Here is a 57198-nt window from a genome sequence, read left to right as displayed (position 1 = left end):
GTAGGTCATCCCGAGCAGTCCAGGGGCTTCCTCACCGCGCGAGACCTGAACCGTCAGCACATCCGGGTCGGCGCCGCGGAACACCACGCTGACCACATCGGCCGACGTCAGGCGGCGTACGACATCGGCGATCCGGGTCAGGTTCTGGGTCGTCGTCGCGGTGCCCTGCAGCAGGTCCCGGGTGACCTCAGCCCAGGCCCGCAGCCATTCCTGTTGCCGCCGCGACTCCTCATAGAGCCGGGCGTTCTCGATGGCCACGCCAGCGGTCGCCGCGATGGTGACGACGAGCTCCTCGTCCTCGGCGCTGAACTCCGCCGCGCCCAGACGATTGGTGAGATAGAGGTTCCCGAAGATCTCGCCGCGGGACTGGATCGGCACGCCCAGGAAGGAGGCCATCGGTGGATGCGCCGCCGGGAAGCCGGACGAACGCGGATGATCGGCGATCGAAGCGACTCGCACCGGACGGGGATCGGTGATCAAAGCACCCAGAACCCCTTTGCCTTCGGGAAGTCGGCCGATCGCTGCCACTGTCTCGTCGTCCATGCCGACGTGGACGAACTGCTCGAGCCCGCCATCGGCGCCGATCACCCCAAGTGCCGCGTACTGCGCCTGCGCGATGGCCCGCGCGGCGTCCACGATCCGCCGCAACACCCCGGCGAGCGACAGCTCGGCCACGATGGACCTGTTCAGCTCGACCAGACTCCGCAGCCGATCCTCGGCGAGCAGGCCGTCCTCTGCCGGGCGCGGCATGTCCTCCACCAGAGACGGTCCGCCCGAACCGGATCCGTCAGCGGGCTGCTGGCCAGGCATTCGGCAAGCCTATCGCCCCGTCGTCTGAGGACACCGCAAGCAGGGTGCGCAGCCAGGGTGATTCCCACTTCGCACCATTTGATGCGACTTCGCATGGGGTGTACGTGGTGCGCAGTAGCAGCAGCTGGTGCGAAGTGGGGGTCGGGGGCCGGGTGGTCGGAGGTCGGGTTCAGCGCCAGGCTGATCGGCGCCAGGAGTCGGGTCCAATACGCAGAGGTGCCCGCAGGCCGGCTGATCGATCGAGCCAGCCCGAGGTCCCGGCGCTCGCCGCCGGCCGCTCCTGTTGGTCCGTGGCCGTGGCCAAGGCCGGACCGGAGTCCCGACTCACAGCCGAGCATGCGGCCAGCACGGTGAGCATGGCCGCGAGCTCTTCCGGCGTCGGGTTCCCCCGCAGGATGGTGATCACAGCGGGATGTTCCCGTGCTTCTTGGGTGGCAGGGACGCACGTTTGGTATGCAGCAGCCGGAGCGCTCGGACGATCTCGGTCCGGGTCTCATGCAGCTCGATCACCCCGTCGACGGAGCCTCGTTCGGATGCACGCTGGGCGGTCGGCCAGGCCAGGGTGATGTCGGCGCCGAGTCGCTTGGAGCCCATGACTTCGTAGGCGCCGCCGTACGCACTGCGGGTGATCACCGTGACCAGCGGGACGGTCGCCTCGGCATAGGCGTAAGCCAGCTTCGCTCCGCGACGGACGATGCCACCGCGCTCCTGGTCGGTGCCCGGCAGGAAACCTGGCACGTCGACGAAGGTGATCACCGGTGTGTTGAAGGCATCGCAGGTGCGGATGAAGCGCGCCGCCTTCTCGGCGGCGTTGATGTCGAGACAGCCGGCGAAATGCAGCGGCTGGTTGGCGACCACGCCAACACTGCGGCCGTCGATCCTCCCGTAGCCGACCACGATGTTGGGCGCATAGCGCGCCTGGATCTCGCAGAACTCACCGTCGTCCAGCACCCGGCTGAACACCTCATGCATGTCGTACGGCAGGTTCGACGCATCAGGGATCAGCGTGTCCAGGACCAGGTCCTCCTCGGTCGGCTCCTCCCCCAGATCCAGGTCACCGACGACGTCATAGACAGGCGGATCCTCCAGGTTGTTCTGCGGCAGATACGAGAGCAAGTCCTGCAGGTAGCCGATCGCATCGGTCTCGTCGGTGCCGAGGTAGTGCGCACTGCCCGACGTCGTCACGTGCATGCGGCCACCGCCGAGCTCATCCCTCGAGACCTCTTCGCCGGTGACGGACGTGAGCACGTCGGGTCCGGTGACGAACAGCCGCGACTCCTGCTCGACCATCACCACGAAATCACTCAGTGCGGGTGCGAGGGCTTGCTCACCGGTCACCTCGCCCAGAACCAGCGAAAGCTGTGGGATGACTCCGGAGGCATGGACACTGCGACGGAAGACCTCGGCGTACGGGCCGAGCGGCACCACGCTCGCCCCGATCCGAGCATCGCCGCCGTCATAGATGCCGATCAGCGGACAGCCGGTCTTCAGCGCCGCATCAATGAGCTTGACGATCTTCATGACGGCGACCTCGTCCGGGCCTCCTTCGACCACCACGGTGCCGTCCTGACTGAAGACGCAGACCTGCCGACCGTCGATGGTGCCCAAACCGGCGATCACGCCGTCACCGGGCGGTAGGCCCGGGGCCATCCTGTTCAACTCCAGGAAGCTGCCCGGGTCGAGCAGCAGGTCGATCCTCGACCGCGCGGCGGACGGCCCGCCCATCGCACTGCTCACGGGTGCCCATCCTCTCCGAGCGGCAGAGCCTCTCCGCCCAGCGGCAGGGTTCGCCGGAGATAGCCGTCGAGAACCTCGTGGAGCAGTGCCCGAACCGCCTCGGCCGGTCGGGACAGGGTCTGTCCGGACGCCGTGCCGAGTGACACATGCACCGTCAGGGCCGGCGTCAACCGCCGACGAATGAGGTTGCCGCGTCGGACGACCCGTTCGGCGACCGACTCCGGGAGGATGGTGGCACCCAGTCCGGCCCGTACCGCTCTGGTTGCCAGCGTGAGAGTCTCGACCTCGGCGACCACATTGGCGGCGGCCGAAGCGCCGGTCAGGGCATCTTCGACGACCTGCCGGATGGTGTGACTAGGTCCAGGCAGCAGCAGCGGCACCTCTACCAGGTCGGAGACGGCGAGCTCACCCTCCTGCCCCGTTGTCGGAAGGAGATCGGGCGGACCCACCAGGACAAGATCCTCACTGAGCAGCGGCTCGAAGTCCACGCCGCGGATGGGCCCTCGGCCATAGAGCAGCGCCATGTCCATCCGCCCGGTCATCAAGGCCTCACTGAGCACCCCGCCGATCTCGTCGATCCGGAGCAGGACGCGTGGATGCCGGGCCCGGACGACACTGAGCAGCGGCAGGGCGAGAGCGTTGACCGTGCTGTAGGGGGCGAGGCCGACCGTCACTCCCCCGGCGAGTTCTCGTCCGACCACCTCGACGTCGGCATGGGCCTGCTCCAGCTGGCGCAGGATGGTGCGGGCGTGACGATAGAGCTCCCGCCCGGCCTCGGTGGGCTCCACCCCCTGCTTGCTGCGCGACAGCAGCCGCTGGCCGAACTGCGCCTCGAGAGCGGTCATCTGCTGGCTCAGCGCCGGCTGAGCAATATGCATGAGGTCGGCGGCGCGAGTGATGCTGCCGGCGTCGACCACCCTCACGAACGAGTAGAGGCGGCGGGTGTCCACTGCTCCTCCTCCCTCAGGGCTGTACGCGGCAGAGGATGTCGCCGCCATTGACGGTGTCGCCCGGCGTCGCGGTCAGGTCGCTGACAGTGCCGGCCGTCGGGGCGGTCACGGCGTGCTCCATCTTCATCGCCTCGAGGACAAGGATCACATCCCCTTGCTCGACGCTGTCACCGTCTCGGACCGCGACCTTGGTGACGGTGCCGTGCATCGGGGCGGCGACGGCGCCGACCTCATCGACGCCCGAAGCCAGGCCCACGCGCCTGGTGTCACGTCTGCCTGACCGGCGCCGAGCCCGAGCTGCCCGATCCGTACCAGCCCCCGGCAAACCAGCACCTTGCGCCTCGGCCCCTGGCGATCCGACTCCGAACAGATCGCCCGGCAACACGACCTCGAGTCGGCGACCGTCGACCTCGACCACCACCGTACGTGTCGCTTCCTGCGAGCCGGCCGGTCCCGTCGATCCGGTCGAGTCCGACGGGCCAGGCGCAGGCTGAGCGAGCGGAGCGGCCGACAGATCGTGACGGAACTCGGTCTCTATCCACCGGGTGTGCACGCCCAGCAAGCCATCGGCAGCCACCAGGGCCGGGTCGTCCAACACCGCGCGGTGGAACGGCACCACGGTCGGTACGCCCTCGATCACGAGCTCAGCCAGCGCACGCCGGGATCGGGCCAGCGCCTGCTGCCGGTCGGCCCCGGTGACAATGATCTTGGCCACCAGCGAGTCGAAACTGCCGGGCACGGTCATGCCCACTCGATAGCCCTCGTCGACGCGTACGCCCGGACCGGCCGGCGGCACCCAGGCCGACAGCGTGCCCGGCGTCGGCAGGAAGTCGCGGGCCGGATCCTCGGCGTTGATCCGGAACTCGATCGCATGCCCACGCGGAGTGGGGTCGTCGTAGCCGATCGGCTCACCGTCGGCGATTCGGAACATCTCCTGGACCAGGTCGATGCCGGTGACCTCCTCCGACACCGGATGCTCGACCTGCAGCCGGGTGTTGACCTCCAGGAAGGAGATGTCACCGCCCTGGCCGACCAGGAACTCGCAGGTGCCGGCGCCGACATACCCGGCTTCGGTCAGGATTGCCTTCGACGACGCATACAGACGCGCGGTCTGGTCCTCAGTGAGGAACGGTGCAGGTGCCTCTTCCACCAGCTTCTGATGCCGACGCTGCAGGGAGCAATCACGGGTCGAGATCACGACGACGTGGCCGTGCTGGTCGGCCAGGCACTGGGTCTCGACATGTCGGGGGCGGTCCAGATAGCGCTCGACGAAGCACTCTCCCCGACCGAACGCGGCGGTCGCCTCCCGGACCGCCGACTCGTACAGCTCCGGGATCTCCTGAGCGGTACGGGCCACCTTGAGTCCGCGCCCACCGCCGCCGAAGGCGGCCTTGATCGCGATCGGCAGCCCATGCTGAGCCACGAAGTCCAGCACCTCGCCCACCCCACTCACCGGGTCGGCGGTGCCGGGCACCAGGGGCGCACCGACCCGTTGCGCGATGTGGCGGGCCTGGACCTTGTCCCCGAGCGCCCGAATCGCCTCCGGTGGCGGTCCGATCCAGGTCAACCCGGCCGCGATCACGGCGGCGGCGAAGTCGGCATTCTCAGCCAGGAAGCCATATCCGGGATGGATCGCGTCCGCACCACTGCGCTCGGCGATCTTCAGGATCTTCGCCCCGTCCAGGTACGTCGTCGCCGGAGTGGCTCCCCGCCCTGTCACCCCATGAAGGGCGAATGCCTCGTCGGCGAGCGAGACGAACAAGGCCGAGGCATCCTGGTCGGCGTAGGCCGCCACGCTGGCCAGACCCGCGTCGCGTGCTGCTCGGATGATCCGTACCGCGATCTCTCCGCGGTTCGCGACCAAGACCTTGCGCACGCCTTTCACCCCTGCTCAGCTACGTTTGTTGTTTATCCGGCCTGATCTCTTGCCGCGCTCTTGCGCGAAAACCCGTCCCGGCGCAGACCACCGTACCGGCATTGCACGCATCACACCTGGTCAAACAGCCATAGCAAAATCTGATGACGTCACAGATATTCCGTCTTACCCACTGTCGGCGATTCCTCATAGCGTACGTTCCGGCGCGTCCGGCTATTCCCATGTCATATCTCCCGGGCGGCTGAAAGGTGCATGTGCGATGACGAAGATCGATCTTGTCGCCGACCTCGGCGAGAGCTTCGGCGCCTGGTCCATGGGTGAGGACGAGGCCGTCTTGGAACTGTTGACCTCGGCCAATGTCGCCTGCGGTTTCCATGCCGGCGACCCGCGCACCATGGACCAGACGGTCGCTCGCTGCGTGGCCCGCGGCGTATCGGTCGGCGCCCACCCCAGCTTCCCCGATCTGGTCGGCTTCGGCCGACGCCAGATGGATCTCACCGCGGATGAGGTCCGCACCGACGTCATCTACCAGATGGGCGCGCTGGCCGCCTTCGCGAAGGCGCACGGCACCTCGCTGACCCACCTCGCGCCACATGGCCGGCTCGGCAACCTTGTCGCCACTCGACCCGACTATGCCGCCGCCGTCGTCGACGCCGTGCTCGCCGTCGATCCCAGTCTGGTCATCCTGGCCCAGGACGGCTGTCTCGCCGACGAGGCCAACCGGCGTGGGGTCCGGGTCGGGATCGTCGGCATCGCCGACCGCGCCTATCAGGCCGACGGCACCCTGGTGCCACGCAGTCAGCCCGGCGCCGTGATCCACGATGTCGAGACCATCGCCGCCCGAACCGTGCAGATAGTCACCGAGGGCTATCTGTACGCCGTTGACGGGACCCGCGTGGAAGTGCGGGCAGACACGGTGCTGCTGCATGGCGACAACCCGGAGGCCGTGGAGAACGCGCGCGCCGTCCGTGCCGCGCTGGAAGCGGCCGGTGTCACCATCGCGCCGCTGTCCGAGGTCCTCGCCGAGCGCTACGCCGCCGAGAATCGCGACGCCGAGCGGCGCGATCCGGCTCTGAGATGAGCGTCCTGGTCAGCGACTGCGGGGACGCGGCGGTCCGGGTCACCTTCCAGACCGACGACCGCAACCACGCCTGGCGGTCGGCGCACCGGCTCAGCACTTGGCTGGATACCCATCGTGACCGGCAGCAGCTGCGCGGGACCATCGCCACGTACGACGCCGTCCTGGTGGAGTTCGACGCGAGTCGCACGGACCACGACATCGTCCGCTCGCTGATCGACATCGCCTTGGGAGAGCGCATCGACGAGACCTCAGGTCGCCCACCACGGCAGTTCGACGTGCCCGTCGTCTACGGCGGCGAATATGGTCCCGATCTGCAACACGTCGCCGAGCAGCAGGGCCTCTCCGCCGCGGAGGTCGTGGCGCTGCACACCGCAGGGCCGCTGACCATGCGGTGCTACGGCTCCCCGGCCGGCGCACCGATGCTCGACGGTCCGGCGTTTCCCCAACCGGTCCCTCGCCTCACCAGCCCACGACCACATGTCCTGGCCGGGGCGGTGTCCGTGGCCGGTCGTCAGGCCGTGGTCTCGGCGCGGCCCGCACCGGGCGGCTGGTGCGTGATCGGCCGGACGCCGCGGCAGCTGATCGACCTGGACCGTACGCCGCTCGTCCCGTACGCCCCCGGAGACACCTTCCGGTTCTTCTCGATCTCGGCCGATGAGTGGTCCAGCTATGCCGGTGCCCTAGATGGCTGAGTCCATCGCTGCCCACCTGAGGATCGACCGACCCGGGCTGAGCTGCCTGCAGGATCTCGGTCGCCAGGAGGGCTCGCGGATCGGACAGATGACCGGCGGCGCGCTCGATCAGTACTCGGCTGCGATGGCCAACACCCTCGTCGCCAGCCCGTCCGAGGCGCCGCTGATCGAGCTGGTGGCGCACGACTTCGCCGCGACGACAGACACCGACCTGCTGATCGCGGTCACCGGCGCCGATGCGGACGTGACCATCGACGGCCGCCCCCAGCAGCAGTGGGAACCGATCCTGTGGCCGGCGGGGAGCCAGCTGGCGATCACCAGGATCCGGGCCGGGCTGCGGGTCTATCTCGGTGTCCACGGCAGCGTACGCGCCCCGCACCTGCTCGGCAGCTGCGCACCCGACACGGTGCTTGGCTTCGGCGCGGTCTTCGCGGCCGGCGAGTCGGCCCCAGCAGCAATCACATCGGCCTACGCCTCGGCCGCACCGACCAGGGGCCGATCCCGCATCGGCAGACCCGCACCGAGGTACTGTCCCGCGGAGTCCCGATCGGTGCCGTCGAAGTGCCCGCCGGAGACGAGATCCTCATCCTCCACCGGGGTCGCGGAGTCACCGCCGGCTACCCGGTCCTTGCCGTCGTCACCACCGTCGGATTGTCCCGGCTCGGACAGGCCCGGCCCGGTGACACCGTACGTTTCCGGCCCGTCAGCACCGCGACGGCCATCGCGGACCTGCGCCGGCAGCAGGCCCATCTGCACGACGTCGGCACCCGCGTACGAACCGCCTTCACCAGTCTCGCCAGTCTCAACAGCCCTACGCGGTCCCCGCTATCCGCCCCCCAGCTCCAGAGCCCCACCGATCACCGAACCGTTGGAGAACCGCATGAGCTTCACTGACTACCGCAGCGCCCTCGTCACCGGCGCCAACACCGGCATGGGTGCCGCGATCACCCAGATGCTCACCAAGCACGGCCTGACCGTCTACGGTCTGGCCCGCGACGCCGGCCGACTCAAGGAGGTGGCCGACCGGACCGGCATGGTTCCGCTCGCCGTCGACCTGACCGATACCGCCGCTCTGACGGCGGCGGTCTCCGGTCTCGAGATCGACGTCCTGGTCAACAACGCCGGGGTCTCGGCCACGGGGAACATCCTCGACGCCTCCGAGGCCACGGTGGACGCCATGATCGACGTGAACCTGCGCGCCGTCCTGCATCTGTGCCGTTTGCTGCTGCCGGGGATGGTCGAGCGCGACCTCGGTCACGTGGTCAACATCAGCTCCATCGCCGGGCTCTACAACTTCTACGGCCACACCGCCTACCACGCGACCAAGGCGGCCGTGCACCAGATCTCCCGGCAGCTGCGCAACGACACGATCGGCAAGCGCATCCGGGTCACCGAGATCTGCCCGGGCCGGGTCGAGACCGAGATCTTCGGCCGCAATCTCGGCGGCACCCCGGAGGCCATGCAGGAGGCCTGGGAGACCTACTACCAGGGGTACGAGTCGATCACCGCGGACGACATCGCCGCCACCATCGAGTTCGCCATCGAGGCACCCCGGCACGTCAACCTCGGGCTGATCGAGGTGTTGCCGACCTTCCAGGTTCCCGGCGGCCTGGAGTTCATCCGCCGCACCGACTGAGCATCCCCGACCTCACCCATCCACCCACGTACCGGAGTTGATCATCGTGTTCCACCCAGCGGGCCGCGTCCGACGGATCCGTGAATCCGCCAGCGTCGCCGCAGCCCAGCGCGTCCGCGACCTCAAGGCCGAGGGCCGCACGATCCTCGACCTCACGGTCGGCGAGCCGGACTTCGACACCCCGGACCACATCAAGGCCGCAGCGGTGGCTGCGATGGACGCCGGGCTGACCAAGTACACCGCCGTCAACGGCATCCCACCGCTGCGCGAGGCCATCCTGCACCGTTTCGCCACCCGTACCGGATTTGTCCGTCGGCGCGCGGAACCTGACCATCGGGGGCGGGGCGAAGCAGGTCATCTTCCTGGCGTTGATGGCGAGCGTGGAGGCCGGGGACGAGGTCATCATCCCGGCTCCGTACTGGGTGTCCTATCCCGACATGGTCCTCGCCCACGACGGCACCCCGGTGATCGTGGACTGTCCCGAGGAGGATGGGTTCCTGCTCTCCGCCGCCCAGCTCGAACAGGCGATCACCCCCGCCACCAAGTGGGTCATCCTGAACGCCCCGGGCAATCCCTCCGGGTCGGTGTACTCCCGCGAGCAGCTGAGCGAACTCGCCGCGGTGCTACGACGTCATCCTCAGGTCCTGGTGCTTGCCGACGAGATCTACGACGAGATCGTCTTCGGCGAGCGGCCCATGCCGACCCTGCTCGGCGTCGCCCCCGACCTGGCCGACCGGATCCTGAGCATCAACGGGGTCTCGAAGGCGTACGCGATGACCGGCTGGCGGCTGGGCTGGGGAGTCGGCGAACCGGGCCTGATCGCGGCCATCAACAAGCTGCAGTCCCAGAGTTCTTCCTGCCCCTCCTCGATCAGCCAGGCCGCGGCCGTCGCCGCGCTGACCGGCGACCAGAGCTTCGTCACCACGTCGGTAGCCAGCTATCGCCGGCGCCGTGACCTGTTCCACAACCTGCTCAGCGACATCGCCGGGCTCGAACCGGTGCTACCCGCCGGCGCGTTCTATCTCTTCGTCCGTTGCGCCGGTCTGCTCGGCCGGACCACGCCACAAGGCCGCCTGCTGACCAGCGATCAAGACGTCGTCCTGTACCTGCTCGAGGAGGCCTCCGTGGCCACCATCCAAGGCTCCGCGTACGGGGTCTCGCCGTACTTCCGCTGCTCCTACGCCACCTCGGAATCCGTGCTGACCGACGCGGCCGCCCAGATCGCCGCCGCCGTCGCTGCACTCCGGTAGCCAGCGCACCGACCACCGCCCCGCATTCGCCCAAACCCCAGCGCAAAGGAGAAGGACCGAGCCATGGTCCATGTCACGAACAAGATCGACCGAACCGACCCCGAGATCGTGCGGCAGCTGGCCGCGTTCTCGGCCGCCACCATTCACGAGGCCCAGGGCCGCAAGGGTGCAGTGGACTCCGCGATCAAGCCGATCGACCGCGACATGTCCTTCTGTGGCACGGCCTTCACCGTCGTCTGTCATCCCCGGGACAACATCATGTTGCAGGTGGCGATCAGCTACGCCCAGCCTGGTGACGTCCTCGTCGTCTCCTCCGGCGACCAGCCGGCCGGGCAGTTCGGCGACGTCCTGGCCAACGCCTGTGTGGCCCGGGGGATCGCCGCCCTGGTCACCGACGGTGGTATCCGGGACAGCCGGGAGATCCGTGACCTCGGCTTTCCCGTGTTCTCCAAGTTCATCTGCATCCAGGGCACCGTGAAGGAGTCCCTGGTGCCGATCAACCAGCCCCTCGTGTTCGGCGGGCAGCTGATCTATCCCGGCGACGTCGTCAAGGGCGACTGCGACGGGGTGGTGATCGTACGCCGGGCCGACGCCGCCGCAGCCGTGGACGCCTGCCGGGCCCGCGACGAAGCCGAAGCCGGCTACATCGAGCGTTACCGGGCCGGCGAGACCCCGCTGGAGGTGTCGAACCTGACTGCCGTGCTGCAAGCCAAAGGCCTCACCACCGACCTGGCCTGACCTGCCCGACTGGTCCTGGTGGTCGGTGCCGGCCGGACACACGAAATCGGACTATGCCGGCTCCTTATGACGGCACTCGAAATCCGTCTTACCACCCCGACGACCTGAATCCTTAAGGTCTTGCCAACCCGATCACCACGGAAAGGGGGAATGGCAGCGAGTAGATCGCCCGCGAATGCGCCGGCGACCCCCGATCGGCTGGGGCGGCTGTTGGTCGATGCTTCCGCGCGAAAGGCCCCGCGGTCGAAATGCGTCCGCAATTCCAAAAGCCGACCGTACCAGGCATCTCATGAACACTAAGGGCAACCACATGAAAAACAAGGCACGATTTCGCGGCCAATTCCCGCGGACTCCCTGCAGACCGCGGACGCTGGCGTACCGCGGGTCCTACCGACCGCCAATGGAGGCGAAATGACGTCAACTGCAATGCACAAGAAGACTCCGGCCCGGGCAGCGGTCAGGGCTTGTTCAAAGTCGTGGTTGCGGCGTGGTGTCGGGTTGACACGCCATGGGTGAGGTATAAGCCGGGCGGGCACGGTGGATACCGGGATCGTGGTGGGTGCTTGACGTCCACTGCCGATCGATCGGAGTCCTGCCGTGCCCGCACCCGTATCTTCTCTCATCCCGGCCGCTGATGCGCTGCGCGCCCATCAGGTCGAACCCGGTCACGGTGTTCCGGTCGAGGTGTGGGAGGTGTTGTCGATCATCACCGATCCGCGGGGCCGGCGGGGCCGCCGGTATGAGCTGGCCACCGTGCTGGTGGTCGCGTTGGCCGCGGTGGTCGGCGGATCACGGAGTCTGGCTTCGATCGCCGGATGGGCAGCGGATCTGCCCACCTGGCATTGGCCACGGTTGGGGATCACCCGGCGGCCGCCGAGCCTGTCGACGATCCGCCGGGTGCTGTTGCGGGTCGACCCGGAGGTGGTGGACGCGGTCCTGCACGCCTGGCTGGCCACGCTGACACCGGTCTCGTCGCGGTGGCGGGCGGTCGCGGTGGATGGCAAGACCTGCCGCGGCGCCCGCGGTGTGGATGGGTCGAGGGTGCATCTGTTCTCGATCGTCGACCATGCCACCGGGGTGCCGTTGGGGCAGGTCAACGCCGGCGGGAAAGATCATGAGATCGCCGCGTTCGCGGCGGTGTTGGACCGGATCAACCTCAACGGCGTCATCGTCACCGCCGATGCTCTCCACACGCAACGTGGCCATGCCCACTATCTGCACCGGCACGGCGGCCGGTACGTCTTCGTGGTGAAACGGAACCAGCCCACCTTGTACGACCAGCTCGCCGGGCTCCCGTGGAGCAAGGTGCCGGTCGCTCATCGTGTGGTGGAGAAAGGGCATGGGCGACGGGAGTCCCGTACCCTGCAGCTGACCGGTGTCCGGGCCGGGATCGGGTTCCCGCACGCCCGGCTCGCCGGCCGGATCGTGCGGAACCGGACCGAGACCGCCACCGGCGAGACCACGCAGGAGATCGTCTATGTGGTCACCAGTCTCGGCTGGTCAGACATCGCCCCGGCCGACCTCGCGACCTTGGTCCGTGGTCATTGGAGCATCGAGAACAAGGTGCATTGGGTGCGTGATCTCACCTTCGACGAGGACCACTCCACCGTGCGCACCGGCACCCTGCCCCAGCTGATGGCAACCCTGCGCAACACTGCGATCGGACTCCTCCGACTCCGCGGGAAACACACCAACATCGCCGCCGCGACCCGCAGCCTCGGTCGCCAAACCGGCCAACTGCTCGACCTGATCGATCACGCCCAGGTCACACCAGTCACAACAGAATCAACTTTGAATTGACCCTGGGGCAGCGGTGGCTTCCTGGGTCGGCACGACGCTGGAGTACTACGACTTCGCCGTGTACGGCACCGCATCGGCGCTGGTGCTCAACAAGCTGTTCTTCCCACCGGAACTGCCCCAGGGCGTCGGCGTGCTGCTCAGCATGGCGACCCTCGCCGTGGGCTACGTGGTGCGCCCCCTCGGCGCCCTCATCCTCGGGCCACTGGCCGACAAGTTCGGCCGCAAGTTCGTGATGATGCTGACGCTGTTCGGCATCGGTGGCTGCACCTTCCTGATCGGCTGCCTGCCGACGTTCCACACCGTCGGCGTGATCGCCCCGATCCTGCTGGTCGTGATCCGCATCCTCCAGGGGTTGTGTGTCTCCGGTGAGCAGGGCAGCGCGATCACCATGAGTCTCGAGCACTCCAACGACCGGCACCGGAGCTTCACCACGAGCTTCACCACCAGCGGTGCCTCCGCCGGCACTCTGCTCGCCACCGCAGTCTTCATCCCGTTTGCGGCACTCCCCGAGGAGGTGCTGCTGGGCTGGGCGTGGCGGGTTCCGTTCTGGCTCTCGTTCGTGGTGGTGATCGCTGCATACCTGATCCGGCGCAAGCTGGAGGAGCCCCCGTCGTTCATCGAGAACTCCGAGGTCCAGGTCAACATCACCCCGCTGAAGCAGGCCGTCCAGTTCCACTGGCCCGCCATCATCCGGGTCGCAGCCTGCGCGCTGATCGCCGGTGCGAGCTATGTCTTCGCCAGCTTCTCGGTCGCCTTCGCCACCAACGGGTACAAGCTGGACAAGCCGACCATGCTGCTGGTCCCGGTCATCGCGAGCGCGCTCGCGCTCGGCGTGACTCCCCTGGCGGGGCTCGCGGCGGACAAGATCGGTCGCAAGCCCACGTTCCTGATCGGGGTCTTCGGAGCCGGAATCATGACCGTGCCCTACCTGTGGTCGATCACCACGGGCAACTGGACGCTGATCTTCCTGTTGGGCATCATCTGCAACGGGTTCTTCTACTCGACGGCCAACGGCGTCTGGCCGGCGTTCTATGCTGAGATGTTCCCGAGCCGGGTGCGCGTCTCCGGACTCGCGGTGGGCACCCAGATCGGCTTCGCCATCGCCGGCGCCGTCGGCCCGGTCGCCTCGACCGCGCTGGCGGGTCCCGACCTGTTGGGCTGGTTCGGTCCGGCCATGCTGACGATCGCGTTGATGGCGATCTCGGCCACCGCCGCGCTGACCGCCAAGGAGACCCGCAAGTACACCCTGGACGAGATCGACGAGGTGAAGCAGAGCGATCGCGAGAAGGCTGCCGTCGCCGCTGCGACCGTGGTCCCGGCGTGAGATCCACTCCCTGATCTAGGGAGTTGTCCTCGCCCATCGCAGGGTGCTGCACGTCTCGCGGAGTCATGGTTCTCGAACATCGAGAACCATGACTCCGCGATGTCGTTTGTGCGCAACCAGGGTAATTCCCACTTCGCACCATCTAGAGTCACTGCGCACTACGCCCACCCTCCCTGCCAACCTGGTCATGAGACAGATGGTGTGCAGTGGTTGGGGCGGGGGAAACGGAGTATCTGATGATCAGTGTCGAGCCGGGATTGACCTTGGCGGGGCAGCGGTCGTTCTCGATCGCGTATCGGTTGGAGTTCTTACGGGAGTGGGATGCTTGCCGTGAGCGGGGCGCGAAAGCGCGGCTGTTGCGGGAGAACGATCTGGCCCATGCGACGGTGCGGCGGTGGATCCGGGCGCGGGATTCAGGTGAGCTGGAGGAGTCGATGAGCAAGGCGTCGAAGCCGGGTCGTGCCTCGGCCAGTGTCGAGCGGGCCGAGCTGGCCCGGTTGCGGGTGGAGAACGAGCGGCTCCGCCGGCAGGTCGCGCAGGCCGAAGCGGCGCAAGACATTCTGGGAAAAGCATTCGAGCTCTTGCAGGGGATCAACGAGAGCTCGCAGAACGAGGAGGACCCGCAGATCCCGCCGGCGTTGATGAGCGCCACCGAGTACGCCGCCTGGCTGAAGCGACACAGGTTGTCGTGACCGACACCGTGACCGGGCTGGTCGAACGTGCTGGTGTGACGGTTGGTCGGGGGTGTCAGCTGGTCGGATTGGCCCGATCGTCCTACTACCGGGTGGCCCGCGGTTATCGGCACTATCGGCCGGTCGCAGCACCGGTGCCGCATACGGCCCGGGTCCAGCCGGCGGCGTTGACCCCGGCCGAACGGGACCAGATCATCGCGGTCTTGACCGAGATCGACGACACCGGCGAGCCTGATGCCGATCAGCAGGCATGGGCAGCGGATCTGTCGGTGCAGCAGGTCTACTGGCGTGCCTTCGACGCCGGCCTGGTCGGCTGCTCGCAGCGCACGTTCTACCGGGTCGCCGCCGGTCAGCAGCTGGTCGGTGACCGCCGCCGCGGCGGGCATGGCCGGCACGGCAGCCACGGCCGCAAACCCCCGGCGGTGGCCGCGACCCGGCCGAACCAGCTGTGGTCGTGGGATGCCACCGAGCTGGCCGGACCCGGCCAGGAACGCTACAAGCTGATGCTGGTCTTGGACGTGTACTCCCGCTACCCGGTCCGGTGGCGGATCGAGTACAGCGAAACAACCCCGGACGCGGTCGAGCTGTTCACCACCGCGATCGCCCAGTACGGGGTGCCGTCCACCGTGCATGCCGACAACGGGTCGGTGATGCGTAGCCACGACCTGGTCGACCAGCTCCACGACCAGGGCATCGTGACCTCCTACTCCCGGCCCCGGGTCAGCGACGACAACCCGTTCTCCGAATCGATGTTCAAGACCATCAAGTACGACCTGTCCTGCCCGGACCGGTTCGACACCATCGAACACGCCCGGGCCTGGACCGAGACGTTCTTGACCCGTTACGCCACCGAGCACCGCCACAGCGGCATCGGGCACTACACCCCGGCCGCGGTCTACCACGGCACCGTCGACACCGACCGTGCCCGCCGCCAAGCCCACCTGGACCGCTCCTGGCAGTCCCATCCCGAACGGTTCCGGCGGCCACCCCGTGCACCAGCCATCACCACCACAGGAATCAACGCACACCTTCTGTCTCAGGAAGGTTGACAATTTCCGCCCACCTGGTGCGCAGTCGCAGGAAATGGTGCGAAGTGGGGTGGGGGCAGGGACTGTGATAGCTATGGGCTCACGCCAACGCCGGCAAGGACGTGATGATCGTCGATCGAGGAGGCTCCTGCATGACCACGCCCGTCGGGGTGTCCGACACCACCGAAGAACTGCTCGAGGACGAGCTCCACCAGGCGGAGTCGGCGTACGACGCTTGGTCGCAGACCAGTCGGCAGGATCGCGCCGCCGCGCTGGGGATCGTCGCCGATCGACTCGACCAGGCAGCCGATGAGCTGGTCGCCATCGCCCAGCGCGAGAGCCACCTGGCCGAAGGGCGGCTACGCGGGGAGCTCCGAAGGACCACCTTCCAGCTGCGACTGTTCGGCGAGGTGCTCACCGACGGCGGCTATCTGGAGGCACGGATCGATCACGCCGACCCCGCCTGGCCGATGGGCGCACCGCGGCCCGATCTCCGGCGCCAGCTCGAGCCGATCGGCCCAGTCGTCGTCTTCGCGGCAAGCAACTTCCCCTTCGCGTTCAGTGTCGCCGGCGGTGACACGGCCGCGGCACTCGCTGCTGGTTGCTCCGTGGTGCTGAAGGCCCACCCTGGCCACCCCGAGCTGTCGGTGCGGACCGGTCAGATCGTGGCCGACGCCCTGGCCGAGGCCGGCGCCCCGCAGGGGGTGTTCACGGTGATCCTGGGCGTCGAAGCGGGCGGCCGCGCACTGGCCGATCCGCGGATCAAGGCCGGCTCCTTCACCGGGTCGATCCCGGGCGGGCGGGCACTGTTCGACATCGCGAACTCTCGACCTGACCCGATCCCGTTCTACGGCGAGCTCGGCAGCGTCAATCCCGTCTTCGTCACCCGGCGCGCCGACGCCGCCCGTGGCCAGCAGGTCGCGGAGGAATTCCTTGCGTCGATGAGTCTCGGCGCAGGCCAGTTCTGCACCAAACCTGGCGTACTCCTGGTGCCCGCGGACTCGGCCATCCCGGCAACGCTGCAGCAACTGGCGCTGCCGTCTGCCGCGCCGTTGCTCAACACACGGATCCAGCAGGGATTCCTGCGTGGCCTCGACGAGCTGCTCGCACATCCCCGGGTCACGGCGCTCACCGTGACCGATGGTGCGCTGGCCGACGCCCCGGCTCCCTCGATCCTGCAGACCGACATCGACTCGGTGCTCACCGACCAGGAGGGACTGTTCCGGGAGTGCTTCGGGCCGACGGCCCTCGTGGTCACGTACGCCGATGAGACCAGCCTGCTCGAACTGGCCCGCAGCATCGACGGTCAACTGACTGCGACCATCGTCGGCGAGCCCGATGACGAGATCGCCCCCGAGTTGATCCGATTGCTGGCGAAACGCGCCGGTCGGCTGCTGTGGAACCAGTGGCCCACCGGGGTCTCCGTCACCTATGCGCAGCAGCACGGCGGCCCCTACCCCGCGACCACCGCACCAGGCACCACCTCGGTCGGCACCGCGGCGATCACCCGCTTCCTGCGTCCTGTCGCCTACCAAGGCTTCCCACAGGAGCTGCTGCCGACCGAGCTAAGCGAGGATCTGGGCGCCACAATCCCGCGACTGGTCGACGGAGAACTCCGCAGCTGATCCGACCGGCCGTCAGCTGGCCCCGCATGCCTCGGCCGGGTGCACGAAACCAGCGAGCGGCCCTACCGGTCAGTCGGCCTGGTCCGTCTTTGCACGCTGCGGCACCGGACCCAGCCAGGGCGCGAGGTCGTCCTCGGACCAGCGGCTCGTCGCGATCTCCTCTGGAGTGCAGAGCACGTCCGCGAACGTGGCCCGGACCCGCTCGCGCTCACCCGGCTCGACTCCCGTGATGATCAGCCGACACGATGGAGCCCGCTCCTGCCAGCCCGGCAGACTCCCGATGCTCAGCTGCCCTCCACCGCCGTCCCAGGCGCAGGGTGTATCCGGACGGTTGGGCAGCCACAGATAGCCACGACTCCTGAATCGGCCCAGTGCCAGATCCTCGAGCCGTTCCAACAGCCGTCCAGGATGCACCGGCGCTGCGACATGCAGATCGAGTGACCAGGCCGCGCTCTCGTGCTGCGCGTGGTCGGCCAGCGTGACGTGCAGTGGGTCGATCCGCCGACCGGCGGCCGCGACATCGTGGCGTGCGCCGAACAGCGCCGCCACCTCCACCATCGTCCACTCGGGCCGATAGCGGGACCCGGCCAACTGCCGGAGCACCGCGTCTCCGGGGTCAGCCGCCTCGCCGGTCCCGATGACCAGGTCGGCGTAGTCGATGAGCTCACCGAGCGCTTCGCCGACGGCGCGGCGGTCGTGGCTGCTCATGGCCAGGCCGCGCTCATCGAGCAGATCGTCGCCGAACAGATCGTCAGCCACGCCGGGCCGGTCCACGGCCACGACCACCGAGCTCAGCACGACACCGGTGAGCGAGCCGTCCGCGATCGCCGTGTCGAGCTGCGCGGCCAGTGATCCGACTGGAGCGCCCACCGGCAGGCTCAGCACGGCGCGCTCCCAGTTGCCCTGATCTACCAGGTGCTGCAACGTGCCGATCAGGTCCTCGCGCACCCGGCAGCAGGCGCAGTCCCCCTCGTCGAGCTCATCGAGATAGATGATGCCGCTCGTCCCGATCAGCCGACGGGTGACTCGCGCCGCGTCGTCGAGCAGGACGTGGTTGTATTGCAGGACCGCGACGGAGTCGTCGCCGAGCAGCCAGCCGCCCGCCACTGTGTCGCGAGCGGCCGGGTCGATCGCGGCCAGCACTACCAGGCGCATCGTCGATGCCCCGGTCTCGATACCGCCCATCAGGCCGATTGGACGGCCCGCTTGAGGCGAGCGCCGGTCTTCAGTCGCGCCTGTGGCCCGGCCGGGATGGTCATGGCCTCACCGGTCTGCGGGTTGCGCCCGGACCGCTCCGGTCGCCGCACCACGTCGAAGGTGAACAGCCCCGACCATCTCACCTCCTCGCCTGCGGCAGCCGCGCCAAGCAGCTGATCCTCGAGTCCATCGAGGACCTGGTTGACCACGTCCACGGATTGGTTGGTGGCTCGGGCTACTGCAGCGGCCAGCTCGGTACGGTTCATTGATCGTCCTTTCGTGCTCGCTAGGGCGAGCAGTCTATAGACAACGATTGTCATTACCAAAACTGCTCGAGTGTCGCACGATTCGTTCAGCCAGCCAGCTTCGAGGCTCGCAACACCACGTCGTCGACATGATGACTGGAGGCCGCACCGGGAGGGCGGGGCCGGGTCTCGTTGACCTCGATCCGCCAACCATCGGACTCACCGAGGGCAGCCGCGATCTCCTCGACACCCACGTACGCCCCGGGGTCGAACATGCGGGTCTGCGTCGCCACGTCGACAGGGTCCCGCAAGGGGGTGAGGTCATGGCCGACGACGAGGAGGGTGCCGCCCGGCGCCACCGCCCTCAGCAGATTGCGCAGTCCGCGCTGATCAGGGGTACGGAGAAAGGACCCGTACTGCAGCGACACCAGGTCGTAGCTGTCAGCCCCGAAGGCGTCCGGTGCGTTGGCATCGCAACGAAGGCAGTCGACGACAAGCCCTCTGCGGGCGGCCTCGGCACCCACCCGAGCGAGGGCGTTGCCGGAGATGTCCGCCGCGGTGACCTTCCAGCCACGCTCGGCCAGCCAGAGGGCATCGGCACCCTCGCCCGCACCGACGTCCAGCGCTCGCCCGGGCACCAGGCCCGCCACCTCGGCCACCAGCGTTCCGTTGGGGTTGGCGCTCCAGGTACGTTCCTCGCCGCCGTAGCGGTGATCCCAGTCGCCCTCTTCACCAGAGGGCCGGACACCCGCTGTCACGTCCTCGCCGGCCAGGCTGAAGGCGATCATCGCACCGACCCGACTACCGTGGGCCGCAGCATGCAGCACCTGCATGCTGGGATCGGTCAGGTTGCCGGCGGCGTACAATCCTGGCACGTCAGTCTGGCCGGTCTGGTCGACGACCACCGACTCGCCCATCCCGGTCGGATGCGGAACGGCAGTGACACCGGCAGCCTCGAACACCTCTGCCCGGCCATGGAATCGCGTGCCCGCGACCACCGCGTCGGCATCGAGGGTTCGACCATCCGCCAGTTCGACGCCGGCCAACCTGCCATCGGGTGCGGACGCGATCCTCTCGACCCGGTCTCGGATGATGGGCACTCCCGAGGCAGCCAGGGCCGCAACGACGCCCTCATCGAGGCCGGCGACATCGTGCAGCACGACGGTCAGCCGATCCGTCAGCTGCCGCAGCAGCGGGGTCGGATGCAGGCCCATCGGGTGGGTGACGATCTGCACGACGCGCTGATCACGCATCTCGAAGCCGTGGCAGAACGGACAGTGGAGCACATCCTTCCCCCAGCGCGCCGCCAGCCCGTCGATGTCGGGCAGTTCGTCCACCAGTCCCGTGGCCGCGAGGACCCGACGCGCGACCAGCCGGTGGCCGCCGGTGAGGTCGACCACGAACCTGTTCTCGTCGCGGCGGACCGCGAGGGCTCGACCGAGCAGAATCTCCCCGCCGTACGAGCGCACCTCCTCGCGGCCGATGGCCACGAGCTCGGCGGGGCGGGCGCCCTCGCGCCCGAGGTAGCCGTGCATGTGCTCGGCCGGGGCATTGCGTGGCGTGCCGTCGTCGACCACGATCACGGTCCGTCGTTGGCGTACGAGTTGGAGCGCAGCAGCCAGGCCGGCGGCCGAGCCGCCGATCACCGCCACATCGCAGTGCCGTTCCATGGTGGGAGGTGCAGGATGATCCGTCATGACGGCGAGGCTACGCAGACCTAGGCGATTCTGAAAGACATCTTGCGGAAATCGCAAGACCGGAGTCAGGATGGCCCGGTGAGTACAGTCACCGAGCTCGAGAGTCTGGCCCGTTCCCGGCTGCGCAGTCTGCGCACCACCCTGGGCTACTCGCTCGACGAGTTGGCCGAGCGCACCAAACTCAGCCCGTCGACCATCAGCCGGGTCGAGACCGGCAAGCGAGCGCTGAGCCTCGACGTCTTGGTGCCGCTGGCCAACGCACTGCAGGTGAGCCTCGACGTACTCTTCGAGCTGCCCGGGGACGAAGACGTCGTCATCCGACCCGTACCGCACGACTCGGGCAAGCGCACGTCGTGGCTCCTGAGCCGCCCGGACGGCCGCACGATAGCCATGAAGATGCGCCTCGAACCCTCCACGACTCGGCCCGACCAGCGCGTACATCCAGGACACGACTGGTTCGTCGTGATCAAGGGCCGGGTGCGACTGTGGCTCGGAGAGCGACAGATCGATGTCGGCACCGGCGAGGCCGCCGAGTTCACCACGATGACGCCACACTCGCTCAGCGCCCTGGACCAGCCTGCCGAGCTGATCATGATCTTCGACCGCGAGGGTCAGCGCGCACACGTGCACCAGTGACGCCCGAGTGCGTCCCGGGCTGCGGTCATGGCGACCGGCCCCGCTCGCTGCACCGAGGAGATCAACCCTCCCCGGTGCAGCAGAAGCGGCGCGCGGCTCCCGATCTCAGCCGACCTTGAACTTGGCCGCCTCTTCCGAGCCTGTGGTGGCGTTGCCGGCGCTGTAGGAGTGCGCGCCGACCCCGGCCAACCGGCCGCCGTCGACGACCAGGTACTCATCGCGGATCGGGCGACCCTCGAAGAAGCACTCCAGCACCTCGCGGGTGCCTGCGGCATACCGGGTCTGAGCCGACAACGACGTGCCCGAGATGTGCGGCGTCATGCCGTTGTGCGGCATCTCACGCCAGGGGTGATCCTTCGGCGCCGGCTGCGGGAACCAGACGTCACCGGCGTAGCCGGCGAGTTGGCCGGACTCCAGTGCCCGGACCACGGCATCACGATCGCACAGCTTGCCCCGCGCCGTGTTGACCAGGTACGCCCCCCGCTTGAACAGCTTCAGCGTCTCGTCGTTGATCATGTTCTCGGTCTCGGGATGCAGCGGACAGTTGAGCGTGACGACGTCACACTCACCGAACATGTCCTCCGGCGTCTCATGCCAGGTGAGATCCAGCTCGGTCTCCACCTCCGCCGGCAGCCGGTGGCGGTCGGTGTAGTGCAGATGAGTGCCGAACGGCTTCAGCCGGCGGAGCACCCCCAACCCGATCCGGCCGGCCGCCACCGTGCCGACGTGCATGCCCTCCAGGTCGTAGGAGCGAGTGACGCAGTCGGCGATGTTCCAGCCTCCGTCCACCGCCCATTGGTGCGATGGGACGAAGTTGCGCACCAGCACCAGGATCGACATCATCACGTGCTCCGCGACACTGATCGAGTTGCAGTAGGTGATCTCCGCGACCGTGATGCCCCGATCGATCGCCGCCTGCAGGTCGACGTGGTCCGAGCCGATGCCGGCGGTCAGCGCCAGCTTGAGGTTCGGCGCCTTGGCGATCCGCTCTGCGGTGAGGTACGCGGGCCAGAACGGCTGCGAGATGACGACGTCGGCGTCGACGAGCTCGCGTTCGAACTCCGAGTCCGGGCCGTCCTTGTCGGAGGTCACCACGAGGGTGTGGCCCTGGGACTCGAGATAGTTGCGGAGCCCGAGCTCCCCGCTCACGTCGCCGAGCAAGGTGCCCGGGACGAAGTCGATCGCCTCGGGAGTCGGCAGGGTCTGACCGTCTGGATACCTCTCGATCGTGGGCAGGTCATCTCGAGCGTACGAGGTCGGCTGTCCGTCGACCGGGTCGTCGTAGAGAACGCAGACTACTTTGGCCATGTTCGGTTCCTTCTTTCTCAGTCTCGACATTTTCAGCTCGTCGACGAAGCCGTTGATGGTGACGCTAGGCCGATCGGCCATTCAGATCAACGATTGATTCCGCTTGGGTTGATAGACGGCATCTATCGACAGGCGGCGGCGGTCCTGGTCACGGCCAGCGAGCGGTCACCGCTGAGGCGTACCGTCCTGCCGGTACGGTGACGCCATGTTGCTGCGCCAACTGGAGTACCTCACGGCCCTTGCGCGCGAACGCCATTTCGGTCGTGCCGCCGCGGCGTGCCATGCCACCCAGCCGGCCCTCTCCGCCGGGATCCGCCGGCTCGAGAGCGAGCTGCGAGTCCAGATCGTGCAACGTGGTCAACGATTCGAGGGATTCACTCCAGAAGGCCTGGAGGTGCTGCGCTGGGCTCAAGGCATCGTCGCCGAACGCGAGGCCCTCGACCAGACCCTGGCCGAGATGCGCGGGCAGTTGTCCGGAACTCTCCGGCTCGGCGCCATTCCGACCGCGTTGAGCGTCTCGTCCCTGCTCACCGCCCCACTGCGGGAGCGGCACCCGCACGTCAAATACTCATTGCAGTCGATGGCGTCGCGTGAGATCGTCGACCGGCTCAACGACTTCGACCTCGATGTCGGCATGACCTACGTGGACGGCGAGCCACTGGGTCATGTGCGGGTGGTGCCGCTCTACCGCGAGCGCTACCTCTTTCTCACTCCGGTCGACGGCGAACTCAGCGGCCGCAACTCGCTGACTTGGAGCGAAGCGGCGACGAGCCGGCTCTGCCTGCTGACGCCCATCATGCAGAACCGGCGGATCCTCGACGGCTACTTCGCCGAAGCCGGAGCGAAGGCGAGCCCGATCGTCGAGTGCGACACCATCTCGGCGGTCTACGCGCACTTGTCGGCGATGAATCTGTCCAGTGTGATCCCGCACACCTGGCTGCACAGCTTCGGCGTCCCGCCCGACCTCCGGGTGCTGCCGCTGCCGCGGCCGCGCCGCGCGTTCCACGTCGGGCTGGTCCTCGCCGCGCGGGATCCGCAGTCCATGCTCATTCGAGCCCTCGTCGATCTGGTCACCGATCTCGACCTTCACCGACAGTTCGAGGACGTGCTTCGGCGCCACCGGACCACTGCTCTTTGACCCGACGCCCGCCGCGCCGCTCCATAACCGATTCATCCACACCAGATCAGCCCTCCTCACCCAGTGATTCACCCGTCCGGGGGAAGCCGCAGCCGGCGTACGACTGATGTGCTGGGGCCCGACCCGATCCCCCAGCGGGCTCGTAGTGGCCGGCAGAACCTGCCGACAAAACTGGACCACGTACGAGGAGGTGCGCAGTGACTGCGCTTTCGTTTCTGGACCGCAAACACACCGTGGCGCCGCCCGGATACAGCCGATGGCTGATTCCGCCGGCCGGCCTCGCGATCCACTTCTGCATCGGACAGGTCTACGCGACCAGTGTCTACAAGCAGGCGTTGGTGGATCACTTCAACACCAGCCTCACCGCGATCGGCGTGATCTTCTCGATCGCGATCGTGATGCTCGGCGTCTCGGCCGCCGTCTTCGGCACCTGGGTGGATCGGGTCGGACCCCGGCGGACCATGTTCACCGCAGCCTGCTGCTGGTCGTCCGGGTTCTTGATCGCCGCCCTCGGCATCGCCACCGGTCAGCTGTGGCTGGTCTACCTGGGATACGGCTTCATCGGCGGCATCGGTCTCGGCCTGGGCTACATCTCCCCCGTGTCCACGCTGATCAAATGGTTCCCGGACCGGCCGGGTCTGGCCACCGGGATGGCGATCATGGGATTCGGTGGCGGCGCGATGATTGCGGCGCCCCTCTCCCGGGCTCTGCTCGGCTGGTACGGCGGCGCCTCGCCGGACGGCATGGCGGTGGTGAAACTGTTCGTCACCCTCGCGGTCGTCTACTTCGCGTTCATGATGTTCGGTGTCTTCAACGTCCGGGTGCCGGCACCCGGGTGGAAGCCCGCCCACTTCGACCCGAGCAAGGTCAAGGCGAAGGCGATGGTGACCGACGGCAACGTCTCCGCGGCCAACGCCATCAAGACCCCGCAGTTCTGGCTGGTGTGGACGGTGATCGTGTGCAATGTCACCGCCGGCATCGGGATCCTCGAGCAGGCCGCGAACATGGCGCAGGACTTCTTCCGCGACGGCGCTACGGCGACCTCGACGGTCACCGCCACCGTGGCCGCCGGCTTCGTCGGACTGCTGTCCTTGGCCAACATGGCGGGCCGGTTCGGTTGGTCCTCCGCGTCGGACTACCTCGGCCGCAAGCCGACGTACGTGATGTATCTCGGTGGTGGCATCGTGCTCTACATCCTGCTGGCGCTGGTCGGGTCCAACTCGACCGCGCTGTTCGTGATCATCTGCGCCGTGATCATCTCCTTCTACGGCGGCGGCTTCGCCACGCTCCCGGCGTATCTCCGGGATCTGTTCGGCACCTATCAGGTCGGCGCGATCCATGGCCGGCTGCTGACCGCCTGGTCGACGGCCGGCGTGCTCGGGCCACTGATCGTCAACCGGGTGCTCGACACCCAGGGTTAGCCCGGCGACCTGGTCGCCGGCGACTATCGGCTGGCGCTGTTCATCATGGTCGGTGTCCTCGGGGTCGGCTTCATCGCCAACCTGCTGATCCGTCCGGTCGCCACTCGCTGGCACGAGACCTCCCCGGTCGTCGACGCGGTCGATGCCGCCCACCGTCCGGATTCCTCCCCCACCCGGGTGAGCAAGTGACTTCTCCGACCTCCAGAACCCAGCCACAGCAGGAAGGGCGATTTCGATGAACGCAGCGAGCACCACGGCAACACACGACTACCGGCCCCGGATCGCCGCCTCGTGGACCTTGGTCGGGATTCCCCTGGCCTACGGGCTCTACAACGCAGTCAGTGCAGCCTTGCAGCTCTTCACGGGCTGACCCCGACCGCGGGGTGCCCATGTGCCGCGTCCTCATCGCCGCGTGGGCGCCCCGCAACCATGTCCAGGGCTAAGGATCCGCTAGTCACCAACCGATCTGCTCCCGCGTACACGTTCATCGAGTCGCCGCGCAGGAAGCCGACCAAGGTCAGCCCGCTCTCCTCGGCCAGGTCCACTGCGAGCGACGACGGAGCGGACACCGCAGCCAGCATCGGGATACCCGCCATCACAGCCTTCTGGACCAACTCGAAGGAAGCCCGGCCGCTCACCATCAAGACCGTCGAGCGCAGCGGCAGCATTCCCGCCCGCGACGCGTGTCCGACGACCTTGTCCACGGCGTTGTGCCGGCCGATGTCCTCCCGCAGCACCACCAGTTCTCCGGCCGCGGTGAACAGGCCGGCAGCATGCAGCCCGCCGGTGCGGTCGAACACCCGCTGGGCCGCACGCAACCGATCGGGCAGCACCGCCAAAGTCGCCGGGTCGATCCGGAGCGGATCATCGGCGACCGGCCAGACCGCCTTGGTCCGCACCGCATCCAGACTCGCCTTGCCACACAATCCACAGGACGACGTGGTGTCGAAGTTGCGCTCCAGCGAGGGATCCGGCAGCGGTACGCCGTCAGCCAGCTGGACGTCCACCACGTTGTAGGTGTTGCTGCCGTCGACGGTCGCGCCGAGGCAGTAGCGCACGGCAACGATGTCGGCCGCTCGCCGGACCACGCCCTCGCTGACGCAGAAACCCATGGCGAGGTCGAAATCGTCGCCCGGTGTCCGCATCGTCACGGTCAGCGGCCGACCGGCGACGCGGATCTCCAGCGGCTCCTCGGCAGCCAGCGTGTCCGGCCGTCGCGATCCCAGCCCGGCCCGCAGTCGCAGCACGGGCCGACGTACGGTCACTCGACCCATGGCCGACTCCTTTCGTCGGTGCCGGCACTCAGCCGACGATCGTGCGGGTGGGTGTGCCCGACTCGCCGGATCATCGATCCGGCGGAGCGAGAGGTTCCAGCCGAACGATCACGCCCTTGGAGGTCGGCGTATTGCTGATGTCGGCCACGCTGTCGAGCGGCACCAGCACATTCGTCTCGGGATAGTAGGCGGCCGCGGAGCCCGGTGGAGTCGGATAGCCGACCACCCGAAATTCTGGCGCGCGCCGCTCGATCCCGTCGTGCCAGACGCTGACGATGTCGACCAGCTGCCGATCGAGCAGGCCCAGCTGCGCCAGGTCGTCCGGGTTGACCAGCACCACCCGGCGAGCGCCGTGGATGCCGCGGTAGCGATCGTCCATCGCGTACGGGATGGTGTTCCACTGGTCGTGGGAACGCAGGGATTGCAGGACGAGGTGACCCGGTGGCGGCTCGAGCGAGGTGAACTGGTTGCAGGTGAACACCGCCGTGCCGCTGGGGGTCTGGTACAGGTGAGCGTTCACCGGGTTCGGCAGCCGAAATCCGCCAGGGACGGCGATCCGCTCGTTGAAGTCATCGAACCCGCGGACGACCCGGGAGATGCTGTCCCGGATGGCGGCGTAGTCCGCCTCGAACTCCTTCCAGGGAATGGAGAACCGGTCACCGAGAGTGCGAGCTGCAAGACGGCAGATGATCGCCACCTCGCTGAGAAGATGCGGTGAGGCGGGCGTCAGTCGCCCGCGGGAGGCGTGGATCTGGCTCATCGAGTCCTCGACCGTCACGAACTGCAGGCCGGTGGCCTGGATGTCCTTGTCGCTGCGCCCGAGGGTCGGCAGGATCAGCGCGGTCTCACCGCACACGGTGTGCGAGCGGTTCAGCTTGGTGGAGATCTGAACGGTGAGCCGGCATCGCCGCAGTGCCGCCTCGGTCACCGCGCTGTCCGGAGTCGCCCGGACGAAGTTGCCCGCGACGCCCACGAACACGCTCGCCTGGCCGTCCCGCATCGCCCGGATCGCGTTCACCGAGTCCAGGCCATGGGTGGTCGGCGGAGTGAAGTCGAACTCCCGGCCCAACGCGTCCAGGAACTCCTGCGGCATCTGCTCCCAGATGCCCATCGTCCGGTCGCCCTGCACGTTGCTGTGCCCGCGCACCGAGCAGACCCCCGCACCTGGTCGACCGAGATTGCCTCGCAGCAGAAGGAAGTTGACCAGCTCCCGGATGGTCGGGACGCCATGCTTGTGCTGGGTCAGACCCATCGCCCAGCAGACGATGATCCGCCGGCTGGCGAGCACCCGCTCGAGCACTCGATCAATCAGCGCTCGATCCAGGCCGGTGGCGGCCAGCGCCTCGGCGCCGTCGATCGTCCGGGCGTGCGTGGCGAACGCCTCGAACCCCGAGGTGTGGGCGGCGATGAACTCGTGGTCGAGCACGGTGCCGGGTGCCCGGTCCTCGGCCTCCAGCAGCAGCTGGTTGAGCAGTTGGAACAGCGCCAGGTCGCCGCCCGGGCGGATCTGCAGGAACTCGTCGGCGATCGCGGTGCCGCGGCCGATCACGCCGCTGGGCTGCTGCGGGTTCTTGAATCGGATCAACCCGGCCTCGGGCAGCGGGTTCACCGCGATCACCCGGCCGCCGTTGCGCTTGGTCCGTTCCAGTGCCGACAGCATCCGCGGGTGGTTGGTGCCCGGGTTCTGCCCGATGACGAAGATCAGATCGGCTTGGTAGATGTCCTCGAGGGACACGCTGCCCTTGCCCACCCCGATGGTCTCCTGCAGCGCCGACCCGCTCGACTCGTGACACATGTTCGAGCAGTCGGGCAGGTTGTTGGTCCCCAGTGCGCGAGCGAACAACTGCAGCAGGAAGGCGGCCTCGTTGTTCAGCCGGCCGGAGGTGTAGAACATCGCCCGATCGGGGGTGTCGAGCACAGACAGCTCGTCGGCGATCAGATCGAGTGCCACGTCCCAGTCGATCGGCTCGTAGTGGGTGGCGCCGGGCCTCTTGATCATCGGTTCGGTCAGTCGACCCTGCTGGTTCAGCCAGTAGTCCGACCGGGTGTCAAGCTCAGCGACCGAGTGCTCGGCGAAGAACTCCCGGGTGACTCGGCGCGACGTCGCCTCGTCGTTGATGTGCTTGGCGCCGTTCTCGCAATACTCGGTCGCGTGTCTGTGGTCGGGCTCCGGCCAAGCACATCCCGGGCAGTCGAATCCCTTGGTCTGGTTGATGTTCAGCAAGGTGAGCAGCGTCCGACGAGGCGACGTCTGGGACAGTGAGTACCCCATCGCGTGGGCCACCGCCGGAACGCCGGCGGCCCACGTCTTCGGTGGCGTGACCTTCAGCTCGTCGACGGGGTCCTCGATGGTGTCCATGCCACTCCTGTCGATGCTCTCGGGGTGTCGGCGCATGCCCGGTGGTGACCAGCTTCGAGGATCGACGCCGATAACTCCAAGTGATCATTTCTATGGAGTGATAACCAACGGTGCTTATCGTCGGCCGATCGGCTGTCCCGAGATCACCCGTCCGCGGCGGGAGCAAACAGGCTGCTGCCACGCACGTCCTCGGCAGTGATCACGATCAGGTCCTGTTTGCCGAGCGGACGGTCCAGGCCGACCAGGCGCCGGGCCTGCCGCAGCCGGCAGCGCTCGATCGCGTTGCGGACACTGCGGGCGTTGGAGAAGTTGGGCCGTTGCATCCGCCGGGTGAGGTAGTCGGCGAAGGCCTCGCGGGCCTCCTCGTCGAACCGGAAGTTCTCCTCGGCCACCATCAGCTCCGCGATCTGCATCAGCTCGGCGTGGTCGTAGTCCTCGAACTCGATGTGGTGCGGCACCCGCGAGCTGAGACCCGGGTTGGCCGAGAAGAACGTCGCCATCCGATCGGGATAGCCGGCGAAGATCACCACCAGGTTGCCCCGCTCGTTCTCCATCTCGGTCAGCAGGATCTCGATCACCTCCTGGCCGTAGTCGCGCTCGTTCTCCGGCCGGAACAGGTAGTAGGCCTCGTCGATGAACAGCACGCCCCCGGCTGCCCGGGCGATCGCCTCCTTCGTCTTCGGGGCGGTGTGGCCGATGAACTGGCCGACGAGATCGTCACGGGTCACCACGTGCACCCGCGGCGCTCGGATGTAGCCGAGCGCGTGCAGGATGGCCGCCATCCGCATCGCGACGGTGGTCTTGCCGGTGCCCGGTCCGCCGGTGAAGCTCATGTGCAGCGTCGGCTTCGACGAGGTCAGCCCGAACTGGCTGCGGGCCCGATCGACCTGCAGCAGAGAGGCGATCTCGCGCACCCGCCGCTTGACCGAGGCCAGGCCGACCAGTTCGGCGTCGAGGGCGGCCAGGGTCTCCTCGACCCTGGTCGCGGCCTCGTCCGCCGAGAGATCGAGCTCGGCATCGTCGGCGAGGGTCACCGGGGTCTCCGGTTCCTCGACGGGCTCCTCCGCACGCTGCGGGGCCAACCGGTGCGGCCGGGCGGCGGCTTGGCGTGGGAACCCGAATCCCTGGGATGCCATGACCTCACCCGACCGGATACCGGGTTCCGGCGGGCCCGTCCGTGGCGTAGGACCGCACCGAGTAGCGCTGCGTCCGGTCCGGCCCCTCCTGCCGCTCGAGCAGGAAGCCGGGCTCGCTGGTCGGCCGTTGGACCAGGAAGGACATGGCCGTCGTTTGCTTACCCAGCGAGGCGTCGTACGCCAGCATCCGGACATAGTGCTCGGGGAACGCCGTCCGGCACTCGTTGATCTGATCGAGGACGCCGTCAGGCTCGGCCAGGTCGAACAGCGGCAGTCCCCACATCTCCCAGTAGATGTTGCGTGGATGCGGATCGTCGGTGTACTCGATCGAGACCGGCCAGCCGTGGTCGAGGGCGTACTTCACCTGAGCGGCGATCTCGTCGTCGGTGAGATCGGGCAGGTACGAGAACGCGCCGTAGCGGAATGTCATGGCAGTGCTCCTTGTCAGTGACGTCTGGTCAATGCGTCTGGTCAGACCGACGCAGTGACGGTCGGGACGAAGTCGGGGGCATCGGTGCTGGTGTAGTCGAAGGTGACCTCACCCCAAGTCGCCAGCGCGGCCTTCGCCGGCTACGCCCGCAAGCTGGTGGGCCTGCTGGCGGAGGCCGCCGGAGCGGTGCACGACGCGGACCGTGGACGGGTGCGGATCGGCGCCGTGTCCACCGCGAGCGAGTATGTCCTGCCCCGGCTGATCGCCTCCTTCGCGCGGCTGCATCCCCAGGTCGAGCTCTCCTTGTCCGTGCTTCCCCGCGCCGAGCTGTTCGCACTCGCGGTCGATCACCAGCTCGACGTGGTGCTCGCCGGACGGCCACCTCGGGGGTCGGGGTTGCTCACCCGTGCGCGGCGTGCCAACCGGCTGGTGGTGGTCGGCCGGCCCGGAGCGGTTGGCGACCCGCTGACCTCGACCTGGCTGCTCACCGCCATCGGCTCGGGGACGCGGGACACGACGCTGGCGCTGCTCACTCGGCTCCAAGCCGCCCCGCCGCTGCTCACCCTCGGCACCTCGGGCGCCGCGGTCGCAGCCGCGGGCCAGGGGCTGGGGGTGACGCTGGTTCACGAGGAGGCCGCGCGTGCTCAGCTGGAGTCCGGCGACCTCATGGCGTACCCGGTGTCGGGCACTCCGCTGGACCGACCATGGCACCTGTGCACCACGCCCGAGCCGACGGCCGCGACCCGGCTGCTCCTTCGCCATGTCTGCGACCCCGACCTGGTGGGGGCAGCTGCGTTTCACACACGACTTCGCCCGCAGGGGTGAGGCCGGAACGCCACCGATCGGCCAGGCTCGGGCATGACCGCTCCCGCACTCCCGAGAGGCTCCGCCCCATGACCGCACTCCTGACGAACACCGCTGCCCTCTTTGAGACCGCGCGAGAGCTGACCCACGGCGGTCGCGGCATCCTCGCCGCCGACGAGTCGATCAAGACGATGTCCGCCCGTCTCGAAGCGGACGGCATCCCGGCGAGCGAGACCGCCCGCCGCGACTACCGCGAGCTGCTGCTCACCGCGCCCGGACTGTCGGAGTCGGTGAGCGGCATCATCCTGGCCGACGAGACGTTCGGGCAGCGGCTGAGCGACGGACGCGCGTTCCCGGCTTCCTGCCGCGAGTTGGGCATCCTTCCGGGGATCAAGGTGGACACCGGCACCACGCCGTTGCCGGGTCGAGACGGGGCGTTGATCACCGAGGGCCTGGACGGCTTGGGTGCCCGACTCGCCTCGTACGCCGAGCGTGGGGCGGCCTTCGCCAAGTGGCGCGCCGTCTTCGATGTGCACACGGCCGATCCGTACGTCGCCCGCGCCAACGGGCACGCGCTGGCCCGCTATGCGGCCCGGTGCCAGGAGCACGGCATCGTGCCGATCGTCGAGCCGGAGGTGCTCTGCACGGGCGATCACGAGCTCGCCGCGTCGGCCGCGACGACCCAATTGGCGCTGACCGCGGTGTTCGACGAGCTCGAGGCCGCCGAGGTGGACTTGGCGGGGATCGTGCTCAAGCCGAACTTCGTCACTCCGGGGCTGGATGCGCCCAAGCTGTCGCCGGCGGAGGTCGCCACGGCGACGTACGAGGTGCTGCGCGAGACGGTGCCGGCGAGCGTGCCGGGGATCGCCTTCCTGTCCGGTGGTCATCCGACCGACGACGTGTGTGCGTTCCTGACCGCGCTGGCCGCGTTGCCCAACCGGCCCTGGGGGGTCACCTTCTCCTTCGGGCGTGCCCTGGTCAGTGCGGCCCTGCGAACGTGGGCCGGCAATCCGGAGAACGTCGCCGCGGCCCAGAGCCGACTGCTGGCCAACTGCCGCCAGGCCGCCGCCGCAACCTGATATCACCTCAGCGGGAGCTCGACCAGCACTGTGGTGCCTCGTCCCGGAGCGGACTCGATCCGTAGTGAGGCCTCCATCATGGCGCACCGCTCGGCGACCGAGCTCAGCCCGAAGTGCTGGGCACCGTCGTTGTCCTGGGCGCGGGCGGTGAGCCGCTCCTCCGGATCGAAGCCCGTACCGTCGTCGGCGCAGCCGAGCACCATGGAGTCGCCGACTCGGCGCAACGAGATCACGATCCGCTTCGCCGCGGAGTGCTTGACCGCGTTGCTCAATACCTCCTGGGCGATCCGATACAGCGCGGCAGCGGCGTGATCGGGGACCTCGTCGACGTCGGCCTCCGGATCGACGAAGAAGTCGATCCTCGGGCCGCCGGGGCGTCCGGCGCTCTGCACCAACGATTCGATCGCGGCGACCAGACCCAGGTCGTCCAGGACCAGGCTGTGCAGCCCGGAGATGGCCGCGCGGGTCTGGTTGTAGGCAAGGTCGACGAGTCCTCGGGTCGTGGCCAGCTCCTGGCGAACGCTGTCGAACGCGTCCCGGCGACCGGCTCCCTCTGGTTCTCCCGCCTCGAGACGGGAGACGGTCAGATCAGCCGACGACAGATGGAACGACATGGACGCGAGCGCCGTCGTGACCCCGTCGTGCAGATCGAAGGCGATCCGCCGGCGCTCCGCCTCCTGTGCTGAGATGGCCTGCTCGATCAGGCGGTCTCGCTCGGTGCGGTGCCGGCTGACGGCGCGCCACAGCCGGTTCGCGTGCAGCTGCAGACCGAGCAGCGCGGCCAGTGACTCCGCATCATCGAGATCAGCCTGGTCGAACGGGCGGTCAGGACTCCGGTGGACCGCCAGCACCCCGACCATCTCCCCCTCCAGACCGGGCAGCGGTACGCACATCCGCGCGACGGTCTGTCGTGGTTCGAGCCTCAGCAGCCGGCGGTGCAGCGCGTTGCGCGGTGAATCCGCGTTGATCAGCACTGGCTTGCGAGTACGCGCCACCAATCCGGTCACCCCGAAGCCGACCTGCAGTTTCAGGGTGCCCGCCGAAGCGTGCGGCGGCCAGATGTCGACGATGCTCAGTTCCTGGCCATCGATGAGATACAGCAGGACACCGTCGGCCTCGAAACGGCTGGCCAGCTGCTCCGCGTCCGGGACAGCGCTGGGCATCGATCCGTCAGGAGTCGGCTCCTCGGAGGTCTCCGTCATCGGAACAATCCTTCGCGTAGAGCGACCGCGATCGCCCCGCTGCGGTCGGAGACCCCGAGCTTGCGGTAGAGCCCGCGGATGTGGGTCTTGACGGTGTCCTCGCTGGCCACCAGCTTGCTCGCCACACCCTTGTTCGAGTGTCCGGCCACGAGGAGCTCGAGGACCTCCGACTCGCGTTGAGTAAGGCCGAGATGGGCACCGGACCAGAACTCGCCGGCGCTGAGCCGGGCCGCCGAGAGCGCCACCCGGCCAGCCAGCGCATGATCGACGACCGTCTCTCCCTCACGTACCAGGCGCAGGTGATTGACCAACTCCTGTCCGTCGATGCGTTTGAGGATGTATCCGGAGGCGCCGACCCGCAAAGCCTGGAACAGGTAGTGCTCGTCGTCGTAGACAGTGAGCAGCACGACCTTGGTCGCGGGGTGCTGGGAGGTGATCTGACGGCACAGGTCGAGACCGCTCTCCTTGCCGATCCGTACATCGCAGAGCACCGCATCGGGGGCGAGCTCGGCCACCAGCGCGAGCGCCGCGCCCGCGGTGGTCGCCCGACCGACGATCTGGACCTCGTCGGGGAAGTGCCCGAGCATCGCGGTCAGGCCTTGCAGCACCATCTCGTGATCATCGACCAGCACCAGACGCAAAGGACTCGGGGCCGGATCCGCCATAACCGTCAGCGTATCTGTGCACCGCGGGGACGGGAGGCTCCGACCAAACTTCACCCTCGACTCCACCCACCTGGGTGAGTGCTCGATCGACTCCACGCGATCGGATGGCAGATGTCGGATCGCTCCTGCACTCCCGAGAGGCTCCGCTCATGATCGTGCTGGACAGTCGCAGTCAACCCGCCGGGCCAGTCCGCGTCCGGCAGCCACTGATCGTTCCGTCCGTGCTGCCGGCTGACTTCGCCCGCATCGGCAAGGAGGTGCGGGAGCTGTGCGAGGCCGGGGTGGACCGTATCCAGTGGGACGTCATGGACGGGGTGTTCGTCCCGAACCTGACCTTCGGCCCCGATGTCATCGCCGCGGCCCGGCCACACAGCTCCGTCGGGTTCGAGGCCCATCTGATGGTGGTCAATCCGGACGAGTTGCTCCCCCGCTATGCAGACGCCGGCTGCGATCTGATCATCGTGCACGCTGAGGCGTGCACTCATCTGCACCGGACCCTGCATCGGATCCGCGAACTGGGCGCCCGCAGCGGCGTCGCGGTGAATCCGCACACCGGTCCCGAAGTCGTGCAGCACGTCCTCGAGGAGACCGATCTGATCCTCGCCATGACGGTCAACCCAGGCTTCGGGGGCCAGGCCTACATCGCGGCCGTCGAGCCGAAGATCGCCCGGCTGCGCCGGATGATCGAGGAGGCCGGGCTCGACATCGAGCTCGAGGTCGACGGCGGGATCACCGAGCACACCATCCATGGAGCCGCAGCTGCCGGCGCGGACGTGTTCATCTCCGGCTCGTGGATGTACGCCTACCCCGAGGGCAAGGCGGCCGCCGTCGCGAGGCTCCGGGCAGCGGCCGCCGAGAGCATCCGCTGAGATGGGCGTTCGGTGAACCGGCTGCGGGCGGTCGTCTTCGATGTCGACGGCACCCTGGTCGACAGTGAGCGAGACGGACACCGGGTGGCGTTCAACGCCGCCTTCGAGGAGTTCGGCCTGCCGGACCACTGGGACGTGGAGACGTACGGTCGGCTGATTCGCATCGCCGGCGGAGCGCAGCGGCTGACGGCCTGGTTCGAGGCCAACGGTCGTACTCACGAGGAGTCCGTCGCGCTGGCCCGCCGTGTGCACCGGCGCAAGACCGAGATCATGCGCGAGCTGGTCCAGACCCCGATTTCTGTCGAGCTACCCGCACCTGGTGAGGCTTGCTCGACAGAACTCCGCAGCGAGCACGGACAGATCGGCCCGCGACCGGGCGTGATCGCCCTGCTGGACCGCCTGACCGCGGCCGGCGTGCCGATGCACGTCGCGACCACGGGCACTCGGGCGTGGGTCGCTCCGCTGCTGGATCGGGTCTTCGGCGATCGGTTCGACATCGTGATCACCGGATCCGAGGTCACCGATCTCAAGCCGGACCCGACGGTCTACCGCGAGGTGATCCGACGGATCGGCGACAGCGACGGCGTGGTGGTGGTCGAAGACTCCGGCAACGGCGTACGTGCCGCGGTGGGCGCCGGACTGCCGGTGCTGGTCACCGCCAACCCCTACACCCGCGACGACGATTTCACCGGCGCCACCCTGGTCACCGACGGGTTCGACGATCCTCGATTGGTCGAGTGGTTCGACCACCGGCTGGGCAACCGCCTCGGCCGCTAGCGCGCCTTGTTGCGTCGCTCCAGCAGCCGCCACAGCATCGGCGTGAAGATCAACTGCATGGCCAGGTCCATCTTCCCGCCGGGACACACGATGGTGTTCGGCCGCGACATGAACGAGTCGTGCAGCATCGACAGCAGGTAAGGGAAATCGATCCCCCGTGGGTTGGCGAACCTGATCACCAGCATCGACTCGTCGGCGCTCGGGATCGTCCGGGCGATGAACGGGTTCGACGTGTCCACGACCGGCACTCGCTGGAAGTTGACATGCGTCCGCGAGAACTGCGGGCACATGTAGTTCACGTAGTCGTGCATCCGCCGCAGGATCGTCTCGGTGACCGCCTCGGTGGAGTAACCGCGCTGCGCCTTGTCCCGATGGAGCTTCTGGATCCATTCGAGGTTGATCACGGGCACGACGCCGATCAACAGATCGGCGTACTTGGCCACGTCGACGCTCTCGGTCGCCACCGCGCCGTGCAGTCCCTCGTAGAACAACAGATCCGTGTCTTCGGGCAGGTCCTGCCACGGTGTGAAGGTGCCCGGCTCCTGCCTGTACGGGGCTGCTTCCCGATTGTCGTGCAGATACCTGCGGACGCGACCGCCGCCGGTCTCGCCGTACTCACGGAACAGGTCCTCGAGCTCGACGAACAGGTTGGCCTCCGGCCCGAAGTGGCTGAACGAGTGGTCGCTCTCGGCGATCGCCCGAGCCATCTCGCCCTTCATCGCCATCCGGTCGAATTTGTGGAAGCTGTCTCCTTCGACGAAGGCTGCGTTCACCTTCTCGCGACGGAAGATCTGCTCGAACGTACGCATGACCGAGGTGGTGCCGGCGCCGGAGGAACCGGTGATGGCCACGACAGGGTGCTTGGCAGACATGGGATCCTCCTCAGCTCGGGATGCGGTAGAGGCCGCGCAGGCCGTACAACGGGTGATCCAGCAGGGCCGGGTCCTCCTCCGGCTCGTTGTGGTAGCGCTCGATGCGCTCCACTTCCTCGTAGGAGCCGAAGATGAAGCCGATCCGCTCATGCAGGTGCGTCGGCACGACATCGAGGACGCGGTCGCGCCCGGTGATCGCCGCTCCGCCGGCCTGCTCGATGATCATGGCGACCGGGTTGGCCTCGTAGAGCAGCCGCAAACGTCCCGGCTTGGCAGGGTCCTTCAGATCGCGGGGATAGAGGAACACCCCACCGCGAGTGAGAAGGCGGTGCGTGTCGGCGACCAGCGATGCCACCCAGCGCATGTTGAAGTCCTTCTCGCGCGGACCTGATGCACCGTCCAGACACTCGTCGACATAGCGCAGCACGGCCGGCTCCCAGAACCTCCGGTTGGAGCTGTTCACGGCATACTCGGTGGTGGTCGGCGGAATGGTGATGTTCTCGCGGGTCAGGAAGAACTCACCGAGCTCGGAGTCCAGCGTGAACGCATGCACGCCGGTGCCGACGGTGACGACGAGGACCGTCGCCGGGCCGTAGATGGCATACCCAGCCGCCACCTGCTCGGTGCCGGGCTGCAGGAAGTCCTCGAGTTGCGCAGCTGCCCCGGGTTCGGGGGCGCGCAGGATCGAGAAGATGCTTCCCACCGACAGGTTGACGTCGATGTTCGACGAGCCGTCGAGCGGATCGAACGCCAACAGATATTTGCCCAGCGGGTAGCCGTGCGGAATCGGGTACGGCTCGTCGAGCTCCTCCGAGACCATGCCGGCCAGATGGCCTCCCCACTCGGTCGCGGCCAGGAAGATGTCGTTGGCCACGACGTCGAGCTTCTGCTGCTGTTCACCCTGGACGTTCACCGCACCGGCCTTGCCGATCAGGCCGGTGAGCGCTCCGGACGCGATCCGCTTGGAGATCGCCTTGCAGGCCAGCGCCACATCGTGGATGAGAGCGTTCAACTCACCGCTCGAGGTCGGGTGTCGGCGCCGCTCCTCGATCAGGAACTGGGTGAGCGTCGTACGCTCGGTGAGCATCGGGTTCTCCTTGCCGGCCAATGAATCGAGCCCCTGCGGCCCTTCATCGAGGAGACCATCCGGGCCGTCCCTCCGGCATCCACCCGACGGGTGAGACCGGGGGTGGGATCACCGATTCCGTGCTGCAGAGGCTCCGGGGGTCCTCGGAGCCACGACGGCCGACACCGCCCATTCCCCGCCCTCTATCTGACCAGGGAGTGCTTCAGGCAGCCACAGCGCTCTTCGCGACCGGCCCACGATCGCAGAGCAGCTGCCTGACAGCTGCGGTCTTGCGCAGCTGGGTCAGATAGCGGGCGCGAGTGGGCCCGATGCTGCCGACCGGCATCTGGAGCGTCGCGCTGATCTGCGCGTACGACAGAGGCGGGTCGGCGACCAGCAGAGTGAGCAGATCGCGCTGGTTGCCGGGAAGCTCTGCGAGACCGTCGCGGAGCGCCCGGGCCGTCTCCAGCCGGATCAGAGCGTCGTCGAGATCGGGCGTGTCATTCGCACCCAGCAAGTGATGACGCCGGTTGTCCCGTTCAGCCAGAATGACCGGGTCGGTCGTGGTGACGCGACCGGCATCGGCCAGCACTCCCAGGCACTCACGGGCCGTGGTGACCGAGATCCAACCTGGTAGGGCCAGGGCGCACCGGAGCCGTGGCAGGTGCACCACCAGCTTCGTCCACACCGCCTGGCTCACGTCGGCCGCATCGGTCGCGTTCAGCCGATGCCGGTGGGCGACGGCGTTGATCAGGGACTGGAACCGGTCCACCAGCTCCGCCCACGCCTGCTGATCGCCATCGACTGCGGGTCTGGTCGCGCTGGGTCCCGACGGTCCGCGCTTCCGGCACCCGCTGATCCGGGCTGCCGTCTTCCAGATCTCGCTGCCCCAGCACCGTCGGCAGGCCCACCTGAGGGCCGCCGCGGCACTGCAGGACTCGGGCCTGCCCAACGCGCTCGAGCATCAGGCCTGGCACCTGGTGGCCGCCGGCGGGATGGCGGAGGAGGCCCTGGCCGCTCAGCTGGAGGCCGCCGCTTGGGCGGAGTTCACGGCCGACAGCTTCGCCGTTGCCGGGAACCTCTTTCTGCGTAGCGCCGAGCTCACCCCAGCCGGAGGGCCGGCAGCCCGGCGGCTCGTCAATGCAGCCAAGAGCATCAGGCTGAGCGGCGGTGTCGGGGAGTCCTACGAGCTGCTCTGTCGAGTGCTCACCCTGACCGACGATCCCGAGCTCACCCGGGCTGTCCGCCATTCGATGTATCGCATCAGCATGTGGCGAGCACCCACCGTCGCCGGCCGTGATGCGCTGCTCCGGCTGGCCGAGGAGGCTGCCTCGGTCGACCCCGGCCAGGCAATAGCGATGCTCGCCGATGCGGCGCTCGCCAGCGTGGAGATCGGCGATCTGGCGAGGGCGCGGCAGGTCTCCGAGCGGGCCATCCAGCTGACCTCCGCCGACCGGCGGCAACCACCATTGGGTGTGGTCGGCATCCGAGCCATGGTGCTGGGCCTGTGTGGAGAGGCGGTGAATGTCCGCGCGCTGCTCGATCCGCGGACAGCGGAGATTGCGGCCATCGATCCGCTCGGCTCCGAGATGGCCGACCAGCTCAGCCTGGTCATCAGCCTGGCTCGGCTGTGCAGTGAGGACACCGATCGAGCCGCCGAACTGCTGGAGCGGGCGGTAGCCGGAGCGCGGGAACGCAGTGCCAGGCGAGCCGGCCGAGTCGGAACGGCAACGGCCCGATGGGTGTACCTCTGGCGCGGCCGCTGGAGCGCCGCCCGGGCTTCGGCGCATGAGGCCCTGCAGTTGGTCGAGAGCACCGGATGGGCCAACGAGCGACCCAGCAGCCTGGCCACGCTTGCCCGGATCGAGGCGGTGATGGGGTTGGCCGAGGAGTGCCGACAGCACGTCGCCGAGTCGGTCGAAGGAGCGGAACGCATGGGCGGGCGGCCTTACATCGCGTACGCCCATGCCGCGCTCGGCCTGCTGGAACTGACCCAGGGCCGCTACCTCAGCGCGATCGAGAACCTCTTGGTGCTGGACGACCTCGCCCAGGACAGCGGACTGCACGACACACCGGTGCTGTGGTGGTCCAGTGACCTGATCGAGGCGTACAGCCACTACGGCCTGCCGGACGAGGCTCATCGCGTACTGGTCCGGCTCGAACGTTCGGTGGCGGACCACCCGATCCCGACCGCCGCCGCCGTGGCGGCGCGTTCCCGTGCGCTCCTCGAGCCGGAGAACGCGCTCGAGCACCTCAGCCAAGCGCTCGACTGGCATGCCCGGGCACCGATGCCGTTCGAGGAGGCGCGGACTCGGTTGTTCCTCGGTTCCGTCCTGCGCCGACGCCGCCAGCGAGCGGAGTCCCGACCCCATCTGCAGGCATCGCTGGCCACCTTCGAACGCCTCGGCGCCCCCGACTGGGCAGCGCGAGCGCGTGCCGAGCTCCAGGCGTCGGGCGTCCGACAACGCGCGAGCGAGCAACCCGTCGCCGGCTTCAGCGCGCTGACCAATCAGGAGCTCCAGGTCGCGCTCACCGTCGCGCGAGGGCTGTCCAACCGCCAAGTGGCAGATCAGATGTTCCTGAGCATCAAGACTGTCGAGTTCCATCTGAGCCATGTCTACGACAAGCTCGGCATCCACCGCCGCTCCCAGCTGATCATGCTCGCCGCGGCACAGGGTCAGCCGGACGTTGCTCGGGGCGATGCCGCCCGATAGAGAGGCCCGATAGAGAGGCTGTATCAGCCGTCGAGCGCGACCGTCCGTCTGGCATGAGCGCATCGACTGCTGCCTGTCTCCCACCGCCTGCGGACTGCCGCGTGACCGGATGAGCGCCGTGATGGGGCGCGGTGGCATGCCGCGGCAGGCATCACTCGCCGAGCGCGATGTGGCCGATCTGTGCAGCTATCTGCGGATCGAGCGCCGCCAGTTCGAACGCGACCAGGACCGCTACTTCGCCGCATTGTCGGCGCTGCTGCGCTTCCACGAGATCACCGTGCCCGCCGAGACCGTGGATGCTGCCACCTTCCGCGCCGCCGTCCGGGAGTTCCAGCGATCAGTCGGACTGGAGCCCGACGGCATCCCGGGGGAGAAGACATTGTGGGAGCTCAACTACAGCTGGGCGATGGCGAATCGGCTCGGACTGGTCAGCGTCGAGCTCGACGGTGCCGACGGCGCCCAGGGGCCGCGCGCTGAGCCCGGCCACGGCCGCGTCGCGGTCCAGGTTCGCGCCGACATGGCACGGGCGTTGGGCGCCTGGCAGTCGGAGCTGCTGGCCGCGGGCGTGCCGTTGGTGTCCGATGCGCATGGTCGACGCAGGGCGACCGACGAGGATGCGTTCGAGCAGCCCGGCGCGGCGGTCCACCTCGCTGGGCTGGCTGTGGACCTGGATCCGATCACCGGCATGACGGAGCAGGGACCGATCGATCCTGAGGATCAGCCGTACACGATCACCAAGGAGGGCACCGGTTGGCGGGTGTGGGCACGGTCGTGGGCCGGGACCGATGTCCAACTGTCGGCGATCAGCTGGGCCAGCGGTGCCAGCTGCGTACGGCAGGTCGAGGGCCGGTTCCTGGATCTGACGACGATCGCAGCCCGGCACGGGATGAGCCCGGTGGCCCCCGGTCCGGGCTTTCCCACCCGCTACCAGGACGCTGCGTGGTGGCATTTCCAGTACCACGCCGGGCTGGTCCCATGGCTCAGTCAGCTCGGCTGCGAGGTGCTGCGCCTGAAGACGAACTCGGAAACGGCTTTGCGGACCAACCGCCTCCTCTGGGCCGAGCGGCATCGCATCTTCTGCTGCAGTCGTCATGGCTGGGGCACCTCGTTGCTGAGCACAGCTCGAGCCGAGTTGGAGCCTCAGGCCTAGCGGACAGGTGTGAGCCAGACCGCCCAGCCGTCCGGCTCACTCGTCAGCAGCACGCAGGTCGATCTGCGGCAGCGGCTTGCGGAAACCACGAGTCATCACGAGCAGGGCAATCAGACCGATCACCACCCAGCTCACGCCGACCAGCTTCGACTGACCGTCCAGGCTCAGCAGCAGGGCGAGGTTCACCAGCGCTCCGAGACTGGGGAGGATGATGCCGAGCAGTAGCGCCTTGGCGCCGCGGACCTCGCCGGTGCGAACGTGGTGGACGACGACCGAGACGCAGACCGAGGTGAACGCCACGAACGCTCCGAAGTTGATCAGGGAGGCCGCCTCGCTGAGGTCGAGAAACACCGCGACCAGTGCAACCGCACCGACCACCAGCACGGCCAGGGCCGGCGTGCCCTTGCCATTGACGAAGCCGAAGACCCGCTTGGGCAGCACGCCGTCACGACCCATGGCGTAGAGCAGCCGGGCCGCACTCAGCTGCTGGGTCAGTCCGCAGCCGAGCACGGCGCACATGTAGCAGACCAGGAAGAAGGTCTGGAACCCAGCACCACCGACGTACAGCGCGATCTCCGGGGACGCAGCCACGATGCTGCCGAGGGCACTCACGTCGGGGAACAGCAGTTGCATCGCGGTGGTGATCGCCAGGAAGAAGGCGCCGGCACTGATCACGATGATCAGGATGGCCCGTGGGATGTCCCGCTTGGGATGCCGGGCCTCCTCGGCCAAGGTGGTGACGGCGTCGAAGCCGAGGAACGACAGAGCGAGGATCGAGGCGCCGGCGAGCAGCGGGCCCGCTCCCCCGTCCTCGAGCACGAACGGCGTCAGCGTGACCGATGCGCCGTTCTGGCTGGTGACAATCCCGCGGATCAAGAAGAACAGGAAGGCAAGGGAGGCCACCACCTGGGCGCCGACCAGGACCAGGTTCGCGTTGGCGGCGAGCCGTACGCCGACCAGGTTCGTCACCGTGGTGAGCACAACCGTCGTGGCGATCCACACCCAGGCCGGCACGTCGGGGAGGGGCACCGACATGTAGATGCTGGACAGCAGCGCGTTGATCATCGGCAGGAACAGGTAGTCCAGGGTCGCCGCCCAGCCGACGAGGAAGCCCACCGCCGGGTGGATCGTCTCCCGGGAGTAGGTGTAGGCCGAGCCGGCGAAGGGCAGCACCCGCACCATCTGTGAGTACGCGAGCGCGGTCAACACGACGGCGACCAGGATCGTCAGGTACGCGAGCGGGACGTGCCCACCGGTCGCCTCGGAGACGATCCCGAACGTGTCGAACACGGCGAGCGGCGCCATGAACGCCAAACCCATGAAGACCAGGTGGCGAAGGCTCAGGGCACGCCGCAGGTGGTGGCTCTCGAGATCTGCCGTCCGGGCAGGGGTGGGTGCAGTCATGACGGATCCTTCGTCACCGTGGTGGGGATCCCGAGCGGGTCGGCGCCGTTGCGTTTACCGATGAAGTCGCGTGTGCCGATCGACCTACTGGGAGCGGGGATGGTCACCATCGGCGACCACGGGGCAATTCTTTGACATCAACGTCAAAGAAGTCAAGTGTTTCGCCGAGCGAACCTCAACCGACTGCTCGGATCGGTTCCGGCCGGTCGAACCGGTCAGCCGGAACTCGACTCGACCGGCTCAGCCTCGAGCCGGACAGCCGAGGCCCGCAGCCGCCGCCCGCATGGCCCGCCGAGCAGTAGCCACGTCGATGTGCGCGTTGCCGGCCACGATGTGCAGCCCGTACGCGTCCTCGAGCGCGACCAGGGTCATCGCCAGATCACCCGGATCGATCACAGGCGCAAAGGCGCCATCCACCACTCCCCTGTCGATCACTCCGCGATAGGTGGCGAGCTGCCGGACGTACATGCGTTGCACCAATTCGTCGTGCAGCGTCGAGTGCCCGGCCAGCACGTCGAACTCGTACAGCAGTCGGAGCAGCGCGTCGTCCGGACCGGTCGGCAGCCCGGTGTCGATGGCTATCGCCAGTTGTTCACCGGGCGAGATCCCGACCTGCAGCAGCCGGTCCCGGTCGTCACAGAACCGCTGAATGCCAGCTCGATGCGTCTCGACCAGCAGGTCATCGAGATCGTCGAAGTAGTAGAGGATCGCCCCGCGCGTCAGGCCAGCTTCCTTCGCCACGTCCGTCAGGCTCAGCTGAACCAGCCCGCGATCGACCACGGCTGTCTGCGCCGCCTCGATGAGAGCTTGCTTGCGTTCCAGTTGACGATTCGGTCGAGCCACAGACTTGACTCTACCGATCCGCGTCCGTCACTCTTGAAGAGTTGTTTGACGTAAACGTTAAAAAACTCAGGAGACCGTCGTGCAGCTCGACCTGCTTCTCACCGGTGGCCCGGTGCGTACCCGTGATCCGCTCGATGCGCCCGGTGCGTTTGCCGAGGCCCTTGGGGTCAAGGACGGGCGGATCGCCTATCTCGGCACCGCCGCCGACGCACCCCGAGCCGCTCGGGTCGTGGAGCTGGAGGGCCGGCTGGTCACCCCGGGCGTGATCGACAGCCACAACCACCTGTTACTGGGATTCGACCCGGACGCCGTCAGCCTCGAGGGGGCTGAGGATCTCGGCACGGTACGTACGCGAATCGCCGATCTGGCCGCGCGCCGACCAGACCTGAGCTGGATCTGCGCCGAGAACGCGGTCTATTCCGTGGTCACCGGTCGCCGGCCGAACGCCGATGATCTGGCCGGGCTGACCGATCGGCCGATCTTCATCACCACCTACGACCAGCACTCGGTCTGGCTCAACGAGGTCGCGCTGCGGGCGCTCGGCATCAGCGGCGGCGGCGACATCGCCTGGGGCAATCCCGAGCGGGACGCCAACGGGGAGCCCACCGGTTGGGTCACCGACTTCTACACCAGCGCGATGACCACCCGCGGTCTGGCCGAGCTGCAGCGCGACATCCCGCTCTACAGCCCGGAGCGCCGGGCTCGCCGGTTGCGGCAGAGCCTGGACATGGCTGCGTCGGTGGGCATCACCACCGCGGTCGAGCCCCAGGTCCCACTCGCGGAGTTGCACCTCCTGGAGGCATTGCGCGACGAGGAGGGACCGCGCTCCCGGGTCATTGCCGCGCTGTTCCACCCGATCGACTCCGACGACGCGTTCCGGCGCGACCTGAAGGCGGCCATCCGAGACACCCGCCAGGATGCGCGGCTGCGACTGGGTCCGGTGAAGCTGTACGCCGACGACGTGATCGAGCCGCACACCGCCTGGATGCTGGACGACTACGCCAACCGGCCAGGTCATCGGGGTCAGCCGAGCGCTCGGGTCGGCGCGTTGGCCACGGCCATCGCCGAGCTCGATCGACTCGGGTTGCAGACCCATACGCATGCGACTGGCGACGGTGGCATCCGGCTGGCCCTGGACGCGATCGAGCACGCCGCCGTCGTCAACGGGACTCGGGATCGCCGGCACGGCATCGTGCACGTGGAGTGCCTGCATCCGGACGACCTGCCGCGGTTCGCCGCGCTGGGAGTGGTCGCGGCCATGCAGCCGCGGCATGCGTCACCGGACCTGGTCGCCGGCACCTGGATGGACAACATCGGTGAGTCCAGGTGGGACCGGGCCTGGCGGTTGCGCTCCCTGATGGAGTCCGGTGCGCACGTCGCGCTGTCGAGCGACTGGCAGGTGGGCGAGATGGATCCACTGGTCGGCATGTATGTGGCTCTCACCCGGGCTCGGCTGTCCGGTGCCGACGCCTGGACGCCGGGCGAGCGGCTCTCCCTCGATCAGGCCATTACCGGCTACACCCGTGAGGGCGCTTGGGCCTGGCACGCCGAGGACCGACTGGGCTCACTGCAGGTCGGCGCGGATGCCGACCTGGTGGTCTGGTCCGACGACCTGTACGCCCATGCGAACGAGCCCGCGGGCCTGCTCGAGCAGCGAGCCGATCTGACGTTCGTGGGCGGCGAGGTCATCTTCGACGCCGATGCCGCCGGCGCGACGGAGCCGGATCGGGCGCCCGCCGGAGACTGCAGCGGCCACCAGCACTGACGGCCCGCTAGACTCCCTCAGGTTCCTCATTGTCGCCGTCCCGTCGCGAGCGGCCGTGAGCGTAGCGCGGCTCTGTCTGGACTGAGGAGCCGAGCAGACACGTTCTTCGTCTGCGAGCGACGAGGGAAGACAGAGACCTGAGCGCGGAGCGAACAGCGAGTTGACGACCCCGTCGCGAGCGGCCGTGAGCGTAGCGCGGCTCTGTCTGGACTGAGGAGCCGAGCAGACACGTTCTTCGTCTGCGAGCGACGAGGGAAGACAGAGACCTGAGCGCGGAGTGAACAGCGAGTGACGACAACACAGCCCCGGCAACCAGAGGCGGACCGATGACCCTGATCTCCGACGAGCGGCAGGCACTGGCCGAGACGCTGCGAGTCACCGATCCGCACGCCCCGACCCTGTGCGCCGGCTGGGATGTCCAACGCCTGCTCGCGCATCTTGTCGTACGTGAGTCGGAGCCCATCACGGTCCTCAAGGACGTCCTGGCGCGCCAGCCACCCGGCGCCGAGCCCGGGCTCAGCCGACTCGTCGACGCGGCATCGACGCCGGCGGGATACCAGGCACTGGTCGACCGCTTGGCCGCCGGGCCCGCCCGCTGGTCGCCCAGGAACCTGGTGGATCAGCAGTTCAACCTGGTCGAATACATCATTCATCACGAAGACATCCGCCGCGCCGGGCCAGGCTCCATCGAGCCGCGAGCACTGTCTGCCGACGTCCAAGACGCCGCGTGGAAGTCACTCGGACTCCTCGCCCGGCTCGGCCTCCGGAAGTGCCCCGTAGGCGTCACGCTGATAACGCCGACCGGTGCTGCCCAGGTCGCCAAGAAGGGCAGCACGGGGGTGACACTGACCGGCGACCCGGTCGAGCTGGCCTTGTACCTGAGTGGCCGCCGGGACCATGCCCGCGTACGACTCACCGGTCCTGACGCGCCGCTGGAACAGTTCGCCACCTGGATAGCAACCGCCTGAGCGCAGCCTCACAGCGAGCGACGACCCCGTCGTGAGCGGCCGTGAGGCGGAGCGAGGGCTCCGTCTGGACCGACGAGGGAGCAAAGACACGTTCTTCGTCTTGCGAGCGACGAGGGAAGACGGAACCAATCGGCGCGCAGCGGAGCAGCGAGTCATTGTGCACCTGGCGGTGCGCCCGTTCCGGGCTGGGGCCATTTTCGGACTAGTGACGACAACACAGCGGAAGCGCGAGAATCAGCTCCCGGACGAACCGGGGATCGTGCAGTCGCTCCCCGTAGGCGTCACGCAGTTGGCCCATCCGATAGCGCACGGTCTGCGGATGGATGTGCAACTCGGCGGCGACCTGCTCCCGCCGGCCCTGGTGCAGCAGCCAGCTCAGCAGGGTTTCGGCCAGACGTTCCCTGGTCGACTCGGGCAGAGCCGACAGCGGGCGCAGCACCTGGACGCGTAGATCGATCAGAGCTTCAGGGTCAGCGCCGACCACCAGGTCAGCCAAGTGATCCTCGCTGTCCGTTGGCTGCTCACCGCGCGGCGGTGTGGCCAGCTCGAGCGTACGAGTCGCTCGGCGATATGACGATCGGGCCTGCATCCAGGGTCGCGATGGACCGACGACGGCCTTACGTCCCACCAGCAGCCGCAGCAGGTGACGCCGGTCCGCGGCTGTGGCATCGGGGACCAGGAGCAGAGTCAGGGACCGATCGGGATCCCAACCCTCACTGCCAGGAAGGTCCTCGGCGAACTGCAGCGTCTCCGTCCCGAGCAGAGCCACGACGCCATGGGCCTGGGCGCTCGGCAACAGGACAGCGGTCAGTCCCACCGACGGCGACCAGCCGGCCCGCTCTGCGGCTGCGGTCAGCACCTCCGGCGACGCCCCTGCCAACAGGCGCTGCACCAGCCGATCGCGATAGCGCTGGCGAACCAGCCCGCTGGTGGTCAACTCGTCGTTGTGACCGGCCACGCTGGCGGCGGAGAGACCGTCGATATAGGCGAACAGCAACTCGGCGAACTCGGCCATCATGGTGGCCGACAGCCCAGCCCCGGCGGCGACGCGGCCCAGTTCCCGCCAGCTCACACGCGACCCGACCCGATACGCCGCCAGCAGACCGTCCATCGATCGACCGCCGCGGGCCTCTCCCCGACCCAGGGCGTAGGCGCCCTCGATCGTCGGGCCCATCGGCGTACTGGGGTCGACATCGTGACCGCGTCCGGCCAACTTGAGAAAGCCGGCCAAGGCCATCCGCACAGCACCGGTGATGGTGTCCCGCATCAGTCCGTCGCGAGCGCCTCGGTAGTCGGGCACCTCGGCGACGACGGCGTTCACCGTGTGCGTCGCGACCTGAGGCAGCCCGTCGCGAAGGATCTGCAGCACCTCCGGATCCAAGCGGAAGGCACGACCAAGATCGGACAGGTGCGGACCAGAATCTGCAACCACGGTTTCCCCCGCACTATCTCTTCCGAACAATAGGTTCGCCAGGTTTCACGCTTGGCGGCCATGAGTCTAGCCACGAAAGTCAGTCAGACTAGGGCGGTGACTAGCCTGGCAGGTACGACGCGCACCCGCACCACCCTGCGTCACCGGCTGGTACGGCTGGCCGAGCGGGCGACGACGCCGCTGCTCCCGGCGGACTATCTGGATCTCTTCGATCCGCTGCGACCCGGCGCGGATCTGCGCGGCCGGATCGTGTCGGTCCAGCCCGAGACCGCCGACGCGGCCACCATCGTCATCCGACCAGGCGCCGACTGGGCCGGTCACGTACCCGGTCAGTACGTCCGGATCGGCGTCGACGTCAACGGCGTGCGGCAGTGGCGGGCGTACTCACTGACCCATGGACCGCGCCGCGACGGCCGGATCAGCGTGACCGTGAAGGCTGTGCCCGACGGCTTGGTCAGCACCCACCTGGTCCGTCGCGCACGCGTCGGCACCCTGATCCACCTGGAGCAGGCGGCCGGGGATTTCGTGCTGCCGACCGAGGGCGGTCGCTTCCTGTTCGTCACCGCGGGTTCCGGCATCACCCCGGTGATCGGCATGCTTCGCAACCTGTTCCCGGTCACCGACAGCGGCGTCGTCCGGCTGGCTCGCTCGACCCGGTACGACATCGTGGTGGTGCACGTCGCTCCTCGCGAGCCGGATTCCATCTTCGCTGCTCACCTGCGCGAGCTCGATGCCGTCGGAGCGATCCGGCTGGTCGCCCACTTCACCGACGAACACGGCTCGTTCGACGTCGACGCGCTGGGGCAACTGGTCCCCGATCTGACCGAGCGACAGACGCTCGCCTGCGGCCCGGCCGGGTTGCTCGACGACCTGCAGACGCATCACGGTCAGCGAGGGCTGGACCTGCAGACCGAGCAGTTCCGCGCCGCCCGGGTGGCGATCGGCGACGGTGGCGCGATCACGTTCGCGGGTTCCGGAGCCAAGGTAAGCGCCGACGGAGGCACGCCCATCCTCGACGCGGCTGAGGAGGCCGGGGTGCTGATGCCGTCCGGCTGCCGGATGGGCATCTGCTTCGGCTGCGTACTGCCGCTGCGCTCGGGTTCAGTCCGCGACCTACGCAATGGCGCGATCACCACCGCGACGCCAGGCGAGACCGCCGGCCGCGGCGTCCTGGTGCAGACCTGCATCTCGGCGGCCGCCGGGCCTTGCGAGCTCGATCACTGAGCGCGCCATCTACTGCCCGATCATCATCGACACGACTGAGGAAAACCGCACGTGACCGTTCTGCAGAAGAAGCCCGACAATCCCATCGCCCACCTGACGGCCACCGACATCGAGCAGATCGGTATCGAGCTCGACGCCATCCGGCAGTCGGTGATCGACACCCGCGGCGAGTCCGATGCGAACTACATCCGTACGGTGATCAACGCCCAGCGCAAGCTCGAGCTGGGCAGTCGGGCGGTGCTGCTCGCGTCGTTCTTCCCGCCGGCCTGGATCCTGGGCACCGCCGGCCTCGCCGTCGCCAAGATCATCGAGAACATGGAGATCGGCCACAACGTCCTGCACGGCCAGTGGGACTGGATGCGGGACCCGAAGATCCACTCCACCACCTGGGAGTGGGACCACGCCTCGCCCGCCGAGCAATGGAAGCACGCGCACAACGAACTGCACCACACGTACACGAATGTGGTCGGCAAGGACAACGACCTCGGCTACGGCATCATGCGCGTCGACGAGGACCAGCGATGGGTCCCGCTCTACCTGGCCCAACCGCTGTGGAACTTCCTGAACGCCTGCGTCTTCGAGTATGGCATCGCCGCGTACGACCTGGAGTTGGGTCGCAACCTGAGGTCGAAGAAGCGGCGGCAGAGCCCCGAGTTCAAGGCCCGGGCGAAGCAGGTGCTGCACAAGATCCGCAAGCAGATGACCAAGGACTACCTGATCCACCCGGCACTGTCCGGACCTTCCTTCCTGAGCACCCTGGGTGCCAACGCGACCGCCAATCTGATCCGCAATCTGTGGTCCCACTCGGTGATCATGTGCGGCCATTTCCCGGAAGGTGTAGAGACCTTCGAACGCCGCTCGATCGAGGGCGAGACCCGCGGTGAGTGGTACCTGCGCCAGATGCTCGGCTCGGCCAACATCTCCGGCAGCAAGGCCATGCACTTCATGACCGGCAATCTGTCCCACCAGATCGAGCACCACCTGTTCCCCGACCTGCCGAGCAACCGGTACGCCGAGATCGCACCTCAGGTGCGGGCGCTGTTCGACCGCTATGGGTTGACCTACACCACGGGCTCGCTCCCCCGCCAGGTCGCCTCCGCCTGGAAGAAGGTCATCCGGCTCTCGCTGCCCAACGACTTCGGCCGCAAGCGGCGTGCTGAGGTGCGCCCGATGCCGGCTTCTCACCCGACACCGACTGCAGCCGCCGCCTGAGGATCGGCGCCAAGTCAGCAGCTGATTCGCCCGGCGCCCTAGGATCGGTCGGGTTCGAGTGATATCTCAGTCCCGACCGAGGTGATTCACGACGCGTCGTCGGCGTGGCGCACCCGGTCGGGTGCCGAATCTGTCAGGACCTCCGGCGGGATCGCCACCGGGCCAAACATGACCGCCAGCCAGGCGCAGGCCGCGCACGTTTCGCGCCACCGGGCCAAAGGTGACCAAATCAGGATTGGTACGTGGCGGCGGCGCGTCCGAGCGCCCCGAGCGGGCGGTATCTCCTGCTGCGGACCTGATCCATGCCCGGGTCAGAGGATGGTTCCGTAGAGATGGGTCACCGTGAGGGTCAACACCAGCCGCCGATCGGCGACCATCGCCCGGCGGTAGTCGTCCCAATCAGGATGCTCGCCGACAACCGTGCGGTACAGATCGATCAACGCCTCCACCGTCGAGTCGTCGGGAGCAGCGGCCACCGGAGTCAACGCCACGTCGCCATCCGCGACCGCGTAGGAGCGGCCCTCGCGGCTGGTCACATACATGCTGGCACGCGGATCCCGGCGCAAATTCCTGGTCTTGGCCCGACCGTCGGTGACCGACACCCGGAAGACCCGGGTCTGCGGATCGAACGCATAGCGCACATTGGAGATCTGCGGCCGGCCGTCCCGCTTGAGCGTGGCCAAGGCACCGGTGCCCACCCTGCCGAACAAAGCCACCAGCGTCGCGTCATCCACCATGACCTGCAGGCTACTCGGAGTCGGCAGGCAGCCGCCTCCGGTCAATCGATCGCCACCAGCGGGTAGGCGTACCAGGCGTAGTCGAGAGGTTGGCCGATGTTCCACTGCTGCTGCAGCGCGGTATCGACCTGCCGGTAGCCGGCATTGGCGTAGCAGCGGCGCGCGGCGGCATTGTCCGGTCGGACCCGGAGGTAGACATCGGGATAGTGGGATTGCGCGCGGCGCGCGAGCTCTCGGGCGAGGTACGCGCCGATCCCGCGACCACGCATCGTCGGGTCGACGATGAGGCGGGCGACCTCGACCTCGGCTTCGCCATCGTCGACCCACAGCTCGCCGTAACCCACCAGCCGCCCGTCCCCTTCGCTCATCGCGTCCGAGCACCGGAGGTCCCGCAATGCGACGACATCGTGCAGCGTGAAGGGAGTAACGCCCGGATCGGCCGCACGGGCAAGAACATCGTCGGCGGGGACCGGCCCGCCACCCGTGATTCCCCACATGACCGCGTCCTCGGCGGGCACGGCCCAGGAGCCCACGAGGTGGGCGATCTCTCGTCGAAACGCGCCGTGTCGACAGCACAGCACCGGCCCGCGGGGGTCCTGGCCGGTCACGGCAGCCGGCCATCTGCAGCATCGAACTCTGCCTGGATGGCATCGAGATCCGCGCGAAGCTGCTGTAGCCGCTCCTCGCCGATCGTGCCGACCACACGACGTTCGATCTCGGGCGCCAGCGCCTGGGCGGCCCGAATCACCTGCAGCCCTCGATCCGTCGGCAGCACGAGCTTGGCCCGGCCATCCGCTGGGTCGGGTATCCGTACGACGTACGCGTTCTTCTCCAGGTGCATGACCAGCTCTGCCATGGCCTGCTTGGTCATCTGGGCACGCTGAGCCAACACACTGACCGTCGCCCCGGTGTCGTCCAGGTATTGGAAGACGGCGGCATGCGCGGGACGCAGCTCGGTGAACCCCAGCCCGACGAGGTGCGGGATCACGAGATCGTTCAGCGCCGTGAAGGCCCCGCGCAGCGCGACCGCCAGATTGCGAGGACGGTCATGGCCGTCGAGTTGCGGAATACTCGTTGACATGGGCAGGCATCCTGTCTATCTTGAATCTATGGACATGCTACCTGTCGAAATAACCACCGCGACCGAGACACTCCGAGTGGGCTCCGAACTGGCCACCGTGCTCGCCACCACCGAAGAGACGAACGGAGATCTCTTCGCCGTCGAACTGCAGATGCCGCCAGGCGGTGGGCCGCCCGTCATGCACCGCCACGCACCGAGCGAGATCTACCGGGTCCTGTCCGGAGAGTTCGCCTTCTACATCACCGGCCCTGACGGCACCACCACCCGCCGCGTCGCAGGCGCGGGCGAGACGGTCACCCTGGCCGGAGACACCCCACACACCGTCCGCAACGAATCGACCGAGGATGCGGTGGCCTTCCAGGTTCACGCACCCGGCGGACCGATGGAGGGATTCATCCGCAGCGCCGCAGAGCTGGCCGCCGACCACCCGCCGACGATCGAGGAGGTCCTCGACATCGCCGAACGCAACGGCATCGAGCTGCTGGGCCCAGTGCCCGATGTTCACCCCTCCTGGTGACGGCCGACCACCTCGCCGACCAGATGGACGAAGCCGCCGAGGCCCAGGGCTGTATCACAAGCCGGGGCCACTGCTCATCGGGGTGATTGGGTTTCGGTTCCTGGCGCCACGACCCGGTGTCGGGGACGAGGTCTGGTCACTGCCGGGCGTTCGAGGATCCGCGTTCGGCGCCTGGGATTTGTGTCGGCTCGTGAGGACGTCGCTGTGTCGAAGCTGCAACTTGACCTCTGTCTGCTCGGTGCACCGACCCTGTCGTCCTCGGCCGGTCAGCTCCCTGTCTCGCCCAGCGCACTGACGCTGTGCGCCTACCTCGCCTTGGCCCCGGGCTATGAGCGCTCGCGCGAGGTCGCCGCCGCGCACTTGTATGCGGACAGCCCGGTGCCCGCCGCCCGCCGTCGCCTCAGCACGGCGATCTGGCGGCTGCGGACCGAGGTCCGCGATATCGCCGGCGTCGATCTGGTCACCACCGCGGCCCGCAACCGGGTCGGACTCAGCTCTGCCGTCCAGGTGAGTGTCGACGCGACCACCTTCGAACAGTTGGTCAGCTCCGCCTTGCAGCGACCACCAGCCGACCTCACCCGCGCCGACGCCAACCAGTTGGCGTCCGCCGTGGATCTGCACCGCGGCTGTCTGATCGAAGCCTGCGACGACGAGTGGGTGCTCGCCGACCGGAACAGGCTGGAGAATCTCTACCTCTCAGCGCTGGACCATCTCATCGTCTTCCACGGCGCCCAGGGAAGCCCGTCCGCGGTCAGCCGCTTCGGCGAGCTCGCACTGGCCCTCGAACCGTTGCGCGAGGACATCCACCGGCACCTGATGACGGCGTACGCGATCAACGGCCGGGACGACCTCGTCGAGCGACAGTTCGAGCGCTGCCGCCGGACCCTCCTCGAAGAGCTCGGCGCCGATCCGATGCCGGAGACCATCGCGCTCTACAGTCGGCTTCGTTGCCCGGACCGGACGGCTGCCGCTCCCCCGCTGGCAGCCCTGGTCGCCGACCTCGAACGAGCCCGCCGCGACGTCGGACGTCTCGCGGCGATCGTCGAGCGAGCGCTGGACCACCTGCGTCACCTGGCGTGATCCACCGTCTGGAGCTGAATCCCTCCAGATCGACCGAGCTTCCTCGATCCCACGGTGACAAGGCGGTGAGACCGGCGCCGCCTACTGGGACCGTCTCGTGACACCCGCCGCGCACAGTGGCGCTATCCGACGAGAGGCGCGAGTGGTGGTGACGGAATGGCGATACCGGTTCCTGCTCGACGTGTGGGCCGAGCAACGCGCCGTCGGCGACCTTCCCGCCGTGGTCCGAGCACGGGTTCGTGACCTGTCCGGCGACGAGATCAGCTACGTCGGTTCCTTCGCCGAGGTAGAAGCGATCGTCGAGGCCCGGCTGGACGAGGCAGGCATCCGGCCGCGGCGCTGGGAGCGATCGTAATCGGTCCGTGCCCGGCCCGCTTCGTTCTCCAGCCCGCTTCGTTCTCCAAACGTGGCTCGTCGCCGTTACCCTGCTGGCCACCGTCGATCGTGCACGCCCAGCAGATTCCTGATTGGAGCCATTGATGACAGATCACCTCCTCGGTGAGGAAGCACGCGTCCTGCGCCCGGACGGCTGGTGGCGGTCCGCCGTCGTCTACCAGATCTATCCCCGTTCCTTCCAGGACTCCGACGGCGACGGGATCGGCGACATCCCGGGCATCACGAGTCGTCTCGACTACCTGGCGGAGTTGGGCGTGGATGTCATCTGGCTCTCTCCCGTGTATCGGTCACCACAGTGCGACAACGGGTACGACATCAGCGACTACCGCGACGTCGATCCCCTGTTCGGAACGCTGGCAGACCTCGAGACGCTCATCGCGGCGGCCCACGAGCGCGGCATCCGACTCGTGATGGATCTGGTGGTCAACCACACCTCCGACGAGCACCCGTGGTTCATCGAGTCGCGCGACCCCGCCTCCCCGAAGCGAGACTGGTACTTCTGGCGCCCGGCTCGGCCCGGCGCCGAACCCGGTGCCGCCGGATCCGAGCCCAACGACCGACCGGCCGCGTTCGCCCCCTCGGCGTGGACGTACGACCCGGTCAGCGGCGAGTACTACCTCGGCATCTTCAGCCCGGGACAGCCCGACCTCAACTGGGAGAACCCCGAGGTGCGGCAGGCCGTGTACGCGATGATGCGCTGGTGGGTGGACCGCGGCGTCGACGGATTCCGGATGGACGTCATCAACCTGATCTCCAAGCCCATCGGGTTCACGACCGACGCCCTCGACCCGTCCGGGGTGGAGCCCACCTACGAGGGTGGCAGCGGTCCTCGACTCGATGAGTTCCTCGCCGAGATGAACCGCGAGGTCAGACTCGACGACCTGAACCTCCTCACCGTGGGCGAGATGCCCGGTTCCACCGTGGAGACCGCGATCCGGGCGACGGATCCGGGACGGCACGAGCTGAACATGGTCTTCACCTTCGAGCACGTCATGCTGGACCGGGTCCCCGGCGGCCAGCGGTGGGACCTTGTCGACCTCCCGCTGCCCGTGCTGAAGAACAACCTCGCCCACTGGCAGCTGGGACTCGCCGACGTGGGCTGGAACTCGCTCTACTTCGACAACCACGACCAGGCCCGTGCCGTGTCGCGCTTCGGAGACGACAGCCCGGAACACCGGGTCGCGTCGGCAAAGACGCTCGCGACGGTCCTGCACCTGCACAAGGGAACGCCGTACGTCTACCAAGGCGAGGAACTGGGGATGACCAACGCCCCCTTCACCACGATCGAGCAATACCGCGACATCAGTGCCCTCAACGTGTACGCAGCGGCAACCGCCGGCGGAGTCCCGACCGAGCGCGTGATGCACTTCCTCGAGACCCGCAGCAGGGACCACGCCCGTACGCCCATGCAATGGGACGCCACCGATGCGGCGGGCTTCACCACCGCTACGCCGTGGATCGAGGTGAACCCGAACTACCCGACGATCAACGCTGCGGCAGCGTCGGAGGATGCCGACTCCGTGTTCGCGCACTTCCAGAAGCTGATCGCCCTCCGCCACGACAACGCCGTGGTCCGCGAAGGCCGGTTCGAGCTGCTCCTACCTGAGCACGACCGGCTCTGGGCATTCACCCGCACCCTGGACGACGAGCGCCTCCTCGTCCTGGCCAACTGCTCCTCGCGACCCGCGGACCTGCCGCTCGAAGATCTGCCGGACCACGTCGATGCGGAGCTGCTGCTCGGTACGCATCTGAATGGACGGCCGGACTCACTTGCGCCCTGGGAGTCCCGGATCCTCCGGCTCGATCAGAGCTGAATCGATGGTCGTTCCCGAGCGCCACGGCGAACGTCTTTCTGCGAGCAGATCAGCGTAGATCGCCGCGTCGATACCCGGCCTGGGTCACACCGATCGACAGTAGGCGAACAGCTGCACCTCGGGCGGCGCTCCCTCACTGGCGGGCTCGTACGCATAGTCCCGGATCTCGCCGACTCGCAGCCCGTGACCCTCCAGGACCGTCGCAAGGTGCTCACGAAGATAGCCGGAGACCCGCAGGGTGCTGCCCAGGAACGGAATCGACACATCGTCGAGATCGGCTTCGACCATGGCCACCGCTACCGGCGCATCGGCCGGCAACAACCCGCGGATCCGGTCGAGGGCCGGTCCGATCTCCGACCGCGGCAACATCAGCAAGGAGAAGAACGCGACCGCCGCATCGAACCTGCCGAACCGGTCATCCAGGTCCATCACGTCGAGCCGGTGGAAGTCAGCCGTCGCCACGTTTCGTCGGGCCCGGCCGAGCATGCTTTCCGAGATATCGATTCCCGTCACCGCCAGACCAGCCGCCGCCAACTGCCTGTCTGTCGGCAGTCCGGTCCCGCAGCCGACATCGAGCACCCTGTCGCCAGGCGCCAACTGATCGATCAACCAGCCGGTGGCCGCCACCTGACCGTCCTTGTGAGGAAACGCCTCGTCGTAGCGATCACCGATCTGATCGAAGGCGCCTGCCTGTACCTGCTGCCGTGCCTCCCGGCCCGGACTCTCAGCATCGCTCACCTACCCCAGGATGCCTCATCGACATGTCAGCCGAGGAGCAGATGCCGCCCGTCACGCGTTCGCGACGACGTTCACCACGTTGCCATCGGGGTCACGAAAGAAGAACCGGCGCACGCCCCACGCCTCATCGGTCAGCGGATGCACGATCTCCAGGTCCTCTGCTCGGACCCGTACGTACAGCTCGTCAACCTCGGCCGGTGCCGCAACCCCGATGCTGATGACCGGATTGCACGGTGCCGTGGCGTCGACAGTCATGGTCTGAAGCTGCACGCGGCCCTCGTCTCCTGCCAGTCCGAGATTGCCGACCCAGCCGAGATCCATCGCGATCTCCAAGCCGAACAATCGGGCATAGAGGGCATTCGCGCGCGCGACATCCGACACCACCAGATCCGGAACGATCCGAGTTACGGGCATCTCCCGATCCTATGCGTCACCAGATCACAAGAACCTGATGGGGCACGCGGCTGACGGCGGTCGCTGCTTCAGGTGATATATCAACCCCGACCGACGCGAATCCGCCGTATTGTCGGCGTGTCGCACCCGGTCGGGGAGCGAATCTGTCGCGATCGGTCGCTCACCCATCCTGCTCAGGCGCCAGCTCGAACATCCTGGCCATCAGGGCTGCTGGCCCTTGGAGTCGCTCGATCCGGATCAGCCGTTGATACTCGGGTGCGAACTCCTCGAGCGCCTCCAGCGCCTCGGCTGTCAG

General features: G+C 67.9%; 57 protein-coding genes and 1 pseudogene (2 of these 58 cut by a window edge). 31 read left to right on the top strand and 27 right to left on the bottom strand.

The genetic code is table 11. The features are described 5' to 3' along the window. From MLP_RS09650 to MLP_RS09630, 5 genes are all read right to left on the bottom strand, one after another. Positions 1 to 810, bottom strand: partial view of a sensor histidine kinase gene (locus MLP_RS09650; protein WP_013862878.1) — the 5' end (the start) only. 885 nt of this gene lie to the left of the window's left edge; 810 of the gene's 1695 nt are visible here — the first part of the coding sequence; it begins with the start codon at positions 808 to 810; its stop codon lies beyond the left edge, outside the window. Between the two features lie 169 nt (positions 811 to 979). Then, positions 980 to 1216: an acyl-CoA carboxylase subunit epsilon gene (locus tag MLP_RS09645; protein WP_013862877.1), complete on the bottom strand. Its 237-nt coding sequence runs from the start codon at positions 1214 to 1216 to the stop codon at positions 980 to 982. Beyond that, positions 1213 to 2547, bottom strand: coding sequence for an acyl-CoA carboxylase subunit beta (locus tag MLP_RS09640; protein ID WP_013862876.1), 1335 nt, complete (start codon positions 2545 to 2547; stop codon positions 1213 to 1215). Before MLP_RS09640 ends, MLP_RS09645 begins: the two co-directional genes overlap by 4 nt. After that, entirely contained in the window at positions 2544 to 3497 is a 954-nt protein-coding gene (locus MLP_RS09635; RefSeq protein ID WP_013862875.1) for a LysR substrate-binding domain-containing protein, read from the bottom strand. Before MLP_RS09635 ends, MLP_RS09640 begins: the two co-directional genes overlap by 4 nt. 13 nt (positions 3498 to 3510) lie before the next feature. Continuing rightward, positions 3511 to 5382, bottom strand: coding sequence for an ATP-binding protein (locus MLP_RS09630; protein WP_013862874.1), 1872 nt, complete (start codon positions 5380 to 5382; stop codon positions 3511 to 3513). Between the two features lie 250 nt (positions 5383 to 5632). Here MLP_RS09630 and MLP_RS09625 point away from each other — a divergent pair, with 250 nt between their 5' ends. The 12 genes and pseudogenes from MLP_RS09625 (at position 5633) to MLP_RS09580 (ending at position 17239) form a co-directional block, all read left to right on the top strand. Continuing rightward, positions 5633 to 6454 carry a LamB/YcsF family protein gene (locus MLP_RS09625; RefSeq protein WP_013862873.1) on the top strand — a complete coding sequence of 274 codons (822 nt, stop codon included), beginning with the start codon at positions 5633 to 5635 and terminating at the stop codon, positions 6452 to 6454. Continuing rightward, entirely contained in the window at positions 6451 to 7146 is a 696-nt protein-coding gene (locus MLP_RS09620) for a 5-oxoprolinase subunit B family protein (protein WP_013862872.1), read from the top strand. Before MLP_RS09625 ends, MLP_RS09620 begins: the two co-directional genes overlap by 4 nt. Then, positions 7139 to 7513, top strand: a pseudogene (locus MLP_RS29465) (hypothetical protein); the annotation flags it as partial. The gene MLP_RS09620 and the pseudogene MLP_RS29465, both read left to right, overlap by 8 nt. Continuing rightward, positions 7420 to 8040, top strand: coding sequence for a 5-oxoprolinase subunit C family protein (locus tag MLP_RS29460; protein ID WP_013862871.1), 621 nt, complete (start codon positions 7420 to 7422; stop codon positions 8038 to 8040). The pseudogene MLP_RS29465 and the gene MLP_RS29460, both read left to right, overlap by 94 nt. Continuing rightward, positions 8027 to 8782 carry an SDR family oxidoreductase gene (locus MLP_RS28925; RefSeq protein ID WP_013862870.1) on the top strand — a complete coding sequence of 252 codons (756 nt, stop codon included), beginning with the start codon at positions 8027 to 8029 and terminating at the stop codon, positions 8780 to 8782. The genes MLP_RS29460 and MLP_RS28925 overlap by 14 nt, the downstream gene beginning before the upstream one ends. A gap of 305 nt (positions 8783 to 9087) precedes the next feature. Then, positions 9088 to 10032 (top strand): aminotransferase class I/II-fold pyridoxal phosphate-dependent enzyme, encoded by a 945-nt coding sequence (locus MLP_RS09610; protein ID WP_013862868.1) that lies wholly within the window; start codon positions 9088 to 9090, stop codon positions 10030 to 10032. Positions 10033 to 10095: 63 nt separating this feature from the next. Further along, positions 10096 to 10770, top strand: coding sequence for a 4-carboxy-4-hydroxy-2-oxoadipate aldolase/oxaloacetate decarboxylase (locus MLP_RS09605; protein WP_013862867.1), 675 nt, complete (start codon positions 10096 to 10098; stop codon positions 10768 to 10770). A 597-nt stretch (positions 10771 to 11367) separates the two neighbouring features. After that, on the top strand, positions 11368 to 12570 hold the full coding sequence (locus MLP_RS09600; protein WP_013862866.1) for an ISAs1 family transposase: 1203 nt from the start codon (positions 11368 to 11370) through the stop codon (positions 12568 to 12570). A 13-nt stretch (positions 12571 to 12583) separates the two neighbouring features. Next, positions 12584 to 13894 (top strand): MFS transporter, encoded by a 1311-nt coding sequence (locus MLP_RS09595; protein ID WP_013862865.1) that lies wholly within the window; start codon positions 12584 to 12586, stop codon positions 13892 to 13894. A gap of 236 nt (positions 13895 to 14130) precedes the next feature. Beyond that, complete coding sequence (locus MLP_RS09590; RefSeq protein ID WP_041789769.1) at positions 14131 to 14586, top strand: hypothetical protein; 456 nt, start codon at positions 14131 to 14133, stop codon at positions 14584 to 14586. Continuing rightward, positions 14583 to 15635: an IS3 family transposase gene (locus MLP_RS09585; protein ID WP_013862112.1), complete on the top strand. Its 1053-nt coding sequence runs from the start codon at positions 14583 to 14585 to the stop codon at positions 15633 to 15635. Before MLP_RS09590 ends, MLP_RS09585 begins: the two co-directional genes overlap by 4 nt. Positions 15636 to 15766: 131 nt before the next feature. Beyond that, complete coding sequence (locus tag MLP_RS09580) at positions 15767 to 17239, top strand: aldehyde dehydrogenase (NADP(+)) (protein WP_041791852.1); 1473 nt, start codon at positions 15767 to 15769, stop codon at positions 17237 to 17239. A gap of 69 nt (positions 17240 to 17308) precedes the next feature. On the opposite strand, the gene MLP_RS09575 is transcribed toward MLP_RS09580, so the two are convergent. The 3 genes from MLP_RS09575 to MLP_RS09565 form a co-directional block, all read right to left on the bottom strand. Continuing rightward, positions 17309 to 18424, bottom strand: a complete 1116-nt coding sequence (locus MLP_RS09575) for a GTP-binding protein (RefSeq protein ID WP_013862863.1) — start codon at positions 18422 to 18424, stop codon at positions 17309 to 17311. After that, positions 18424 to 18702, bottom strand: coding sequence for an HU family DNA-binding protein (locus MLP_RS09570; protein ID WP_013862862.1), 279 nt, complete (start codon positions 18700 to 18702; stop codon positions 18424 to 18426). The genes MLP_RS09575 and MLP_RS09570 overlap by 1 nt, the downstream gene beginning before the upstream one ends. Positions 18703 to 18788: 86 nt before the next feature. Next, positions 18789 to 20378 (bottom strand): bifunctional NAD(P)/FAD-dependent oxidoreductase/class I SAM-dependent methyltransferase, encoded by a 1590-nt coding sequence (locus MLP_RS09565; RefSeq protein WP_013862861.1) that lies wholly within the window; start codon positions 20376 to 20378, stop codon positions 18789 to 18791. 78 nt (positions 20379 to 20456) lie between these two features. Between MLP_RS09565 and MLP_RS09560 the strand changes: the two genes are divergently transcribed. Beyond that, positions 20457 to 21014 (top strand): helix-turn-helix domain-containing protein, encoded by a 558-nt coding sequence (locus MLP_RS09560; RefSeq protein WP_013862860.1) that lies wholly within the window; start codon positions 20457 to 20459, stop codon positions 21012 to 21014. 105 nt (positions 21015 to 21119) lie between these two features. Here the strand turns inward: MLP_RS09560 and MLP_RS09555 are convergent, their stop codons facing one another. After that, a complete protein-coding gene (locus MLP_RS09555) occupies positions 21120 to 22322 on the bottom strand; it encodes an NAD-dependent formate dehydrogenase (RefSeq protein WP_013862859.1) in 1203 nt (400 codons plus the stop codon). 205 nt (positions 22323 to 22527) lie between these two features. Between MLP_RS09555 and MLP_RS09550 the strand changes: the two genes are divergently transcribed. From MLP_RS09550 to MLP_RS29205, 4 genes are all read left to right on the top strand, one after another. Then, positions 22528 to 23460 carry a LysR family transcriptional regulator gene (locus MLP_RS09550; RefSeq protein WP_013862858.1) on the top strand — a complete coding sequence of 311 codons (933 nt, stop codon included), beginning with the start codon at positions 22528 to 22530 and terminating at the stop codon, positions 23458 to 23460. A gap of 197 nt (positions 23461 to 23657) precedes the next feature. Beyond that, entirely contained in the window at positions 23658 to 24881 is a 1224-nt protein-coding gene (locus MLP_RS09545) for an OFA family MFS transporter (protein ID WP_013862856.1), read from the top strand. A 45-nt stretch (positions 24882 to 24926) separates the two neighbouring features. Further along, positions 24927 to 25070: a hypothetical protein gene (locus MLP_RS28920; protein WP_231851443.1), complete on the top strand. Its 144-nt coding sequence runs from the start codon at positions 24927 to 24929 to the stop codon at positions 25068 to 25070. Positions 25071 to 25116: 46 nt separating this feature from the next. Next, on the top strand, positions 25117 to 25251 hold the full coding sequence (locus MLP_RS29205; protein ID WP_269453382.1) for an MFS transporter small subunit: 135 nt from the start codon (positions 25117 to 25119) through the stop codon (positions 25249 to 25251). Here the strand turns inward: MLP_RS29205 and fdhD are convergent. From fdhD to MLP_RS09525, 4 genes are all read right to left on the bottom strand, one after another. Then, positions 25241 to 26155: a formate dehydrogenase accessory sulfurtransferase FdhD gene (gene fdhD / locus MLP_RS09540; RefSeq protein WP_013862855.1), complete on the bottom strand. Its 915-nt coding sequence runs from the start codon at positions 26153 to 26155 to the stop codon at positions 25241 to 25243. The two genes, MLP_RS29205 and fdhD, sit on opposite strands and share 11 nt — an antisense overlap. A gap of 70 nt (positions 26156 to 26225) precedes the next feature. Continuing rightward, complete coding sequence (locus MLP_RS09535) at positions 26226 to 28514, bottom strand: FdhF/YdeP family oxidoreductase (protein ID WP_041789929.1); 2289 nt, start codon at positions 28512 to 28514, stop codon at positions 26226 to 26228. A 143-nt stretch (positions 28515 to 28657) separates the two neighbouring features. Beyond that, positions 28658 to 29650: an AAA family ATPase gene (locus MLP_RS09530; RefSeq protein ID WP_013862853.1), complete on the bottom strand. Its 993-nt coding sequence runs from the start codon at positions 29648 to 29650 to the stop codon at positions 28658 to 28660. A gap of 4 nt (positions 29651 to 29654) precedes the next feature. After that, on the bottom strand, positions 29655 to 30080 hold the full coding sequence (locus MLP_RS09525) for a ribulose bisphosphate carboxylase small subunit (protein ID WP_013862852.1): 426 nt from the start codon (positions 30078 to 30080) through the stop codon (positions 29655 to 29657). 102 nt (positions 30081 to 30182) lie between these two features. Between MLP_RS09525 and MLP_RS09520 the strand changes: the two genes are divergently transcribed. Beyond that, a complete protein-coding gene (locus MLP_RS09520; protein ID WP_013862851.1) occupies positions 30183 to 30905 on the top strand; it encodes a substrate-binding domain-containing protein in 723 nt (240 codons plus the stop codon). 68 nt (positions 30906 to 30973) lie between these two features. Further along, positions 30974 to 31963: a class I fructose-bisphosphate aldolase gene (locus MLP_RS09515; RefSeq protein WP_013862850.1), complete on the top strand. Its 990-nt coding sequence runs from the start codon at positions 30974 to 30976 to the stop codon at positions 31961 to 31963. Positions 31964 to 31965: 2 nt separating this feature from the next. Here the strand turns inward: MLP_RS09515 and MLP_RS09510 are convergent, their stop codons facing one another. Together MLP_RS09510 and MLP_RS09505 are read right to left on the bottom strand one after the other, a co-directional pair. Next, positions 31966 to 33165 (bottom strand): GAF domain-containing sensor histidine kinase, encoded by a 1200-nt coding sequence (locus MLP_RS09510; protein ID WP_013862849.1) that lies wholly within the window; start codon positions 33163 to 33165, stop codon positions 31966 to 31968. Further along, the gene (locus MLP_RS09505; RefSeq protein ID WP_013862848.1) at positions 33162 to 33830 is read right to left on the bottom strand and encodes a response regulator; all 669 of its coding nucleotides are present in this window, start codon (positions 33828 to 33830) and stop codon (positions 33162 to 33164) included. The genes MLP_RS09510 and MLP_RS09505 overlap by 4 nt, the downstream gene beginning before the upstream one ends. A gap of 149 nt (positions 33831 to 33979) precedes the next feature. Between MLP_RS09505 and rpe the strand changes: the two genes are divergently transcribed. Both rpe and MLP_RS09495 read left to right on the top strand, forming a co-directional pair. Next, positions 33980 to 34699: a ribulose-phosphate 3-epimerase gene (gene rpe, locus MLP_RS09500; protein WP_049804734.1), complete on the top strand. Its 720-nt coding sequence runs from the start codon at positions 33980 to 33982 to the stop codon at positions 34697 to 34699. 12 nt (positions 34700 to 34711) lie between these two features. Beyond that, positions 34712 to 35476 carry an HAD-IA family hydrolase gene (locus tag MLP_RS09495; protein WP_013862846.1) on the top strand — a complete coding sequence of 255 codons (765 nt, stop codon included), beginning with the start codon at positions 34712 to 34714 and terminating at the stop codon, positions 35474 to 35476. On the opposite strand, the gene MLP_RS09490 is transcribed toward MLP_RS09495, so the two are convergent. The 3 genes from MLP_RS09490 to MLP_RS09480 form a co-directional block, all read right to left on the bottom strand. After that, positions 35473 to 36348 (bottom strand): phosphoribulokinase, encoded by an 876-nt coding sequence (locus MLP_RS09490; RefSeq protein WP_013862845.1) that lies wholly within the window; start codon positions 36346 to 36348, stop codon positions 35473 to 35475. The genes MLP_RS09495 and MLP_RS09490 overlap by 4 nt on opposite strands. A gap of 10 nt (positions 36349 to 36358) precedes the next feature. Further along, positions 36359 to 37435 carry a class 1 fructose-bisphosphatase gene (locus MLP_RS09485; RefSeq protein WP_041789926.1) on the bottom strand — a complete coding sequence of 359 codons (1077 nt, stop codon included), beginning with the start codon at positions 37433 to 37435 and terminating at the stop codon, positions 36359 to 36361. A gap of 202 nt (positions 37436 to 37637) precedes the next feature. Continuing rightward, a complete protein-coding gene (locus MLP_RS09480) occupies positions 37638 to 38186 on the bottom strand; it encodes an RNA polymerase sigma factor (RefSeq protein ID WP_197536531.1) in 549 nt (182 codons plus the stop codon). 208 nt (positions 38187 to 38394) lie between these two features. On the opposite strand from MLP_RS09480, the gene MLP_RS09475 reads away from it, so the two are divergent. Both MLP_RS09475 and MLP_RS09470 read left to right on the top strand, forming a co-directional pair. Beyond that, positions 38395 to 40128 (top strand): LuxR family transcriptional regulator, encoded by a 1734-nt coding sequence (locus tag MLP_RS09475; RefSeq protein ID WP_013862842.1) that lies wholly within the window; start codon positions 38395 to 38397, stop codon positions 40126 to 40128. A gap of 109 nt (positions 40129 to 40237) precedes the next feature. After that, positions 40238 to 41278, top strand: a complete 1041-nt coding sequence (locus tag MLP_RS09470) for a peptidoglycan-binding domain-containing protein (RefSeq protein WP_013862841.1) — start codon at positions 40238 to 40240, stop codon at positions 41276 to 41278. A gap of 36 nt (positions 41279 to 41314) precedes the next feature. On the opposite strand, the gene MLP_RS09465 is transcribed toward MLP_RS09470, so the two are convergent. After that, positions 41315 to 42682, bottom strand: a complete 1368-nt coding sequence (locus tag MLP_RS09465) for an APC family permease (protein ID WP_013862840.1) — start codon at positions 42680 to 42682, stop codon at positions 41315 to 41317. 240 nt (positions 42683 to 42922) lie between these two features. After that, positions 42923 to 43525, bottom strand: a complete 603-nt coding sequence (locus tag MLP_RS09460) for a TetR/AcrR family transcriptional regulator (protein WP_013862839.1) — start codon at positions 43523 to 43525, stop codon at positions 42923 to 42925. A 79-nt stretch (positions 43526 to 43604) separates the two neighbouring features. Between MLP_RS09460 and MLP_RS09455 the strand changes: the two genes are divergently transcribed. Both MLP_RS09455 and MLP_RS09450 read left to right on the top strand, forming a co-directional pair. Next, a complete protein-coding gene (locus MLP_RS09455; protein ID WP_013862838.1) occupies positions 43605 to 45290 on the top strand; it encodes an amidohydrolase in 1686 nt (561 codons plus the stop codon). Positions 45291 to 45616: 326 nt separating this feature from the next. Continuing rightward, positions 45617 to 46258, top strand: coding sequence for a TIGR03085 family metal-binding protein (locus tag MLP_RS09450; RefSeq protein ID WP_013862837.1), 642 nt, complete (start codon positions 45617 to 45619; stop codon positions 46256 to 46258). Between the two features lie 202 nt (positions 46259 to 46460). Here the strand turns inward: MLP_RS09450 and MLP_RS09445 are convergent, their stop codons facing one another. After that, positions 46461 to 47627, bottom strand: coding sequence for a PucR family transcriptional regulator (locus MLP_RS09445; protein WP_231851442.1), 1167 nt, complete (start codon positions 47625 to 47627; stop codon positions 46461 to 46463). 159 nt (positions 47628 to 47786) lie between these two features. Between MLP_RS09445 and MLP_RS09440 the strand changes: the two genes are divergently transcribed. After that, the gene (locus MLP_RS09440) at positions 47787 to 48914 is read left to right on the top strand and encodes a ferredoxin reductase (protein WP_013862835.1); all 1128 of its coding nucleotides are present in this window, start codon (positions 47787 to 47789) and stop codon (positions 48912 to 48914) included. A 51-nt stretch (positions 48915 to 48965) separates the two neighbouring features. Beyond that, positions 48966 to 50126 carry a fatty acid desaturase family protein gene (locus MLP_RS09435; protein WP_013862834.1) on the top strand — a complete coding sequence of 387 codons (1161 nt, stop codon included), beginning with the start codon at positions 48966 to 48968 and terminating at the stop codon, positions 50124 to 50126. 311 nt (positions 50127 to 50437) lie between these two features. On the opposite strand, the gene MLP_RS09430 is transcribed toward MLP_RS09435, so the two are convergent. From MLP_RS09430 to MLP_RS09420, 3 genes are read right to left on the bottom strand one after another with little or no spacing between them, the layout of a single operon-like run. Further along, positions 50438 to 50863 carry a PPOX class F420-dependent oxidoreductase gene (locus MLP_RS09430; protein ID WP_013862833.1) on the bottom strand — a complete coding sequence of 142 codons (426 nt, stop codon included), beginning with the start codon at positions 50861 to 50863 and terminating at the stop codon, positions 50438 to 50440. A gap of 41 nt (positions 50864 to 50904) precedes the next feature. Further along, on the bottom strand, positions 50905 to 51471 hold the full coding sequence (locus MLP_RS26245) for a GNAT family N-acetyltransferase (RefSeq protein WP_013862832.1): 567 nt from the start codon (positions 51469 to 51471) through the stop codon (positions 50905 to 50907). Beyond that, on the bottom strand, positions 51468 to 51944 hold the full coding sequence (locus MLP_RS09420; protein WP_013862831.1) for a MarR family winged helix-turn-helix transcriptional regulator: 477 nt from the start codon (positions 51942 to 51944) through the stop codon (positions 51468 to 51470). Before MLP_RS09420 ends, MLP_RS26245 begins: the two co-directional genes overlap by 4 nt. A gap of 28 nt (positions 51945 to 51972) precedes the next feature. Here MLP_RS09420 and MLP_RS09415 point away from each other — a divergent pair, with 28 nt between their 5' ends. The 4 genes from MLP_RS09415 (at position 51973) to MLP_RS09400 (ending at position 55751) form a co-directional block, all read left to right on the top strand. Continuing rightward, positions 51973 to 52461, top strand: a complete 489-nt coding sequence (locus tag MLP_RS09415) for a cupin domain-containing protein (RefSeq protein ID WP_041789923.1) — start codon at positions 51973 to 51975, stop codon at positions 52459 to 52461. A gap of 204 nt (positions 52462 to 52665) precedes the next feature. Next, positions 52666 to 53541, top strand: a complete 876-nt coding sequence (locus MLP_RS09410) for an AfsR/SARP family transcriptional regulator (protein WP_197536530.1) — start codon at positions 52666 to 52668, stop codon at positions 53539 to 53541. 148 nt (positions 53542 to 53689) lie between these two features. Continuing rightward, positions 53690 to 53896: a hypothetical protein gene (locus tag MLP_RS09405; RefSeq protein ID WP_156821100.1), complete on the top strand. Its 207-nt coding sequence runs from the start codon at positions 53690 to 53692 to the stop codon at positions 53894 to 53896. 124 nt (positions 53897 to 54020) lie between these two features. Next, entirely contained in the window at positions 54021 to 55751 is a 1731-nt protein-coding gene (locus MLP_RS09400; protein WP_013862827.1) for a glycoside hydrolase family 13 protein, read from the top strand. A gap of 84 nt (positions 55752 to 55835) precedes the next feature. Here the strand turns inward: MLP_RS09400 and MLP_RS09395 are convergent, their stop codons facing one another. From MLP_RS09395 to MLP_RS09385, 3 genes are all read right to left on the bottom strand, one after another. Next, positions 55836 to 56489 carry a class I SAM-dependent methyltransferase gene (locus tag MLP_RS09395; RefSeq protein ID WP_013862826.1) on the bottom strand — a complete coding sequence of 218 codons (654 nt, stop codon included), beginning with the start codon at positions 56487 to 56489 and terminating at the stop codon, positions 55836 to 55838. Between the two features lie 51 nt (positions 56490 to 56540). After that, a complete protein-coding gene (locus MLP_RS09390) occupies positions 56541 to 56903 on the bottom strand; it encodes a VOC family protein (protein WP_013862825.1) in 363 nt (120 codons plus the stop codon). A gap of 160 nt (positions 56904 to 57063) precedes the next feature. Then, positions 57064 to 57198 carry the 3' portion of a hypothetical protein gene (locus tag MLP_RS09385; protein ID WP_013862824.1) on the bottom strand. It continues 54 nt past the right edge of the window, so 135 of the gene's 189 nt are visible here — the last part of the coding sequence; its start codon lies beyond the right edge, outside the window — the gene reads right to left on this strand; it ends in the stop codon at positions 57064 to 57066.

It is taken from the genome of Microlunatus phosphovorus NM-1, from assembly GCF_000270245.1.
GTDB classification, from domain to species: Bacteria; Actinomycetota; Actinomycetes; order Propionibacteriales; family Propionibacteriaceae; genus Microlunatus; species Microlunatus phosphovorus.
The sequence above is the reverse complement of the archived record's forward strand: the minus strand, read 5'-3'. Positions and strand labels throughout refer to the sequence as shown.

What these genes read in the sequence shown, in the direction of transcription:
- MLP_RS09625 (WP_013862873.1), top strand. Translation starts at nt 5,633, where the DNA reads ATGACGAAGATCGATCTTGTCGCCGACCTCGGCGAGAGCTTCGGCGCC.
- MLP_RS09620 (WP_013862872.1), top strand. Translation starts at nt 6,451, where the DNA reads ATGAGCGTCCTGGTCAGCGACTGCGGGGACGCGGCGGTCCGGGTCACC.
- MLP_RS28925 (WP_013862870.1), top strand. Translation starts at nt 8,027, where the DNA reads ATGAGCTTCACTGACTACCGCAGCGCCCTCGTCACCGGCGCCAACACC.
- MLP_RS09605 (WP_013862867.1), top strand. Translation starts at nt 10,096, where the DNA reads ATGGTCCATGTCACGAACAAGATCGACCGAACCGACCCCGAGATCGTG.
- MLP_RS09590 (WP_041789769.1), top strand. Translation starts at nt 14,131, where the DNA reads ATGATCAGTGTCGAGCCGGGATTGACCTTGGCGGGGCAGCGGTCGTTC.
- MLP_RS09580 (WP_041791852.1), top strand. Translation starts at nt 15,767, where the DNA reads ATGACCACGCCCGTCGGGGTGTCCGACACCACCGAAGAACTGCTCGAG.
- MLP_RS09575 (WP_013862863.1), bottom strand. Translation starts at nt 18,424, where the DNA reads ATGGGCGGTATCGAGACCGGGGCATCGACGATGCGCCTGGTAGTGCTG.
- MLP_RS09570 (WP_013862862.1), bottom strand. Translation starts at nt 18,702, where the DNA reads ATGAACCGTACCGAGCTGGCCGCTGCAGTAGCCCGAGCCACCAACCAA.
- MLP_RS09565 (WP_013862861.1), bottom strand. Translation starts at nt 20,378, where the DNA reads ATGACGGATCATCCTGCACCTCCCACCATGGAACGGCACTGCGATGTG.
- MLP_RS09555 (WP_013862859.1), bottom strand. Translation starts at nt 22,322, where the DNA reads ATGGCCAAAGTAGTCTGCGTTCTCTACGACGACCCGGTCGACGGACAG.
- MLP_RS09550 (WP_013862858.1), top strand. Translation starts at nt 22,528, where the DNA reads ATGTTGCTGCGCCAACTGGAGTACCTCACGGCCCTTGCGCGCGAACGC.
- MLP_RS28920 (WP_231851443.1), top strand. Translation starts at nt 24,927, where the DNA reads ATGGTCGGTGTCCTCGGGGTCGGCTTCATCGCCAACCTGCTGATCCGT.
- MLP_RS29205 (WP_269453382.1), top strand. Translation starts at nt 25,117, where the DNA reads ATGAACGCAGCGAGCACCACGGCAACACACGACTACCGGCCCCGGATC.
- fdhD (WP_013862855.1), bottom strand. Translation starts at nt 26,155, where the DNA reads ATGGGTCGAGTGACCGTACGTCGGCCCGTGCTGCGACTGCGGGCCGGG.
- MLP_RS09535 (WP_041789929.1), bottom strand. Translation starts at nt 28,514, where the DNA reads ATGGACACCATCGAGGACCCCGTCGACGAGCTGAAGGTCACGCCACCG.
- MLP_RS09530 (WP_013862853.1), bottom strand. Translation starts at nt 29,650, where the DNA reads ATGGCATCCCAGGGATTCGGGTTCCCACGCCAAGCCGCCGCCCGGCCG.
- MLP_RS09525 (WP_013862852.1), bottom strand. Translation starts at nt 30,080, where the DNA reads ATGACATTCCGCTACGGCGCGTTCTCGTACCTGCCCGATCTCACCGAC.
- MLP_RS09515 (WP_013862850.1), top strand. Translation starts at nt 30,974, where the DNA reads ATGACCGCACTCCTGACGAACACCGCTGCCCTCTTTGAGACCGCGCGA.
- MLP_RS09510 (WP_013862849.1), bottom strand. Translation starts at nt 33,165, where the DNA reads ATGACGGAGACCTCCGAGGAGCCGACTCCTGACGGATCGATGCCCAGC.
- MLP_RS09505 (WP_013862848.1), bottom strand. Translation starts at nt 33,830, where the DNA reads ATGGCGGATCCGGCCCCGAGTCCTTTGCGTCTGGTGCTGGTCGATGAT.
- rpe (WP_049804734.1), top strand. Translation starts at nt 33,980, where the DNA reads ATGATCGTGCTGGACAGTCGCAGTCAACCCGCCGGGCCAGTCCGCGTC.
- MLP_RS09490 (WP_013862845.1), bottom strand. Translation starts at nt 36,348, where the DNA reads ATGTCTGCCAAGCACCCTGTCGTGGCCATCACCGGTTCCTCCGGCGCC.
- MLP_RS09485 (WP_041789926.1), bottom strand. Translation starts at nt 37,435, where the DNA reads ATGCTCACCGAGCGTACGACGCTCACCCAGTTCCTGATCGAGGAGCGG.
- MLP_RS09470 (WP_013862841.1), top strand. Translation starts at nt 40,238, where the DNA reads ATGAGCGCCGTGATGGGGCGCGGTGGCATGCCGCGGCAGGCATCACTC.
- MLP_RS09465 (WP_013862840.1), bottom strand. Translation starts at nt 42,682, where the DNA reads ATGACTGCACCCACCCCTGCCCGGACGGCAGATCTCGAGAGCCACCAC.
- MLP_RS09450 (WP_013862837.1), top strand. Translation starts at nt 45,617, where the DNA reads ATGACCCTGATCTCCGACGAGCGGCAGGCACTGGCCGAGACGCTGCGA.
- MLP_RS09430 (WP_013862833.1), bottom strand. Translation starts at nt 50,863, where the DNA reads ATGGTGGATGACGCGACGCTGGTGGCTTTGTTCGGCAGGGTGGGCACC.
- MLP_RS09420 (WP_013862831.1), bottom strand. Translation starts at nt 51,944, where the DNA reads ATGTCAACGAGTATTCCGCAACTCGACGGCCATGACCGTCCTCGCAAT.
- MLP_RS09415 (WP_041789923.1), top strand. Translation starts at nt 51,973, where the DNA reads ATGGACATGCTACCTGTCGAAATAACCACCGCGACCGAGACACTCCGA.
- MLP_RS09400 (WP_013862827.1), top strand. Translation starts at nt 54,021, where the DNA reads ATGACAGATCACCTCCTCGGTGAGGAAGCACGCGTCCTGCGCCCGGAC.
- MLP_RS09390 (WP_013862825.1), bottom strand. Translation starts at nt 56,903, where the DNA reads ATGCCCGTAACTCGGATCGTTCCGGATCTGGTGGTGTCGGATGTCGCG.